The sequence below is a fragment of the Mesorhizobium sp. M0910 genome (assembly GCF_040319465.1).
In the GTDB taxonomy this organism is placed as follows: domain Bacteria; phylum Pseudomonadota; class Alphaproteobacteria; order Rhizobiales; family Rhizobiaceae; genus Mesorhizobium.
Genome location: NZ_JAMYNZ010000003.1, coordinates 285,645 through 342,221, shown reverse-complemented (window position 1 = coordinate 342,221; position 56,577 = coordinate 285,645). Strand labels below are relative to the sequence as shown.

The window sequence follows — 56,577 nt, the reverse complement described above, 5'->3', positions numbered from 1 at the left end:
GCGCGGCGAGTCCGTGCGCGGCCAGGCCGCCGTCGCCCAGGTCATCCTCAACCGTGTCCGAAACCCGGCCTATCCGAACTCGATCTGCGGCGTTGTCTACCAGAACGACAACTGGTTCAACCGCTGTCAGTTTTCCTTCGCCTGCGACGGCAGGAAGAAGCGGATCGACAACCCCGCTGCCTACAAGACCGCTCAGGATGTCGCCATGGCCGTCACAGCCGGCAAGATCTTCATTCCGGAAGTCGGCTCGTCGACCCATTATTACGCCAACTACGTCCATCCGGGCTGGGCGCGGACGATGCAGAAAATGACCAGGATCGGCCTGCATATCTTCTACCGCACCTATGGCGGCGGCTGGAGCTAAGTGCTCTGGCGGCCCTTGCATCTCTCCCGCGAGAGCGGCCGATGGAAGACGCATCGCTGTGGGGATTCGGCCGCAGCCCGCCGGAGACCGCGTCGGGCACGATGTCGCACCCAGGCAAGTAGCTGATTCATAACGAAAAAATACTTGAGCTCGAAGGTCCGCCCGTGGCTTGACGGGCGCGGACCCTCTAACTATGTTGCCGGCGACTTTAAGAAGCGGACGGACGGTAACGGTCTGACCGGGCAGGGGGGTTGCGTGGCCGATAAGAATGGGCCAGACGGAACCGGCAAAACCGGCCGCGGCAAGCAGCATGAAGCCGACATCCGCGACGACGATCTTGAGCGCCGCCGGCGCGACCTTGAAGCATCGCTTGCGACAAGGCGGCCGGATCGGCTCGAGGGGAAAGACGACGCGAAAGCGGGTAGTGTGGCCGGGTACGGCCAGGCGCTCAAGCTGTCCAGCGAGTTCATCGCCGGGATAGTGGTCGGTGCGGCTCTCGGCTGGTTTATCGATCGCGTGGCGGGGACATCGCCATGGGGTTTGATAGTCGGGCTGCTGCTGGGTTTTGGCGCCGGCGTGCTCAATGTCCTGCGTTCAGCCGGGCTTGTGTCGGAATTCGGAACGGGCGACAAACCGCGCGATCCGAAAGAATGAATTGAGGCGCCGCATGCCGGCGCATTGAACAGAATGCTGAAGCCGCCTGCGGCTTTGATGGGGATTTAAAGTGGCTGCTGACAAGGTCGATCCGATCCACCAGTTCCAGATCCATCCGATCGTTCCGATTCACATCGGCGGCTACGACTTGTCTTTCACCAATTCGGCTCTGTTCATGCTTGCGACGGTCGCTGTCGCATCGGCGTTTCTCTACCTCAGCACGTCGAGCCGCAGCCTGGTTCCGGGCCGCCTTCAGTCGGTCTCGGAAATGGCCTATGAATTTGTCGGCAACATGCTGAGGGACGCCGCGGGCACGCAGGGCATGAAGTTCTTCCCGTTCGTGTTCTCGCTGTTCATGTTCGTGCTTGTCGCCAACCTGCTTGGCCTGTTCCCGTATTTCTTCACCGTCACCAGCCATATTATCGTCACCTTCGGCCTCGCCGCGCTGGTGATCGGAACGGTCGTCGTCTACGGCTTCATGAAGCACGGTCTCGGCTTCCTGAAGCTGTTCGTGCCGAAAGGCGTGCCCATCGTGATGATGTTGCTTGTCGTTCCGATCGAAGTGATTTCCTTCGTATCACGTCCGGTCAGCCTCTCGGTTCGTCTGTTCGCCAACATGTTGGCCGGCCACATCACGCTGAAAGTGTTTTCGGGATTCGTCGTCAGCCTGAGCGCGCTCGGCACGCTTGGCATTGCGGGTTCGGTCCTTCCGCTGGCGATGGCCGTGGCTTTGACGGCTCTGGAGTTGCTCGTGGCGCTTTTGCAGGCCTACGTCTTCGCCGTGCTGACCTGCATGTATCTGAACGACGCCCTGCACCCTTCGCACTGATTTAGAGTTTCCGGCATTGCCGCCGGATGGAACCGCAACGGAATTTTAGATCCAAAGGAGTTGAACAAATGGACGCAGAAGCAGCAAAGTACATCGGCGCCGGCATCGCATGCCTCGGCATGGGCGGCGCGGGCGTTGGCCTCGGCAACATCTTCGGCAGCTATCTGGCGGGCGCGCTGCGCAACCCGTCGGCCGCCGACGGCCAGTTCGGCCGTCTGATTTTCGGCTTCGCCGTGACCGAAGCGCTGGGTATTTTCTCGCTTCTCATCGCGCTTCTCGCCCTGTTCGGCTGAATATTTGTTCGGCTGAACATTGGGAAGAATTGAACAGGCCGGCCGCGATCCTGCGGCGGGCCTGAATTTCGGGGATAGTCCATGTTCGTGACATCTGCCTTTGCGCAAGAGTCCGCGCCCGCCGCAACGGAAGCCGACGCGCACGCCGCCACCGGCGTGCCTGCCGAGGCGCACGGCACGTTCCCGCCATTCAATCCGGCAACGTACCCGTCACAGCTGGTGTGGCTGGCAATCACTTTCGGGCTGTTCTACCTCTTCTTGAAACGGGTAGTGATGCCGCGCGTCGGCGGCATCATCGACGTTCGCAACGACCGCATCACGCAGGATCTCGATCATGCTGCCCGGTTGAAAAGCGAGGCCGATGCCGCCGTTGCCGCCTATGAGCAGGAATTGGCGGAAGCCAAGGGCAAGGCCAATGCGATCGGTCAGCAGGCCAACGATGCGGCCAAGGCGGAAGCCGAAGCTGCCCGCAAGACGATCGAGGCAGCGCTTGACCAGAAGCTTGGCGAGGCCGAGGCGCGTATTTCTTCCATCAAGGCCAATGCCATGAAGGAAGTCGGCGCGATCGCCGAGGACACCGCTTCGGCCATCGTCGAGGCGCTTGTCGGCGGCAAGGCCAGCAAGGCCGAAATCGCGGCCGCGGTCAAATCCGTGGCCGGGTGAGGAGCGCATCATGGACGCCACATCTCTCGCGACGCTTTGGGCAACGGTTGCCCTCGTAATCTTCCTCGGCATCGCCATCTACATCAAGGTGCCGGGCATGATCGCCAAGGCGCTCGATGCGCGGGCCGACAAGATCAGCTCCGAGCTCGAGGAGGCGCGCCGGTTGCGCGAAGAGGCACAGCAGCTGCTTGGCCAATACCAGCGCAAGCGCAAGGAAGCCGAGCAGGAGGCGGCGGCCATCGTTGCCGCCGCCAAGCGTGAAGCCGACATGCTTGCCGCCGAGGCGCACCAGAAGACCGAGGACTATGTCGCCCGGCGCACCGCCTTGGCCGAGCAGAAGATCGGCCAGGCCGAGCGCGAAGCGATCGGCGAAGTGCGTGCCAGCGCTGTCGACATTGCGGTCGAAGCCGCGCGCGCGCTGCTGGCCGGCAAGATCGACGCCAAGGCCGGCGCCGACCTGTTCAACGCCTCCCTGCAGGATTTGAAGTCGAAACTGAATTAAGCGACTTCGTCGAGAAATTCATCGGAAGCCGCCGGGGAAACCTGGCGGCTTTTTTGTTGGCGAAAGCGGCAGAGCGCATAATCTCCCCCCTTGAGGGGGAGATGTCGCCAAAGGCGACAGAGGGGGGCGGTACGTCCTGGCGCGACGCCACTGGGACGAAAGAGAACGTTGACGCTTCACACGAAGGCGACCCCCTCTGGCCTGCCGGCCATCTCCCCCTCAAGGGGGGAGATTACGCGCCTAGCCGCTTCGCCAATCTCAATCCAAACCCGAAAAAACCTCTTCCTCCAGCACCTCGGTGCCGCCGAACCGGAACGGCGCGAAGGAGGCGCGGTGCAGCCGCGCCACCGGCCCGTGCAGATCGATCGCCGTGCGATGGCGCACAGTGGCGTAGCCCATATGCAGTTCGAAGCCGTAACGCGCATGATGGCTGCCGCAGCCGCACATCATGCGGTCGCGCAACACCTTGGCGACGATCGAGGCTGCGGCGATCGACTGCGAGCGCTGGTCGCCCTTGATCAGCGCTTTGCCCTCGCAGGGCAGGCCGGGCGGCACGTCGCGGCCGTCGGCCAGTGCCAGCTTCGGCCGGATTGACAGGCCGGCCACTGCACGGCGCATCGCCTCCAGGCTGGCCCTGAGAATGTTGGAGGCATCGATGCCTTCGGCGCTGACCGAGGCCATCGACACGGCGAGTGCGGAGCCGAGGATTTTCATGAACAGCGCCTCACGCTGCAAATGCGTCAGCCGCTTGGAATCATCGAGGCCGTCGGGGATGTTGGCGGGATCGAGCACCACCGCTGCCGCCACCACCGGCCCGGCGAGTGGGCCGCGGCCGGCCTCGTCCATCCCCGCCACCGGCCAAAGGCCTTCGGCCATCGCTCTCGTCTCGAACGAGAAGTCGGGTTTCTCGACGATTTCGAAGAGAAGCGGAGAATCGGAACGCGGGCGAGCCATGGTGCGGCGAGGTTCGCATCGGCTCCGATTCTCCGCAAGTCCCCTCCGGGTCGGGCGGGGCACCGGACCAGGAGGGAGCTACCGTCTGCAAGCCCGGGGACAGGACAGGCCGGACGGGATTTTTCGCCTGCTGCGGCCGCTTCAAAGCGGCTGGCGCGAGACGCTTTGTCACAGCAGCATCAGCTGCTCGGTTGCCTTGGCAGCGGGGACGAACTGGTCGGTCCTGAGCGAGCGCCGTTCGGCATTGAGGCCGAGCCGTTTGGCGGCGATCTCGAAACGCCGGCCAATCTGCCAGGCATAGGGGCCGGAGCCTTTCATGCGCTTGCCCCATTCCGAATCGTAGTCCTTGCCGTCGCGCATCGAACGGATCAGCGACATGACGTGGCGATAGCGGTCGGGATAGTGGCGCAGCAGCCAGTCCTTGAAGATCGGCGCGACCTCCAGCGGCAGGCGCAGCAGCACATAGCCTGCTTCACGCGCGCCCGCTGCCTGCGCCGAATCGAGGATGCGCTCCATTTCCGGGTCGGTCAGTCCGGGGATGATCGGCGCGACCATCACCGAGGCCGGAATGCCGGCGTCCGAAAGCTGTCTGATCGCCTCCAGCCGCTTGGTCGGCGTCGACGCGCGCGGCTCCATCGTTCTGGCCAGCATCCTGTCCAATGTCGTCACCGACAGCGCCACCTTGGCCAACCCGCGCTCGGCCATGCGCGACAGAATGTCGATATCGCGGGTCACCAGTGCCGATTTGGTGACGATGCCGACCGGATGGCCGCGCGCCTCCAGCACTTCGAGGATCTCACGCATGATCCGGTATTGCTTCTCTATCGGCTGATAGGGATCGGTGTTGGTGCCTATGGCGATGGTGCGCGGCTGGTAATTATCCCTGGACAATTCCTTGTCGAGCAACCGCGCCGCATCCGGCTTGGCAAACAGCTTCGATTCGAAATCCAGCCCCGGCGACAGGCCCATGAAGCTGTGCGTCGGCCGCGCGAAACAATAGACGCAGCCATGTTCGCAGCCGCGATAGGGATTGATCGAGCGGTCGAAGGAGATATCGGGCGATTCGTTGCGGGTGATGATGGTGCGCGGCTTCTCGACCTGTACCTCGGCCTTGAAGGGCGGCAGCTCCTCCAGCGAATTCCAGCCGTCATCGAACACATGCCGGCTGACCGGCTCGAAACGGCCGGACGGATTGATGCCCGCCGACCGGCCGCGATTGCGGTCCGGACGAACGCGCATGCCGCTCTGCTCGATCATCGCATTCGCCATCTCGGCCCTGCCAGCGCCGAAGGCGGCAATGTCGGCACGCACGATCTGTTCCATTTTGGCCCTTTCCCAGGGACTGTCCGCCCGCTGTCGAATCGCTCTGCTCATGAATGTATTCCTATCGCATCGATGAGAACAAAGCAAGAACTTTCTCGCGGCGCGCCGCAAAAACTGGCGCTGCCCACCGCTTTCCGCTATTCGGCTAAACATGCTCAGCGTCCTGATCGAAACCCTGAATGACGAGGAGGGCCTTGCCCGCACGCTCGCCTCGCTGATCGGCGGCGCGGTCGAGGGCGTGGTGCGCGACGTTCTCGTCTGCGACACCGGCTCGACCGATCAGACGCACCGCGTCGCCGAACATGCCGGCTGCCACTATGTCAGCGGCGGCATCGCTGCGGGCATCAGGCAGGCCAAGGGCGACTGGCTGCTCTTGCTGGAACCGGGCGCGCGGCTGGGGGAGGGCTGGATCGACGAGGTCGTCGCCCATACCGCCAGGCAAACCATGGCGGCGCGATTTTCGCGGGCACGCGGCAGCCGCGCGCCCTTCCTGTCACGCGTCTTTGCCGGAAATCGCGCTCTCGCCGAAGGCTTGGTGATCAGCAAGCGTCAGGCCGCCGCGCTATCAAAGAGCGCCCGCAGCGCCGAAGCGATCGCCCGCGGCCTGGCGACCAGGAGGCTCCACGCCGAGATCTGGGTGGCGCCGCGGAAGTGACGGCTTACCATCCCGGCCTAGGGAATGCCGCCCAAGCAAATTTTCTGGCGGGTCGTCGCTTATTGTGCATTGCACAAAATCTGGCCGGGGGTTACCATTCCCTGCGAAACGGGCGAATGGGTTTGGGGTGTGCCGGAGCGGCGGCGACGACTATCGTCGATGCTGTTCCATCGACATTTGAGGACCCCGATGACCCTTTCAAGCCCCGACAAGTCCGGCGCTGCAAGCCTCGAGGCGATCGCACGCAACGGCGGTACGCTGCGCCGCATCGCCGCCCGCATCCCGACCTATCTTTCCGACCTTCGCGAGAATCCGGCATGGCTGCCGATGTTCATGCTGGCCCGCACCATGCCGGCGCGGCGCCTGCACTGGCGCGGTGCAAAGCCCGTCCCGCCGGCGCGCAATGTCGGTGAAATGATGTTCGCCGGCGTCGATCGCGATGCCGTCGTCGGCGCGCTGCGGACGGAGGGGCTCTATTCGGGCCTGATGCTGCCGGCCGCCATCCATGAGGAGATTGCCCGCTTCGCCGAGCGCACGCCATGCTTCGGCAATTTCGACCGCCGGCTGGAATTCCTGCCCGAAAAACACGCCGATGCCGAAAAGCATTTCGGCCGCCCGCTGCTCAGCGGTCACTATTTCGAACGGGTCCTCGACTGCAACGCTGCGGTCGCCGTGCAGCGCGATCCGCTGCTTCTCGATATCGCAGCGCACTATCTCGGCAGCCAGGCCAAGCTGATCACCACCCGCGTCTGGTGGAGCTTTCCGACCGGTGGCGTCTCGGACGCCGACAAGAACATGGCCTCGCTCGGCAAATACCATTTCGACCTCGATGACTGGCGGATGCTGAAGTTCTTTTTCTACCTGGTGCCGGTCGACAACGACACCGGGCCGCATGTCTATGTCCGCGGCTCCCACAACCGCCGCATCCTGAAGCATCAGCTGACGCTGCTTGTCGGCCATTCGGCGGAGGAGGTGCTGGGCGTCTATGGCGAGCAGAGCCCGGTCACGCTGACCGGGCCGGCCGGCCTCGGCTTTGTCGAGGACCCGTTCGGCTTCCATATGGGCACCGTGCCGACGCGCACGCCGCGGCTGATGATGGAGGTCGGCTTCGGCGTGTCGCCGCCCTCGCGCCGCCGTTTTCACGGCGAGCCGGTCATTCGCTAAACCGAGGTCGCTTGGCTGATACCTTGGCTCGCCTCAGCCGCGCCGCAAATGCTCGTCCAGCCGCGGCATGATCTCGACGAAGTTGCAGGGCATTTGCCGGTAATCGAGCTGCGGCTTCAAGATGCCGTCCCAGGCGTCCTTGCAGGCGCCGGGCGAGCCCGGCAGCACGAAGACGAAGGTGGCGTTGACGACGCCGCCGGTTGCCCGGCTCTGGATCGTCGAGGTGCCGATCTTGTCGTAGGATATGCGGTGGAACACTTCGGAAAAGCCGTCCATGCGCTTTTCGAAGATCGGCTCCAGCGCTTCCGGCGTCACGTCGCGGCCGGTGAAGCCGGTGCCGCCGGTGGTGATGACGACATCGATCGCTTCGTCCCTTGACCAACCTAGGACCTTGTCGCGGATCTTGTCGCGGTCGTCGGTGACGATGTCGCGGGCGGCGAGGATGTGGCCGGCCTCGGCAATACGGTCGGCCAGCGTCTGCCCGGATTTGTCGTCGACGAGGCTGCGCGTATCGGAAACGGTCAGTACCGCGATGCGCACGGGAACAAAGGGGCGGCTCACGTCAATCCTGGCCATGGGCATCAGCCTCCGATCTCACGCTTCGCGTCGCCGCGACAAACCAGTCGGGATGGCGGCCGCGGATATCGACGGCCGCGCGCTTGGCCACGTTGCCGGTCTCGAACAGCCCGAAGCAGGTGGCGCCGGAACCCGACATCCTGGCAAAACCGGCTCCGGCCTTGTTAAGCACGGAAAGCGCCTTGCCGATGGCGGGCTGGATTGCACGCGCCGCAGGTTCGAGATCGTTGCGGGTGATCTCCAGCCAGTTGCGGATGCTGTGGAAGTCGAGGCTGTGCGGCAGCGGCGGCAGCGCCGCATTGTCGCGGCGGCCAAGCGCCTCGAACACGTCGGCCGTCGAGACGGCAGTGCCGGGATTGACGAGCACCAGACCCAGCGCCGGGAAATCCGGCACGAGTGTCAGCTCGTCGCCGACGCCGCGGGCTATCAGTGGCTTAGCAGCGAGGCACATCGGCACGTCGGCGCCGAGCGACAGGCCGATCCGCGCCAGTTCGGCATCGTCAACATCAAGTCCCCAGGTCTGGATCAGGGCGCGCAGCACAGCCGCCGCGTCGCTCGATCCGCCTCCGACACCGGACGCGACCGGCAGGTTCTTTTCGAGCCGGATGGCGACAGCCGGCGCGTGTTGGGAACCGGCCTCGCGACGCAGTGCGTCGCGCGCTCTCACCACCAGATTATTGTCGTCGACCGGCACCGCGGAGGCGTATTTGCCGGACACGGAAAACCCATCGCTGTCGGCAAGTTCTGTCTCGATGCGGTCGCCGAAGCGCGTGAACACAGCCAGGCTTTCGATCATGTGATAACCGTCGGCGCGCCGGCCGGTGACGTGCAGCGCGAGATTTATCTTGGCGTGCGCATGCAATGCCCGGAGGCTGGCCTCGGCGTTGATTGGCTCGGCCGCGAGGGGGACGACGGTCAATCCTTGGCCAGACGGTATTCGCCGGTCTTCGGATCCTTGACCAGTGTTCCCATGGTCCCGTTGGCCGTCTGCTTTTCGGCCCGACGTACCTTGGCGGTCACCCGCTCGGCTTCCCTGACGAAGGAGCGGTAGCCGAAATAGGCGGCAATGCCGACGACGGCGAAGAAAATGATCTGCGGCATGTCAAACTCCTCCCTCGCAAGGCCGGCAAGGCCGCCGGTCGGGTCGGTTGATGATTTATGCTAGACGCTTTCACCGGCTTTTCAAAGCCCGAAGCGCGCCCACAGCGCGCGCTCTTCCGCCGCATCGATGACGCCGCTTGCCGCGGCGGCAGCGATGTCGGGCGCCGACAAGCTCGAGCCGAACAGGCCGAAGCGGCCGAACAGGCCGCGCGGCGCGGTGATCAGCTTGAGCTGGGTTTTCGGCCCGAAACGGCTCTTCAGCACGCTGCGCATGTCGCCGAGCGCATCGACCAGCCCGAGTTCAAGCCCCTTCTTGGCCGTCCAGAACAGGCCTGTGAACAGGTCGGGATCGTCCTTGAGCTTGCTGCCGCGCCTGTCCTTGACGAGGTCGATGAAGGTCTCGTGGACCTCCAGTTGCAGCGCCTTCAGGCGCTCGACGTCCTCCTTCTTTTCCGGTTTGAACGGGTCGAGCACCGCCTTGTTCTGGCCGGCGGTGTGGACGCGGCGCTCGACGCCGATCTTCTTCAACAGCTCCGGAAAGCCGAACGAGGCCGACACCACACCGATCGAGCCGACGATGGAGGACGGGTCGGCAAAGATCTCGTCGCCCGCGACCGCAATCATGTAGCCGCCCGATGCCGCCACGTCCTCGACGAAAACCAGGACTTTCTTGTTCTTCTCGCTCGCCAGGTCGCGGATGCGCCTGAAGATCAGCCGCGACTGCACCGGCGAGCCCCCTGGCGAATTGATCGAGATGGCGACCGCCGGCGCATCGAAGGAAAACAGCTTTTCGAGAAGACCGGCGGTGGAAGCGAGCGACAGGCTCGGCCGGAACTGGCCGCCGCCGGGCATGATCGTGCCGTGCAGCCGGATGACCGGAATGGTGACGACGGTGGAGCGCCAGGATTTCGGCAGCAGGCGGTTGAAAAGGCGTTTCACGAGGGGGCGGTCTCCGGTCGATTTGCTTGAGGCATGTAGGAATTCGCCGGCCAACGGCAATGCCGTCACCCCGGCAATCAGAATGGATCAGTCTCCGAACAGCGACGCCAGCCCGTTATTGATCAGCTCTGCCCGCTCCGAAGGGCCATTGCCTGAGTAGGCATGCAGCATCAGCGGTGGCTGGATCGACAGCTTGCCGCGTGCGCCGAGTGCTGCCCGGACGACGATGCGGATCGCTGCCGCCTCGGGGCGAGGATGGACGGCCAGCATCTCGGCGTCGCCGAAGCGGCCGGCAACGGCATCGAGGATGGCGCCGAGCTGTTCCGGCCGGGCGATGACGGCCAGCCCGCCGCCCGGCCTCACCACCGCGGCCGCGCTGCGGATCCAGCTGTCGAACAATCCATCCTCCGAGACATGCGCGGCCTTTCTCAGCGGATCGGGCGTCGCGCGATCCTCGGCGGCATTGAACGGCGGGTTCATGATGACGAAATCGAAGCTGTTGTCCTCGAGGCCGGCGGCCGTTCGCGCCCGGCCCGACAGCGCGACATCGGCGACGAGCACCGAGGCGCGGTCGCTGAGATGCGCATTGCCGGGATGGGCAAGCGTGGTGGTGGCGAAGGCCGCCATTTCCGGGGAACGCTCGACAAGCACGGCCGCGGCAGCGGGGCAGCGCGACAGCACCGCCAGGCCCGCGGCACCGGCACCCGCGCCAAAGTCGGCCAGCCGCCCGGCGAAGGAGGACGGCACGGCAGCCGCCAGCATCATCGCATCCATGCCGGCGCGGTGGCCGGCCTTTCTCGGCTGCACCAGCCAGAAGCGACCACGATGGAAGGCATCGACCGTGTGAGTCGGCATGTCCGGGACAAGGGCAGCGGGCGACGCGGACATTATTTTTGGCGGATCTCGTTGGCGATGCCGGCATCCGTCAGGATGCGCCGTGCCGCATCGGCCTTGTCGGCGTCCACCATGACACGGCGGGGCAGGATGCCGATCGAGCCGTCGAGCACGCTCATGTTCTGGTCGGCGACGAAACAGCCGATACCGGCATCGCGCATCAGCGATTCGACAAACGAAATGATGACAGCGTCGTTGGTGCGGATGAGCTCTATCATCGGATGAAACTCGCAGTTTGCGGCGTTGATGTAAACGTAGGCGTGATCATGTACCAGAGCCGGCGCGCCAATTCGCCTCTTGCCGCACCGGTGGGTGACACCCTAGAGTCTGTCCAGGGACCATGTTGCCGTCGTGCATATCGAGGTTGGGAGTTTTGCCGTGGGTGTCGTTCTCAACATTGAAAACGGGAAGCGCGAAGCCGCCTCGATAAAGGACCTCATCGACCTGACCGCGGCCGACATGGGGCGCGTCAACAAATTGATCCTGTCGAAGGCCGGCTCCGATGTCGAGATGATCCCGGAGATCGCCAACCATCTGATCTCGTCCGGCGGCAAACGGCTGCGGCCGATGCTGACGCTCGCCGCCGCCCAGATGTTCGGCTATTCCGGCGACGGCCATGTCAAGCTCGCCACATCGGTCGAATTCATGCACACCGCGACACTTCTCCACGACGACGTTGTCGACGAAAGCGGCATGCGGCGCGGCAAGAAAACGGCGCGCATGATCTGGGGCAACCAGGCCAGTGTTCTGGTCGGCGATTTCCTGCTCGGCCAGGCCTTTCGCATGATGGTCGATGTCGCCTCGCTGGAAGCGCTCGACATCCTGTCGAGTGCGGCCTCGGTGATCGCCGAAGGCGAGGTGATGCAGCTTGCCGCCGCCAAGAACCTCGAAACCACCGAGGACGAGCATTTCGCCGTGATCAAGGCCAAGACCGCGGCGCTGTTCTCAGCTGCCGCCGAGGTCGGCCCGGTCATCGCCCAGGCGACGCGCAACGATCGCGCAGCACTCCGCTCCTACGGCATGAATCTCGGCCTTGCTTTCCAGCTGATCGACGACGCGCTGGATTATGGCGGCACCAGCAAGGATCTCGGCAAGAATGTCGGCGACGATTTCCGCGAGGGCAAGGTAACGCTGCCGGTGATCCTCGCCTATCGGCGCGGCACCAAGGCCGAGCGCAGCTTCTGGAAACGCGCCATCGAGGACAATGCCGCCGACGATGCCGGGCTGGAAAAGGCAATCGGCCTGATGCTCCGCCACGGGGCGATTGCCGACACCATCGGGCGCGCCCGCCATTTCGGCGAGATCGCCCGCGACGCCCTGGCGCCGCTCGAAGCGACGCCGCAGAAGTCTGCACTGATCGACGTCATCGATTTCTGCATCAGCCGGGTGAATTGACAGCCATCGGCGCCCGCGCCGTTCTCATCGCGCCTTTGCCGGAAGAACCATTGCTGCGAGCAGGCTGACGACGATGCCCGCCGCCGCGAACCAGAAGGCGACCTGGATGCCGTCGGCGACGGCAATTTTCAACGCATCGCCGGACAATTCGCCGATTTGGCTGTTCGCAATCGCGATCAGCACGGCCATGCCGATGGCGTTGCCGACATTGAGTGTCGTCGAAGCCATGCCCGAGGCGACGCCTTGCTGATCATGGGCAACGCCGGAAGCGGCGGCAATCCACATTGCGGTCCAGACGATGCCTTGTCCGACGCCGGAGACGATCAGGCCGGGTACGAGGGACAGATAGCTGCTCTCCGCGGTTGCGCCTGATACCATCAATGCAGTGCCGACCGCGCCGACGATCATGCCGCCGACCAGCGTGCTGCGCGTGGAAAAGCGCGTCGCCAGACGCTCGCCGGCTTGCGTGCCGGCGGCGATGGCGACCGACGGCACGAGAAAGGCGAGGCCCGTCTGCAAGGCAGTGAAACCGTGCACGTTCTGCAGCAGCACGGTGAGGAAGTAGGGCAGCGCTCCGAAAGTCGCCATGTAGAGGAAGGTTATCGTCATGCCGGCGACGAGGCTGCGGTTGTAAAACAGGCGCAGCGGCATCAGCGGATCGGCGCTCTTCGCCTCGATCATCGTGAAGGCGATCAGGAAGAATGCCGCCAGTGCTGCGCTGACGATAATTGCGGTCGATCCCCAGCCATACTCAGGCCCCTGAACCAGGGTGAAGACAAGCAGCGTCGCCCCGGCGGTGACGGTCAATGCGCCCGGCAGATCGAAGCTACGGTGCTCGTGCCGCTTGCGATCGCGCGGGATGATGGCGAAAGCCGCGATGATGGCGATCCCGGCCAGCAGCACGTTGACGTAGAAGACCGACGGCCAGCCAAAGGCGCTGGTCAGAAACCCGCCGGCAAGCGAACCGAACGTCAGGCCGCTGGCGCCTGCGCCGCCCCAGACGGCGAGCGCCCGGTTGCGTTCCGGTCCTTCGGCGAACAGACGGTTGATCAGCGACAGCGTCGCCGGAAACAGGAATGCGGCGCCGATGCCTTGGACCGCGCGTGCCGCAATGATGATTTCCGGTGACCATGCCAGGCCGCCGACAAGCGAAGAAAGCGCGTAGAGCCAGAGTGCGAAGATGAAGACGCGGCGCTGGCCGATCAGGTCGGCGGCCCGGCCGCCGAACAGCAGGAAGCCGCCGGTAAAGACCGTGTAGGCGCTCACCACCCATTGCAGGGTCTGACCGGAAAATCCGAGGCCGGCGCCGATCTCCGGCAGCGCCACGAAGACGATGTTGAGGTCGAGCGAGATGATGAGCTGCGCGAAGGCGAGCAGCGCCAGCGTTGCGCCGCGCTTCACACCGGTCGTCTCTTGCGTTGCGATTGCCCCGAGCGGCGCACCCTGATCCAGTGAACTCATGTCGGTCTCCTTGTCGACAATTATTTAATGATCAACAAAGAATTGAGATTTGCAATCCGAAGTCAAGCGTATTATTTGTTGATCGACAAAAATTGGAGGTCGCAATGGCGGGAAGGCCAAGGGAGTTCGACCGCGATCAGGCGCTGGAGAAAGCCCGGGACGCTTTCTGGAGACGTGGCTACGAGGGCACCTCGATGGCCGATCTCGTTTCGGCGCTTGGCCTCGCATCGGCGCGCATCTATGCCGCCTTCGGCTCGAAGGAGGATCTGTTTCGCGAAGCGGTGGCACTTTACGAGGCCAATGAGGGCGGCTTTGCCACACGCGCGCTGCAGGAAGAACCAAACGTCCGGGGCGTCATCGAGCGCATGCTTCGCGACGCCGTCGAAATCTATACGCGGCCGGGGCAGCCGCAGGGCTGCATGGTGGTGACGGCCGCCACCAATTGCGCCGTCGAAAACGACGCCGTGCAGCAATGGCTGGCGGAGCATCGGCTGGCGCGTACCGCATCGATCGTCGAGCGGTTGAAGCAAGCGGTGCGCGAAGGCGAATTGAAGCCGGGTACCGACGCCGAGACGTTGGGTGATTATTACGCCACGCTGATGCACGGCCTTTCGGTGCAGGCACGCGACGGCGTGCCGAAAAAGCGGCTGCACGATCTTGTCACCGTCGCCATGCAGGCGCTCGACGCAAGCCTTTCGCAAACGTCCTGAGTTCCGGGCCGTGACGCCGGTTTCCCATGGTCGGATTGTCGCAATGCGGTCGTGCGACCTCTTTCGGCATGGTTTATTAGTTGCTTTACTCGATTGTGAATTCGGGCCGGGTTGAAGCGTGACCCCAAAAAGGCCATGCTTTACCTGTAAAGATCGAGTCTACGGCGATCCCGCTGACGCGGAGATGGCGTTTGGCTGAAAGGGATATGATGCGGCAAGGATATGCGCGCTGGCTGACGGGGCTGGCAATCGCGACGGGCATGGCGATCTCGGCTTTGCCGGCGCATGCCAGACAGACCGCCGAGCCGGTCAGGATCACATCCTTCTCGGGAGCCTATCTCGCGGCGCGGATTGCCGAAGGCGACAACGACCTCGACAGCGCCATTTCCTATTATAAGCAGGCGCTTGCATTCGATCCGAACGATACGGGACTGCAGCAAAGCCTGATGCTGTCGCTGATCGCGCAGGGGCGCTTCGACGAGTCCCTGGTCTATGCCGACAAACTCAAGGCGGTTCCCGACGTCGAGCGCTTCTCGCGCCTGGCGCTGGCCATCGATTCGTTCCACAAGAAGGATTTCTCCAAGGCCGAATACTGGCTCAAGCTTTCGCTCGAATCCGATCTCGACCGGCTGATCTCCGGCGTCATGACCGGCTGGGCCAAGCAAGGTGCGGGTGACGCCGGCGAGGCCATGGCTTCCATCGACAAGCTGCAGGGCCCCGACTGGTTTAGCCCATTCAAGTCGTTCCACCGTGCCTTGATTGCCGACGTCTCGGGCCTGCCCGACAGGGCGGATGCGCTCTACACCGCCACCCTGCAAGACACGGCCGCTGGCGGTGCGGCCCCCGAAACATGGATGCGCAACGCGCAGGCCTACGCCTCTTTCCTCGCCCGCAAAGGCGACAAGGCCAAGGCGCTGTCGGTGCTCGACAAGGCCGAGGCGTTTGCGCCCGGCAAGGTCGAGATTGCAGCGCTTCGCGACAAGATCAACAAGGGCGAGAAGATCGAACCATTCGTTGCCGGTCCGTCGGACGGCGCCTCGGAGATCCTGCTCGATCTCGCCACCGCGCTCAACCGCGGCGGGGGCGAGCCGTTCGTGCGGCTCTATCTGCGATATGCCCTGGCGCTGCGGCCCGGCAACGACGCGGCGCTCGTTCAGCTTGCCGCCGTCGCCGAGCAGTTGAAAGACGGCGAGGGCGCCATCGCGCTCTATCGCCGCATTCCCGCCGGCTCGCCGCTGAAGGAGCTTTCGGACCTGCAGCTTGGCCTCAACCTTGCCGATCTCGACCGCAATGACGAGGCGATCGCTCACCTCAAGGCCATCGTCGATGCGCATCCAGACGACATGCGCGCCTATCTGGCGCTCGGCGGCGTCTATTCCGCGAAGGAGGATTTCCGCTCCGCCGCCAATCTTTACGACAAGGCAGTCGAGGTGCTGAAGACGCCGACCGCCGCCAACTGGAACATCTTCTACCAGCGCGGCATCGCCTATGAGCGGCTGAAGGAATGGCCGAAGGCCGAGCCGAATTTCCGCAAGGCGCTGGAGCTCTACCCCGACCAGCCGCAGGTCCTGAACTATCTCGGCTATTCCTGGGTCGACAAGAACATGAACCTCAAGGAAGGCCTCGCGATGATCCAGAAGGCCGTCGACCTGAGGCCGAGCGACGGCTACATCGTCGACTCGCTGGGCTGGGCCTATTACCGCCTTGGCCAGTTCGACGACGCGGTGCGCGAAATGGAACGCGCCGTTTCGTTGAAGCCGGAGGATCCGGTGCTCAACGATCACCTCGGCGACGCCTACTGGCGCGTCGGCCGCAAACTGGAAGCCACCTTCCAGTGGAACCAGGCCCGCGACCTGAAGCCGGACCCGGATGTGCTTGCCGCCTTGCAGCAAAAGCTGATGAAGGGCCTGCCGCCGATCGAATCCAACACGGCGCAGGAAACCCCCAAGGTGAAGGCCGAGCCGGCGCCCGCCCCGAAGGGGTGACCCCATCGCCTTGACGGTCGCGGAGCGGCACTCTACGAGGTGCCGCATCCAGCCGGAGGCCGCCGTGACCGTTGATATCCCTGCCCACATGCATCCCAGCCGCTCGTTCCAGGGGCTGATCCTGACTTTGCATAATTACTGGGCGGACTATGGCTGCGTCGTCCTCCAGCCTTACGACATGGAAGTCGGCGCCGGCACATTCCATCCGGCCACGACATTGCGCGCGCTCGGCCCAAAACGCTGGAACGCGGCCTATGTCCAGCCCTCGCGCCGCCCCAAGGACGGCCGCTATGGCGAGAACCCGAACCGGCTGCAGCACTATTACCAATACCAGGTGATCCTGAAGCCCAATCCGCCCAATCTGCAGGAGCTTTACCTCGGCTCGCTGGCCGCGATCGGCATCGATCCGCTGCTGCATGACATCCGCTTCGTCGAGGACGACTGGGAAAGCCCGACGCTGGGCGCCTGGGGGCTGGGCTGGGAGTGCTGGTGCGACGGCATGGAGGTGTCGCAGTTCACCTATTTCCAGCAGGTCTGCGGCATCGAATGCGCCCCGGTGGCGGGCGAGCTCACTTACGGGCTGGAACGGCTTGCCATGTATGTGCAGGGCGTCGACAATGTCTACGACCTCAACTTCAACGGCCGCGAAGGCGCCGACAAGGTGACCTATGGCGACGTCTTCCTGCAGGCCGAGCAGGAATATTCGCGCCATAATTTCGAATTTGCCAACACCGCAATGCTGCTCAGGCATTTCCAGGACGCCGAAGCCGAGTGCAAGGCGCTGCTCGAAGCCGGCGCGCCTGTCTCCCCCTTTGAGGGGGAGATGCCCGCGAAGCGGGCAGAGGGGGTCACCTTAGAAGGCACCACAAGTAAAACGTCGAGCACTGCACGGGCGACCCCTCCCGGCCAGACCTTGTCTGGCCACCTTCCGCTCAAGGGGGAGGGATACCACCGCCTTGTATTCCCCGCCTACGACCAGTGCATCAAGGCCAGCCACGTCTTCAATCTGCTCGACGCACGCGGCGTGATTTCGGTCACCGAGCGCCAGAGTTATATTTTGCGGGTGCGCAATCTGGCCAAAGCCTGCGGCGAGGCGTTTCTGCTGACGCAGGCGGGCGGGCTGGCGGCCTAGCTCAGGGCGAATTCGGCAGGAGTGCTGATTGGCAACGTGCCTAGGCCGCTTGCACCGGCTATTGTCCGCAGCGCTTGCCTGACGCCGGGCATCGAGAACGTGCCGTGCACCTGCGCTGTAAAACAGGCGCTGAGCGCGAGGATCTGCAGGAATGTCGATGCCGTTCTCATGGTCGGTCAGCCAATAGCTCTCTGCCTGAGCGTTGGTCGCTTCAGCGCTGCGTTCGGTTCAGGGAAATCTTTGATCCAAGGACGGGCGGGCCGGCGCGTGTCCGACAGGCGGCTGAATTTTTTCGGAAATCGCCGTTAGATGTCCCGATCGAGCGGGGAAGGGTGACAGCGGCCAGCCGAGTTGCTATGCCCCCGCTTACCTCCCCCTCGACGGGGGAGGTCGCCGCGAAGCGGCGGCTATTTTTGTCCATGAGTTCCTTCGATGCCCGACCTGCTTTTAGAACTCCGTTCGGAAGAGATTCCCGCCCGCATGCAGCGCAAGGCTGCCGGCGATCTCAGAAAGCTTTTGACCGACGGGCTGGTCGACGCCGGGCTGACCTATGAGGCGGCGCGCGAATATTGGACGCCGCGCCGGTTGACGCTCGACATCCGCGGCCTCACCGCCCGCTCGAAGGACATCAGCGAGGAGATCAAAGGGCCCTCGACCAAGGCGCCCGAGCCGGCGGTGCAGGGTTTTCTGCGCAAGGCCGGCCTTGCCTCGATTGCCGAGGCGCATGTTCATTCCGATCCGAAGAAGGGCGACTTCTACGTCGCCCATATTTCCAGGCCGGGCAGGCCGGCGGAGCAGATCATCGCCGAGCTGGTGCCGGGCATCATCCGCAACTTCCCCTGGCCGAAATCGATGCGCTGGGGGCCGGCTTCGGCCAAGCCCGGCTCGCTGCGCTGGGTGCGGCCGCTGCAATCGATCCTGTGCACCTTCGGCCCCGAAACCGAGGAGCCGGTGGTCGTCGATTTCGAGATCGACGGCATCCGCTCAGGCAATATCACTTACGGCCACCGTTTCCATGCGCCTGGCGCCATCACGGTGCGCCGCTTCGACGATTATGTCGCCAGGCTTGAGGCGGCCAAGGTCGTGCTCGATGCCGACAGGCGCAAAGAGATCATCCTTGCCGATGCCAGGAACCTCGCCTTCGCCAGCGGGCTCGACCTCGTCGAGGACGAGGGGCTGCTGGAGGAAGTGTCGGGCCTGGTCGAATGGCCTGTCGTGCTGATGGGCGAATTCGAGCAGGATTTCCTCGCCATTCCGGCCGAGGTAATCCGGCTCACCATCCGCGCCAACCAGAAGTGCTTCGTGACGCGGCCACATGGCGCGGGCGAAGAGCTTTCCAACCGCTTTATCCTGACCGCCAATATCGAGGCCAAGGATGGCGGCAAGGAGATCGCCCATGGCAATGGCAAGGTGGTGCGCGCGCGCCTGTCCGACGCGCTCTATTTCTGGAAGACCGACCAGGGCGACCTGCCGGATCTCGACCAGCTGCAGGCATCGGCGGAAAAGTTCGGGCTCGATCTGAACAAACCGCTTGACCAGCGCATGGCCCGCCTCGACCATCTCTGCGTCACCTTCCACGCCAAGCTCGGCACGCAGGGCGAGCGGGTGGAGCGCATCAAGCGGCTGGCGGAAGAACAGGCGCCGGTCGTGGCGAGTTCAATCTCCCCCCTTGAGGGGGAGATGGCCGGCAGGCCAGAGGGGGTCGCTTCGGCTGGCGCGACGCGATCTGGCCTTTCGAAGAAAGAGGAAGTCGGCGCTCCACGCGAGCCGACCCCCTCTGTCGCCTTCGGCGACATCTCCCCCTCAAGGGGGGAGATTACCGCGCTGGCGCGTCGCGCCGCCGTTCTGGCCAAGGCCGATCTCACCACCGAAGTCGTCGGCGAATTCCCGGAACTGCAAGGCGCCATGGGCCGCAAATACGCGCTGCTGCAGGGCGAGCATCCGTCGGTCGCCGCGGCGATCGAGGAGCATTATAAGCCGCAAGGCCCGTCCGATAACGTGCCGACCGATCCGGTTTCGATCGCAGTAGCGCTTGCCGACAAGCTGGATACGCTGGTTGGATTCTGGGCGATTGATGAAAAGCCGACGGGATCGAAGGACCCTTATGCGTTGAGACGGGCAGCGTTGGGGGTGGTGCGGATCGTGATTGAGAACAGGCTTTCGCTCAGCATTCTGCAAATGTCAAAACGGGTCTATTGGCAGTTGCTCCTCCGGGAAGCGCGAAACTTGAGAGCGTTTAGCAGCGCGTTTGAAATTGTGCCCCTAGTCAATCGCATCACGGATTGGGGCGGATTGTATAAGGCAATTGTTGTTGCCGACCAGTTCGAAAACGAGCTCGAATTTGCCAATCAACACCGTCGATACAATGAAATATTCTTCCAGCGCCGCCCACTGGTGGTTGCTTGGATACTAGGTGAAAAAAATGATGAGGAGACCCGCGATCTTGCCAGCGAGTCACGGCGGATCGAGGACACAATTGTGTTAGATGTCCTCGCCTTCTTCCATGACCGCCTAAAGGTCTATCTGCGCGACCAGGGCGCCCGGCACGACCTGATCGACGCCGTACTCGCGGCAGGTTCGCGCCCGATCTCCCCCCTAGAGGGGGAGATGTCGGCGCAGCCGACAGAGGGGGGCGCTGTCCCGCCAGCCTCTCATTCTGTCGCGCCCCCCTCTGCCCTGCCGGGCATCTCCCCCTCTAGGGGGGAGATCGGCCAATCGTCCAATGACGACCTCCTGCAAATCGTCCGCCGCGTCGAAGCGCTTGGCTCCTTCCTCGACAGCGAGGACGGCAGGAACCTGCTTGCCGGCACCAAGCGCGCTGCCAACATCGTGGCTGCCGAGGAGAAGAAGAACACGACGATCGCCGACCGTGTTGAGCCGGCGCTGTTCCGGGAGGGCGCCGAAAAAACCTTGTACGCCGCGGTCAATCAGGCCGAGAAGCAAGCCGGCGAAGCAATTCAAAACGAAGACTTTTCCGCCGCCATGCTGGCGCTTAGCGTGTTGCGCGAGCCGGTTGATTCATTCTTTGAGAAAGTCCTGGTAAACGATGAGGACCAGGCCGTGCGTGCCAATCGCCTGGCATTGCTCGCCCGCATCCGCGCGGCGACCGACCGGGTCGCGGATTTCTCCAAGATAGCCGGCTGACGTCCGGGAAAAATCATCGCTTGTGGCGCTATTTCGGCTGGTCGGGAGCTGCTAGCGGCGCAGGCTGCTGCGCAGCTGGTTCAGGGGTTTTGCTGGCGACCTTTGGGTCGGCCTTGCTGTCCGCGGCGGGCGCGGCAGCGGTGGCCGGCGCGGCTTTGGGCGCGGGCGTTGCAAAGGCATCGCCGACGATACCGCCGCGAATGATCATCGGACTTCCGTCGAAGCCATGACTCGGCTGGCTCGGGATTGCCGCGACCTTTTCATCGGCGACGTTTTCATTGACGTCAGGCAACTTCTCGCCGAGCGCGACGATCGACGGTGTTTTCGCCCGTTCGAGCGCGCCGGCATTTACAACCGAAGGCGTCGCCGTCGTTTGCCCGAGAAAAACGAGCGACGAGGCCTGTGCCGTGCCGGCCATAAACGCCAGACCAAGCGCTCCAAGGATACGCATCGAAAGCATGATAATTCCCCTTGCCCAACAAGGCGGCACCCTAGCCGAGGGCAGTTGATGCCGGCTTGCGGGGAAACATAGCATTTTAGCGATTTGCGATTCGCCTACGCCCGGACTTGCTCCGTCGGCGTCAGCGTATTAGGCACCCGCATCCGTGAGGTGACGACAGTGGCTGAAATTCGTGCCGTCGGCGAGGCGATGGAAAGGGCGTTGGCGCTGCTCGAGAGCGGCGATGTCGTCGCCATCCCGACCGAGACCGTCTATGGGCTGGCCGGCGACGCGACCAACGGCGTTGCCGTGGCCCGCATCTTCGAAGCCAAGGGCCGCCCTCGCTTCAACCCGCTGATCGCCCATATAGCCGACCCGGCGATGGCCGAGCGCATCGCGCTGTTCGATCCGCTGTCGGAAAGATTGGCGCACGCATTCTGGCCGGGGCCGCTGACCCTGGTGCTGCCGCAACGGCCCGGCAACGGCATTCATCCGCTGGTCACCGCCGGTCTGGAAACGATCGCGCTGCGCATGCCGAAAGGCTTTGGCGGCGAGCTGATCGCCAGGTTCGGCCGCGCGCTGGCGGCGCCAAGCGCCAATTCCTCGGGCAGGATCAGCGCCACGACGGCCGAGGCCGTGGCCGCCGATCTCGGTCCCCGGATCAAGCTTGTGGTCGACGGCGGCGCGACGCCGGTCGGGCTGGAATCGACCATTGTCAAGGTCGAAGCTGGAAAGCTGCGGCTGCTGCGGCCGGGCGGCATTGCCGCCGAAGAGATCGAAGCAGTGGCCGGGACAAAGTTGCTGCGCGGCGCTTCGGGCATCGAGGCGCCCGGCATGCTCGCCTCGCACTATGCGCCAGGTGCGGCAGTGCGGCTCAATGCTGCGAAGGTCGCGCCGGGCGAAGCCTTGCTGGCCTTCGGCCGCCGCCGTGCCGAAGGCTGGCGCGATGCAGCCGCACTGCGCAATTTGTCGGAGACCGGCGACCTGCGCGAGGCGGCAAGCAATCTCTTCGCCCATCTGCAGGATCTCGATGGCAGCGGCGCCAAAACCATCGCCGTCGAGCCGATCCCGTTCGACGGGCTGGGCGAGGCGATCAATGACCGGCTTTCGCGCGCCGCCGCCCCGCGTGACAAGATCGCCCCGCGTGACAAGATGGATTGAGCACCATAGTTTCCACCCATGAACGACATTTCCCCCGATCTCGACCCCGCCGTCATCGCGCGCTTTGCGGCAATCGTCGGCGATAAATATGCGCTGCGCGATCAGCAGGACATCGCACCTTACCTCACCGAGCGGCGCGGACTTTGGCACGGCAGGACGGCGCTGGTGCTGAGGCCGGGGAGCGTCGAGGAGGTCAGCCGCATCATGCGGCTGGCAACCGAAACCGGCACGCCCATCGTGCCGCAAAGCGGCAACACCGGGCTGGTCGGCGCCCAGGTGCCGGACGCATCCGGCCGCGAGATCGTGCTGTCGCTGTCGCGGCTGAACCGCATCCGCGAGATCGATACGCTGTCCAACACGGTGACGGTCGAAACCGGCGTCATCCTGCAGACGCTGCAGGAAGCGGCCGATGCCGCCGACCGGCTGTTTCCGCTGTCGCTTGCCGCGCAAGGCTCCTGCCAGATCGGCGGCAATCTCTCCTCCAACGCCGGCGGCACCGGCGTGCTTGCCTACGGCAATGCGCGCGAGCTGTGCCTCGGCGTCGAAGTGGTGCTGCCGACCGGTGAAGTGTTCGACGATCTGCGCAAGCTGAAAAAAGACAATACCGGCTACGATCTGAAGAACCTGTTCGTCGGCGCCGAGGGTACGCTCGGCATCATTACCGCCGCCGTGCTCAAGCTGTTCCCCAAGCCCAAGGGGCGCGAGGTGGCGTTTGCCGGCCTGTCATCGCCGGAGGCGGCATTGTCGCTGTTCAGCCTGGCGATGGACCGTGCAGGGGCAGCGCTCACCGCCTTCGAGCTGATCGGCCAGAGGCCCTACGACTTCACGCTTGCCCACGCACAAGGCGTGGTGCGGCCGCTTGCCGGCGATTGGCCGTGGTATGTGCTGATGCAGATCTCGTCGGGCCGTTCGGCCGACGATGCAAGGGCGCTGATCGAGGAGGTGCTGGAGGCAGGCCTCGAGCAAGCGATCGTCGGCGATGCGGTGATCGCGGCAAGCATGGCCCAGGGCGATGCGTTCTGGAATTTCCGGGAGGTGCTGCCCGAGGCGCAGAAACCGGAAGGTGCCTCGATCAAGCACGACATCTCGGTGCCGGTGGCGTCAATCCCGCCCTTCATTGAAAAGGCCGCCGGCGCCGTGCAATCGGTCAGTCCCGGCGCGCGCGTCGTCTGCTTCGGCCACATGGGCGACGGCAACCTGCACTATAACATCTCCCGGCCGGCCGACGGCGATGACGAGGCGTTTCTCGGCCTTTACCACGTCATGAACAAGGCCGTGCACGACGTTGTGCGCGCGTTTCATGGCTCGATCTCGGCCGAGCACGGCATCGGCCAGTTGAAGCGGGACGAATTGATCGCGACGGCGCCGCCGATGGCGATCGAGCTGATGCGCAGGGTGAAGGCCGCCTTCGATCCGGCCGGCATCATGAATCCGGGTAAGGTTATCTGATCCTTTCGCCGGCCTGCGCCGGTTGGCATTCCGATAACCATCCGCCCCGGATCAGCAAAATTTAACCGACTTTCTTAAGCGCGAGGATAAGAAGCCCGCGCTAATGTTTCTCCACAAACGAGGCTGGGAAAACCGGCCCGGAGAACCGGAAACACCGGCTCTCAGGAGAAACAGGAAAGGCACGATATGAACACTGGACTGAAGCCAGTCTGGGCCGGGCGCAATATGCGTCTCGACCCATTCCGCCTGCCGCAGGTGGTGAGCTACGCCACCCGCGACGACTATGGCGACGTTACCTTCACCATCGACCAGCGCGGCGCGGTTATCCGCCGCACGCTGGAGATGAGCGGCGTGCCGGCGATCATCGCTCTGCCCGCCAACGCGTTTCGCGGCGTCGCCGCCCGCGCGATGGAGGATCCGGATGGCAATGTCACAGTGACGCTTGAGCTTCTGCATAATGATCCGATGCTGTCGGTGCCGCTGCTGGTCGCCGACGATCTCGACGACGTCGCCGCCGACTGGCGCGCCTGGGCCGACGCCTACCGCCTGCCGATGCTGCTGATCGAGGCCGACGGCATCGCCCGCACGCTGGAAGAATCGCTCGGCGCCGCCATCAAGGCGCTGCCGGCGCAGGACCGCCGCAAGGGTCGCGTCTCGACCATGCGCCGCCCGCGCTTCCTCGCCCGCCGCCGCGCCGGCGACCTCGGCCTCAGGCTGGTCATCGGCGGCGAAGAGCTTATTTCGCGGGAATAGCTAAACCAGCGGCTTCAGCGCCACCCAGACCGCGCCGCCGATCAGGCCGAGGAAGATCAGCCAGCCGACCTGGTTGTTCGATCTGAACAGCCTCAGGCACTGGTCCGGATCGTCGATGTCGAGCACGCCGATCTGCCGCGCCAGATTCGCGCCGGCGGCGATCAGCCCGGCAAGTGCAGGCACCGGTGCCTGTGCCGAGGCAAAGGCGATGGCGAAGCAGACCAGCGCTCCGCCATAAAGCCCGGCCAGCCAGACCTTGGTATTGTCGCCGAACAGGCGCGCCGTCGAGCGCACGCCGACGATGGCGTCGTCTTCCTTGTCCTGATGCGCATAGATCGTGTCATAGCCGATCACCCACAGGATCGAGCCGATATAGAGCATGATTGCTGGCCCATCGAGATCGCCGAACTCGACCGCCCATCCCATCAGCGCTCCCCAGGAAAAGGCAAGGCCGAGAACGAGTTGCGGCCAATTGGTGTACCGCTTCATGAACGGGTAGACGGCGACGATGACCAGCGAGCCGATGCCGAGCAAGATGGCGAAGCTGTTGAACTGCAAAAGCACGGCAAGGCCGACCAGTGCCTGCACGACAACAAACATCCAGGCCTGCCGGCGCGTGACCTTGCCGGCCGGCAACGGCCGCGAGCGCGTGCGTTCCACCTGGTTGTCGATGTCCTCGTCGACCAAATCATTGTAGGTGCAGCCGGCGCCGCGCATGGCGAACGCGCCAAGAAAAAACAGCAGCAGATACCACGGCGACGGCAGCAGAGAGAGAAGCGGGTCCGTCGGACGCGGATAGGCGCTCGCGGCAAGCGCAGCCGACCACCAGCATGGCCACAGCAGCAATTGCCAGCCGATCGGCCGGTCCCACCGGGCAAGCTGCGCATAGGGCCACAACCGCCGCGGCAGCACGCGATAGACCCAGTGGCCGCTCGGCGCATCGGCGACGCGGCCCTGGGCCGCTTTCGACTGGACGGTTTCCATTTTGCTGGAGTGGCAGCAGAGGCGAATGCCGTCAAGCGTCAAGCAGCCCCCGCACGCTCGCCACGCGCAATCGGCGCTTCGGCAGCCAAATGTCTTGACCCGTCGCGCGCGGCGCAATAGCGCAGTCCTGGTCGTGAAATGGCAAGGAATCTGGGCATGCGTGTTTTGCTGATCGGCTCCGGCGGACGAGAGCATGCGCTTGCCTGGAAGATCGCGGCGTCGCCGCTGCTGACCAAACTCTACGCGGCGCCCGGCAATCCGGGGATCGGCCACGAAGCCGAACTGGTGAGGCTCGATACTGCCGATCACGCAGCGGTGGTCCGGTTTTGCCGCGAGAATGAAATAGGCCTCGTCGTGGTCGGGCCGGAAGGGCCGCTGGTCGCCGGCATTGCCGACGACCTGCGCGCCGAGGGCATCCGCGTCTTCGGACCGTCAAAGGCAGCGGCACGGCTGGAAGGCTCGAAAGGTTTCACCAAAGACCTCTGCGCCAAATACGGCATCCCGACCGCCGCCTATGGCCGCTTCGACGATCTGGCTTCGGCCAGGACCTATGTCGAGAAGACGGGTGCGCCGATCGTCATCAAGGCCGACGGCCTCGCTGCCGGCAAGGGCGTCACCGTCGCCATGACGCTTGACGAGGCGCTGGCCGCGCTCGACGCCTGTTTTGACGGCTCCTTCGGCCAGGCCGGCGCGGAAGTGGTGGTCGAGGAGTTTCTCGTCGGCGAAGAAGCAAGTTTCTTCTGCCTGTGCGACGGCACCACCGCGCTGCCCTTCGGCACCGCGCAGGACCACAAGCGCCTCAGTGACGGCGACACCGGCCCGAACACCGGCGGTATGGGCGCCTATTCGCCGGCCCCGGTGATGACGCCGGAAATGATCGACCGAACCATGCGCGAGATCGTCGAGCCGACCATGCGCGGCATGGCTGAAACAGGCGCGCCGTTTTCCGGCGTGCTGTTCGCCGGGCTGATGATCACTGACAGCGGGCCGAAGCTGATCGAATACAATACCCGTTTCGGCGACCCGGAATGCCAGGTGCTGATGATGCGGCTGAAGGACGATCTGCTCGTCCTGCTCAACGCAGCCGCCGACGGCCAGCTGGCGCATACTTCGGTGCGCTGGCGCGACGAGGCGGCGCTCACCGTGGTGATGGCAGCCAGGGGTTATCCCGGCACGCCGGAAAGGGGCTCGGTCATCCGCGGCGTCGAGGCGGCGGCGGGTGAGGGCGTCGAGATATTTCATGCCGGCACCGCCATCAACGGCGGCGCACTCGTCGCCAATGGCGGTCGCGTGCTCAACATCACGGCGACCGGCCGCACCGTCGGCGAGGCGCAGAAGAAGGCTTACGCCGCGCTCGACCGGATCGACTGGCCGCAAGGCTTTTGCCGCCGCGACATTGGCTGGCTGGCGGTGGCGCGCGAGCAGGCGAACTGATGCTTCGGGCTGCCTTCGGCCTCAGCGCAAGCCGTGGTCGAATTCGGTCGAGACGCTGCTGACCGCATCGGCGGTGGAGACAAATCCTGGCACCGATGCCGCACGCTTTTCGTTTCGCGTCCAGGCGACATATTCGGCAATCCCGCGCAGAAGGCCCGGCGCCGCCTTCGCCGCAGGCATTTGAAAGCCGCTGCTGAACCTGGCCAGGCGCGCCCTGAATACCGCGACCATCTCCTCGACGCTTGCTGGCGTCACGCTGGCGTAAGTGATGGTGCCGCCGGCGAGCCCCGCCTCGCGTGAGAGCGGCACCGGTATCGAGGTGAGATAATCCGGCTGCACGTCGATCAGGCCGCCGAACGGCCACTGCGCGCGCAATTCCGTGGCGTTCATCGGCGCGGCGCTGACGTCGATATCGTTGGGTGTGCCCGCGACCCTGTAAGGGCAGCGGAACCGGCCGCAGTTTGCTCGCGCCGAAAACTGCCAGAGCGCATAACCCTGCCAGTTGCCCATCGGAAAATGCACGCCGATGTCTGGCTTGTAGCGCGCATACCACAGCGGCAGCCGCGACAGCAGCTGGTATTTGTATCTGTTGTCGGCGATGTGCCGGGCGGTCGTTCCATTGGTGTAGAGCACCGGAAAGCGGCCGAGCCGCCGATGCACCTGACGGACGAATTCTTCGGCGTCGTCCAGCGACATCCACTGCGTCGGGTCGTCGTCCTCGATGTCGAGGGCAAGCAGGTCGTCCGGCCCGGGTTCGGCGAACTCGATGAAATGATTGGCCTGGCCGACCGGGTTGCCGGGGCGGGCGAGGTGATAGGCGCCCCATTTCAAGCCAAGCGCCTTGGCCACAACCTTGCGCGTCTGGAACAGCTCACGCGCCACCGCATGGCGCTTCCAAAGCGTCTTGCACAGCCGCACCTCGGTCTCGTCGCCGAAACAGAAATAGGGTGGCGGCATTCCGTCGGATGCCTTGTTGATGAAGCCGACAAGACGCTTGTCGGTGGCAAGCCTGGTCCAGTCGATGGAATTGTATTCGTAGGCGTCGACGACCAGCGCCCGGTCGGCATCCTTCCAAGGTTCGGAGAAATCCGAGGCCTTTGCCGGCGTCAGCGCCAGGGTCATCGCGGCCGCGACAACGAGAAGCGCTGAGCGGACAAGGGGGCGCGCCGGCGTTTTCAAACAGCAGATCCTTGCTGGCCAAAGCCAAATCCTGAACCGCCATGGTTAAGGAAATGCTTCGGGTGCCGAGTGGGCGAGTTGGAGCGCTGGCGAAGCGATCCTTGGTGCTCCTCAAGAGCAAAGCGATGGTTGCGATTGTCAGCCAAATAGCTTCAACGCTGTTGCTATGGGCAGGAACAGTGATAGCGGGCGGCTCTGAAACGAGGTGAAGCCATGCCTGCGATAATACGCGACCGCCTGGTCATCCTTGGCATCGACAATCAACGCGAAGGCTGCTGGGGCAGCGCTAACGCTACGTCGTAGCGCATCCACGATCAGCGCCGACCCGACCCGCCGCCGCTGGTATCGGGCATCGACGGCCAGCCTGCCGACCAATATCGCGGGCAGAACCGGGTAGCGTGGCAGATGTTTTGTCTGTTCGTCAGGCAAGGACGCGATTGGTATGCTCGACGCCGCCAAAGTGTAATATCCGGCGATCGCGCCGCCATCGCGATCCACGGCAACGAAGCAATTGCCGACTCGGCGTTTGACATCCTGGCTGGCTTGCTCCCGAATGTAGCGGTCGAGCGCCGGTACCCCGCAGCTGAACGCCTTGCGATCATGCGATCCGCCGAGCGGTTCGATAATGACGGCGAAAGTCACCGGGTTTCGACGACCAGCCGTTTGTGGGCGTCGGCAGCTTTGCGCAGTGCCTCATTAGGCTCGGGCGGATTGAGAATCGCCTCCATCATGGCGCGCTGATCTTCGATGGAGATACGCATGATGGTGGTGTTCTCGATAGTACGCTGCGCCGCCTCTTGAGCGGCGGCGACCACGAAGTCGCTGACGCTGCGGCCCTGGATTTCGGCGGCACGTTTCACCACGTCCAGCATATCCGGCGAAATACGGGCTTCGAGACGGGCGGTGCGGGTCTGTTGGTTTGGCATTATCGTCACCCCTGATGCTACCTTGTACGGGAAATAGCCGTACAAATCAAGTGCGTCGTCCGGCTCTAAATAATTTTGCAGACGAGCCAGCAACTGCAAAATCCGCGTGACAAAGTTTGACGTTTACGCAAAACGAAGGTGGACGGGGAGCGTCGGCACGGATCTTGAGTTGACCTGCCGGACTGAGGAGAGCCGGACAGAGGAGGAGCGAGCGCCATGTATCGGGCACCGGTCGAGGAGATCGCCTTCACCCTGAAGCATGTCGCCGGCTTGAAGCCGGCGCTCGATATCGGCATCTTTGGCGAACTCGGCGAGGACCTCGTCGACGCCATTCTGGCCGAGGCCGGCCGCTTCGCCAGTGAGGAGGTGGCGCCGCTCTACAAGATCGGCGACCAGCAAGGCGCGGTGCTCGACGGCGCTGCCGTCACCACCCCGCCCGGCTGGAAGGAACTTTATCGCCGCTGGATCGGCGGCGGCTGGAATGCGCTGTCCGCGCCTGAAGCGTATGGCGGCCAGGCGCTGCCGGCCATGCTCGGCGTCGCCGCGCTCGAAATGTGGAACTCCGCCTCGATGGCGTTCGGCATCGCCCCGACGCTGACCATGGGCGCGGTCGAAGCACTCGACAAACATGGCTCGCAGGCACTCAAGGCCAGATATCTGGAAAAGCTGGTCTCCGGCGAATGGATGGGCACCATGAACCTGACCGAGCCGCAGGCAGGGTCGGACCTGAATGCCTTGCGAACCCGCGCCGAACCGGCCGGCGACGGCACCTACCGCATCTTCGGGCAAAAGATCTTCATCACCTATGGCGAGCACGATTTCACCGACAACATCATCCATCTGGTGCTGGCGCGGCTGCCGGACGCGCCAGCCGGCACACGCGGCCTGTCGTTGTTCCTGGTGCCGAAATTCCTGGTCGGAGACGATGGCGCGCTGGGCGCACGCAACGACGTCTTCTGCTCCGGGCTGGAGCACAAACTGGGCATCCACGCTTCGCCGACCTGCACGATGATTTATGGCGATGGCTTCGAAGGCACCGCGCCCGGCGCGATCGGCTGGCTGGTCGGCGGGGAGAACAAGGGCCTCGCCTGCATGTTCACCATGATGAACAATGCGCGCCTTGCCGTCGGCATTCAGGGTGTCGCGGTCGCTGAGGCGGCGACGCAGAAGGCGCTCGCCTATGCAAACGATCGCCGGCAAGGCAAGGCGGCAAGCTATGGCGGTGCCGACATGGCGCCGATCGTGCATCACCCCGACATCCAGCGCAGTCTTCTGACCATGAAGGCGCTGACCCAGATTGCCCGTGCCATCTGCTATTCCTGCGCCCACGCCATCGATCTTGCGTCGCAGAGCGAAGATGCAAAGCACTGGCAGGAGCGCGCCAATCTGTTGACGCCGCTGGCCAAGGCCTTTTCGACCGACGTCGGCGTCGAGGTCGCCTCGCTTGGGCTGCAGGTGCATGGCGGCATGGGGTTCATCGAGGAGACAGGGGCCGCAGCACTTTATCGCGACGCGCGCATCGCGCCCATTTACGAAGGCACCAATGGCATCCAGGCGATCGATCTGGTGACACGCAAGCTGCCGCTCGGCGGCGGCCGGCATGTGCATGGCTACATCGCCGAACTCAAGGCCGTCGCCGATGCGGTGCGAGCGTCGAACCTTGAAGGCTTCGGCCGCACCGCCGATCGCCTCGACCAGGCGCTCGACGAGCTCTCCCAGGCAACCCGTTTCCTGCAAGACCTGCAAGCCGAAGGCCGATCGGACGAGGCGCTGGCCGGCGCCACACCCTATCTCAGGCTGATCTCGCTTGCCGCGGGCGGGGCCTATCTGGCGCGCGGCGCGCTTGCCGACCAAAACCGCATCGCGCTTTGCCGGTTCTTCGCCGAGAACCTGCTTGGCGAAGTGGCCGCGCTCAAAGAGCGCGTCGTCGGCGGCGCCGACAGCCTTGCCGTTGCCGGCAAGGCGCTGATTTCAGCCTGACGTTCGCACGCGCCGAAATTCACAAAGGCCCGAAATTCACAAAGGACCAATCCGTGACAGAGCACATCCTCGTCGAGCGCCAGGGCGCCATCCAGATCATCCGCATGAACCGTCCGGACAAGAAGAACGCCCTGACCCGCGCCATGTACGCGACGATGTCGGCGGCTCTTGCCGGCGGCGACGCCGATCCGGCGATCCGCGTCCATGTCTTTCTCGGCGTCCCCGGTGCCTTCTCGTCCGGCAACGACCTTGCCGATTTCATGGTCGTCGCCTCGGGCGGCGAAGGCGGTTCCGAGGTCTGGGATTTCCTGATGGCGCTGGCCAAGGTGGAAAAGCCGATGGTTTCCGGCGTCGACGGCATTGCCGTCGGTATCGGCACCACGCTCAACCTGCATTGCGACCTGACGTTCGCCACGCCGCGCACAATGTTCCGGACGCCCTTCGTCGATCTCGGCCTTGTGCCGGAGGCAGGATCGAGCCTGCTCGCGCCGCAGATCCTCGGCCGCCAAGGCGCCTTCGCGCTGCTTGGCCTCGGCGAGGGCTTTTCGGCCGAGCGCGCGAAGGCCGCCGGGCTGATCTATGAGGTGGTCGAGGAAGAGGCACTCGAAGCATCGGTATTGGCGGCGGCGGGCCAGATCGCTGCCAAACCGCCGCAAGCGCTGAAGATCGCGCGCGACCTGATGCGCGGCTCGCGCGACGCCCTTGTCGAGCGCATCGGCCAAGAAAGCCAGCATTTCCGCGAGCGGCTCAAATCCGACGAGGCCCGCGCAGCCTTGACGGCCTTCATGACCAGGAAGAAGGCCTAGACCTTCTGGCCTTGTCTCGCATCGTGGACCCGCCGGCAGCAACCGGCGGGTTTTCTTGCCATGCTCTCTTTGTCACATCGCCATTTTTTTACATTCGGCCTGGGCCTTTGCCGAAGACGTGTCGATCATGAATGTCTTGCCTTTGGCGTCGGTCATCAACATCATGCAATGCTTGATCGGTTTCGCCATTTTCATCATTTCGGCGCTCATCTTCGCGTCGGGCATCATGGTGCCCATATGCCCATCGGGCATGATCGCCATGACCTCCCCACCCTTCATCACCGTCATTGTCCCCATCGCATCCTCCGCAAAGGCCTGCGAAGCGAAGAGACAGGCAAGACCGGCCATCGTGACCAACCTGAGTGAATGCATTGTTTCCTCCTGAATTTGCGCCAGCGGCGCGTTGAGCCCTTTCCTGGTTCGTTCCGGCAAGCTGGAACGTTTCACGCACACGAGATCGTGATCGTGGGAATTGGAAATCCGCCAGAAGCGGCCCGGCCTTGGCCGCCTTCATGACTAGGAAGAAGGGCTGAAAAAATGGGCGCCGGTGCGGAAGCTGCCGATCTGCCCCACAAGGGCCCACAAGGGGGAGATCGGCGCTCCACCGTCGTGCCCTACGGATAAAGCCTCATTTTGTCCCAGCCGCCCTCGGCGTTGCGCGAAAACACGACACGGTCGTGCAGCCGGAACGGACGGTCGTGCCAGAACTCAATGCTCTGCGGCACGATGCGAAAGCCCGACCAGTGTTTTGGCCGCGGGATCTCGCCGATCGCGTGGCGCGCCGTATATTCGGCAACCGCCTTTTCCAGCGCGAAGCGGCTTTCCAGCGGCCGCGACTGCTTGGAGGCCCAGGCGCCGATGCGGCTGCCGCGCGGACGCGTCGCATAATAGGCATCGGCTTCGGCGTCGGTGACAATCTCCACCGGGCCCCGCGCCCGCACCTGCCGGCGCAGAGATTTCCAGTGGAAGCACATCGCTGCTTTCATGCTGCCAAGGATCTCGCGGCCCTTGGCGCTCTCGAAATTCGTGTAGAAGACAAAGCCACCCTCATCGAACCCCTTGAGCAGCACCATTCGCACATTCGGCATGCCCTCGGCATCGACCGTCGCCAGCGCCACGCTGTTGGGGTCGTTGATCTCGCTCTTCGTAGCGTCGTCGAGCCACGCCGCAAAAAGCCGGAACGGCTCCGCCGCCTCGGTAAAGTCACCGCTTGTTAACCCGGTTTCGCTCATAGTTTTCCCAAATTTGTCGCCGGCTGGGGAGATTGCCGATTGTCGCGTATCGCGCAAGCTTTTGACAGTGGGCAATGGAGCGTTATCGCTTCGGCCAGCGCCAAAGCCATGATCGTGACAATCATCCTGCCGCTTGCCGCCTGTGGCGGGGGCGGCTTCAGCCTGGAGCAGGCGGAGGTGGACGGCTCGATACTGACCTCGAGCACGCCGGCCTCAGTCACGCCGCTCGATCAGGACCGCGCTTCCGACCAGGCTACGATCCGCAACGCCGTGTCCTCCGCCGACGTCGAGCAACTGGCCGGGCAGGCCATTCCCTGGGCGAATGCCGACACCGGCTCGCGCGGCTCCATCACCGAGCTCGCAGAATTCAGGGCTAACGGTGAGACATGCCGTCGCTTCACCGCGTCGCGCGAGAGCTTCGACGGCGTCGCGCTGTTCAAAGGCGAAGTATGCCTGGCCGGCGGCAGCGCCTGGCGAATGCAGGACTTCAAGGCGCTCTGATTTTCCGCCGGCTATATAGCGGTAAGCCACTGGAATTTCTTCCTATGCAAGCGCATATAGGAGGCGATCATGGAACCACTCCTTCTCCAGGGCAGTAAGCATGCGCGACCCCTATGAGGTGCTGGGCGTTGCCAAGAACGCATCGGCCAAGGACATAAAATCGGCGTACCGGAAGCTCGCCAAGAAGTATCATCCGGACCAGAATCCGGATCCCAAGGCAAAGGAGCGTTTTGCCGCCGCCAATCAGGCTTACGAGATCGTCGGCGACGAGAAGAACCGGGCGGCTTTCGATCGCGGTGAGATCGACGCCGAAGGCAAACCGCGGTTTCAGGGTTTCGAGAGTGCGGCCGGCGGCGCCGATCCTTTCGCCGGTTTCCGCCGGCAGCAAGGGCCGGGCGGCGCGCATTTCGAATTCCGCACGGGCCGTCCCGGTGGTGACCCGTTCGACGGCAACAGCGACATCTTCAGCCAGATCTTCGGCGATGCTTTCAGCCAGCAGCGCGGCGCCGGCACGGGCGGCCGCCGTCAGGCGCCGACGGCCGCAGATCTCAACGTGACGCTGGACGTCACCATCGAGGAAGCCGCCACCGCCGAGAAAGTGACGGCGATGTTCCCCGACGGCCGCAAGATGGCGGTCAAGTTGCCGGCCTATGTCGAGGACGGCCAGACCATCCGGTTGAAAGGCCAGGGTGAGCAAGGACCGGGGCAGCCGGGCGATGCGCTGGTCAAGATCCGTTTCCGCCGGCACCCGCGCTACCGCGTCGAGGGCCGCGACCTGCATGTCGACCTGCCGGTAGAACTGGCCGATGCGGTGCATGGCGCCAAGGTGGCAGTCGAAACCCCGACCGGCAGGATTGCGGTCAACGTCCCCCCTTGGTCGAGCTCGGACAAGGTTCTGCGGCTGAAGGGCAGGGGCCTGCCGGAAAAGGCCGGCGGTCACGGCGACCTCTACGCGCACGTGCGGCTGATGCTGCCGGAAGGCGGCGACGCCGAGCTAGAGGCGCTGATGCGCCGGCGAAAGCGCTGACGGTCGAAAAGGCCGGCGCTTGACGTCGTAAGCGGGCGTGAGTGGTTTCATGCCGCGTCGGTTATTGACAGGAAACGAGCAACCAGCGCCACTGGGCTGGCCGACCACAACTCGCGATCGGCCATGCGCGCACTAGATCTAGCGTCTATCAGTCGCCAAGTCTTCCCCCGCGGTGCCCCATCATCATTCGGGACGCGTACATTGTGGGCGAGCTTTTGCCCGGTAGATTCGCGTCAAGAACAATCTGCTCGACGAAACCCTGATTCACTTCAATCTCCACGCATTTGTCGAGCTTATCAACGATCCAGACGGCGTATCCTTCACTCTCCTTGGATTTATAGTTGGAGTCGTCTTCAGGAATATCTGCCTCCGGATTTGCTGGAATTAACATTACCTTGGGCTTCGGGAGATCATAAGTATGACCCTCGTAGGCATATCCAAATATTACACCGCAACTAAGTATTTCTTTATCACCATTTGTCGGGTTTATATCAATCGCCCCAAGCATAAGCATAAACCTATTTACGATAGAATTAACAAACACATAACTGCTATTGTTAGGTGGGGTTTTACTAAGATATTTCTTAAACCGTAAAATTCTTTTGTCATCAGGATCGCCGTCATCAAGTATCTTTGCTATTATTATAGAATGATTCTTGTATTTTCCTGTTATTGGCTCCAATGTCTTTTTCTTTTTGCTGGATATAGGAAGACCAAGACCAGGTATTCCATAGAGGCGCACTTGTGTGGCGTTAAATGCTCCATGGGGATCTTTCGTGGTGTAAGTCGGTCGATGAAAATCGTCGCTCATGTTGTTACCCTCCGTTGCAATCACCAATTCATAAAATTTCCCGCCACCTGAAATTCTCTTCGAAGCTTGCCGCTATGGCCGGGCGGATGCGGTCGGACACTTCGATGATGGTGGAGGCTGCGACTGCGAATGTGAGATGATCGGCATCGAGGCGTGTCCACGCGCGCGCAAGCCCAAGCGCGACATCGTCGCGCGCCTTGATTAGCTCGGTCTTAAAAAGGAACGGACGGGCCCGGAATGCATCGCCCGTGAAGTCGGAGATGTGCCGCATGTCGGCTTCGCCAACCTGCCTGATGTCGAAGCCAAGCAGGCGCTCGTCGGCCAAGCCCTGCCGCACCAGGCCGGCATGGTAGAGATCGACCAGAGTATCGAACACCGCTCCCGTGAATGGGCGAGACCGGTCATGAATCTCTTCGGTCACTTCCGTCATCTTGCGCGAGTTACTGGCAAGGCGGATCTGGCGGTCGCCCGTCAGTTCGGCGATGCGGTTGAGCTCGTTGAGGACAAGCAGGTTTGCCTGGCTGTGCCGTAACAATCGATCCATCCCGCTGTCGAAATGCAGGAACGAAAGCAGCGAAATAAGATCGGCGTTGGCTTCGTGGAACGGCCCGAAGTCGCCGTCCTGCAGGCCTTGCGTGGGCACTCCGAAGAGAGAAAAGAGTATGGCGTGACCCATTTCGTGCGCGATCACGTCGAAGTTGAGGGCGTACGGATGGCCGCGCCCGTCGGCTCCACGCTCGCGGCCAAGCTCCAGATATCCAAACCCCGATTGCGCATTCTCCCAGTCAAGCCAGGGAATGATCTCAAGCCGCTCGTATGTTTCGGCGAAGTACCAGACAATCGGCTTGCCCAGATAGCTTTCCCAGATGTCCAGCACCCGGCTCGCGGCCGCGAACGCATGCGCTGCCAGGAACTGGCGCGACTGAAGAGAGAGGTGGTCGAAATGACCATCAAGGCCGGGTCCGGCTGGTGGGAAATACGCGCCAACAAAGGGCGGCAGGTAAGGATACTCGTACGGCTGCTTGTCCAGCACGGGATCACGCACGTATATGCGATGATCCTCCGGGCCCGGATGGATCAAACCAGGCGATGTTGAAATCCAGACCGCCTCGGGTTTCTCGTACCCAGAAACGTGAGGCGCTTGTGGGTATAGCAGGAAGCGCGTTCCAGCCGACATCCCCGCCCGACCGGCGACATCGAGCGCGTTCAACTGCGCGGCCCCTCTCATAGTCGGCAACACTAGCACGAAGCCTGCACTTCGTAAATTGCACCAGGTATCACCGGCAACTCTGTCGTCAGATTGCTAAGCCGGCGTCCTCCAAATCCTGGACAAACGCGACCGTCATTCTGAAATTCTTCAATTCCGCCGGCACCAATGCCTTTTCTCTCATAAGTTGCAGAGCCGACAGTGCGTCGCGTTTCTTTTGCTGAACGAAAGCTCCTGCGAGAATTTGCCGGCAGGCTTCGATATCATGGTCACCGGCTTCCGGTAATGTCTCGCGGACCATTCGCGACAGCGTACGTTCCCTAAAATTGAGGTTCCGGGCCGTATTCCCAAGCTTTCCTGACAAATCGGTGGAGATCAGGTTCCGCCTCCAAGCGGCGCGGACGGTTATTCGCAAATCAACCAAAGCGTGCGTTAGTGGCGAAAAATTCACCGCCTTCGGACCGTACAGCACTGCCACTGCGTCATCAGGCAGGAAAGCGAAGCGGCGATACCATCGATAGATAAGGCCAACGCCGTGCATGTACGGGTAAAGCTCGGCGGCTCGCAAGGCTCCCATGCTTCCCGCACCAATTACCGGGATGGCCTGGCTGATCGCCCACAGTATCTCCTTGTGCCTCACTGCCGGCTCAGCCTGGAAAGCGCCGTCTATGATGACAATTGCAGCCGGGTCATAACGCTGCACCGCGGCTATGATCGAGCCTTGTACCGCGGGCGCCAGGCAGATCACGTCGGCCACCTGCTGTGCCTCTGGATGCGATAGCGTGGGGCCGGTGAAAACGAGCCGAGGTCGCATCCGGTCACTCCACTAAAGGGTACAATTGCGGGATAACTATCCTGACGGCCGACAGTCGGTTCCAAGGGCTGGTGTTGAGGCGGATCAGATACACCGCGCTGATTCCGCTTTCCTCCAGTCGTGCGAGAAGGCTGCCACGCAAGGTCTGCCCGCTCGCCGCTCGATCGGCAGGCTGGCGGGCGAAACTCACGTCCTTGCGGCCGCCGGTGATCAGCTGGCGGTGCGCCTCGATAAGCTGCCAGTCGGGATATTTCGGATAAGACGCCCGGGTCATGTCGTCGCGCGCACCCGAGATCGCCGCAAGCCGCGCCTGCGCCGCCTCATGGATCGCTTGGACGGCAGCTGCCGCCGGATCGAATGCAGCGGCCGAGCCGTCGGCCGGCAGATGGAGCAATGCCGTCTCTCGAGGATTGCTCTCCATCAGATGGCACCAAATCACAGGCAGGCCAACAGGCGACGGCGCGAGCCAAAGGCCGACGATCATGTCTTTTCGTGCGAGTTCATCCAATAAAGCCAAGACCCTTGCGTCATCGATGGTCGCTGGATCGATTTGCTGGTGTTGCAGAAAACCATGCGTCTTGAGAGCGCGGGCGATCGCATCGCGTTCGACGCATTCCAATATGCCGTGTGTGATGGCGTCTGCTTCATCAAGCGCGGCCGCCAGTCCGGTTGTGGTTGGCGTGAAAATTCCGTCACAGGGGCTGGGCGGTACGAGATAGGCCGTGTGCACCAATTCCAGCGGAACGAAGTCGCGGCCGCCGCCCAGCAGGTTCTCCGACTCCATCCAAGCGATTTTTCGGCCGCGCCAATCAGCAGGGGCGGGCTCTCGCAGCCACGTCTCAAATCGCCCGTAGGGTATGCCGAGTAAAGTGGCCGAAGCGTAAGCTGCATCAAGATATTCGATGCGCTCGGCGAAAAAGCTCTCAGCGGATTCCAAAATGGCCGATATGGCAGCGCGAGCCAGGCTGGCACCCTTTCCCTGCGCGACCGCGTTTGAAAACGAGAACGGCCTCGTTGCCTGCACGACCGGGATGCCGACACGGTCCAGGCCGGTAATGTCCGCAATACGGGTGATGCCCAACGCTTGTCGCATCGACATCAGATACGTCAGCGCTTCGTCTGCCGGAGGACCAAGGCGCTCATATTGTTCCACTATCGGCTGGCCCGCAGTTCCGGCTCAGGGTTGACGATCAGCGGTTCGCCGGGCTCAACCGACTTCCTTGCCGCTTCGATACGGTCGTTGTAGCTCCGAAGCAGGACGGGCGAGAGATTTGACACGCTGAGCGTCTCGTAGGCCGCGATGAGGATGGGCACGGCATTTTGCTCGGCTGCAGTATTGAGGCTCTTCTCAAGGGCAGCTGCCACCTGGCCAGCTGCCGCGCCGTCAAGGACGAGAAGTTGTGCAATTCGCCGATGTAGTTCCGCCAGCCAATATCGACTGCCACCCGCCTCGGCCTGCGCCACCGCCGAATGAAGCAGGGCAAGCGCGCCACTGATCTCACCCGAGCGCGCGAGAAGTTCCGCCAGCATGCCGCAATAGACGGCCTCGTCCTCAGGTGTCTGCACTTGTCCATGCAGGCCGAGGGCCTCACGCATCTTGTCCTTGCCCCGCTCGAGGTGGCCAGCGTTGCCATCGCACCAGCCCTCGAAGATTTGTGCCGAGACGACTAGCGAAGGCAGGTGATGAAGCGCGGTCAGCTGCCGCAGATCCTCAATCACGTCACGCAACGAAGCGAAGTCGCGGCGATAGCAACTCAGCATCGCGCCGTTGATACAGGCATGCGCGATGCTGCTGACATGGCCAGTCTGCTGAGCCCAGCGGCGGGCCTCCGACATGGAGCGGAGAGCGCTCGTTGCACGTCCCGAGAACCACAGCGACAGTGCACGATGCGCCAAGCCGCACACGCGCGCGTCGTGCCCCCCAAAACGCGTGGCATTCGCGTGCCCCTGGCCCACGTCATAGTGCGGCAATCCAGCATCAACCGCGGCTATGCATCCACCATGGTCTCCGCGATTGAAATCGACTGCCCACAAGCAGTGCCTAGCCTGAAGCTGAATCTCGGGGTCGTTAACCTCCTTTAGATCACTGACGACGGCCTGCGCCCGCTCGCCATCAACGACCGAACCCGTGAACCACCAACCCCAATAGATCGGGAACCACTTGGCGCGCTCCGCTATCGGCCGACGCCGTGCGATATTTACGCCTTCGTCGTAGAGCCTGCGGGCGTGCTCGGAATTTGGCCCTTCGACAGCGGTCAATATCGGCCCGAGCGCCACCATCGCCGAGAGCCGCAGCGCATCCCGTTTGTCATGATCAGAAACCTGCCCGCAAAGCGCAATGGCATGCTCGAGCAGCTGCCTTGCCTCAGCCATAGCCGAGCGGGACGAGCTTTCCATGCCGGCATTGACGAACTCGCCGATCGCTTCGTCAAGCAGGCCACCTCGCTCAGCATGATCGGCAAGAGCTGCCGTTGTTAGCCAGCCAACGAGGCTGCGGTTGCCACTAGCCACCGCATAAAGACGCTGATGCAGGGTCCGGCGCCGTTTCCGTAGTGTTCCACTATAGATCGTTTCTTGGATAAGCGCATGCCGAAACGCGTACACTGTTGCTGCTGCATGCCTGGCGCGTACGAAGCCAGCCTCGGCCAGGGCATTGAGCGCCGCAGAGATTGTGCCCGGGTCAAATTCCGGCAAGAGCGCCGACAGCAAGTCCAGGCTGAATCTGTTGCCGGCGACGGCGGCCGCGCGCGCCACCTCGCGGGCGCGGCCGAGAGGCTCGAGCCGGGCGTCCAACACTGTTTCCAACACCGCCGCGCGGCCGAGCGAAACACCCTGTGGCAGGTGCTCAGTACCGCTAGCGGCATTCTCCGCCATCCATTGGCAAACCTCCTCGATGAACAGGGGTACACCGCCGGTGACGCGCTCGACCAACTCTATCAGCTCAGGCGCGGGCGCTCGCTTGCCCTGAGGCCACATCGTCGCGATTGCCCGCAAGGTGTCGGCATGCTCAAGGGGAGCGAGCAGGACATGCTTGCTTTTTTCATCCAGCCAGTCGCCAGATCCCGGCCTCGTCGTTGCGATCAAGAGCACGGGGCAACTAGGAACCAGTTTTGCAAGTTCACCCAGCAGTTGCTTCGACGTAAGGTCGATCCAGTGAATATCCTCAGCGATCAAGATCACTGGGCCACTGGCGCACGTTGCTTGTAACGCATGGCGCGCAGCCCAACCGGCTTTCTCTCGGATCACTTCCGGATCCATCTCATGGAAACCGGACCTCGCGCCTTCCACGCCGAGCAGAAAAGAAAAGATGTCGACGACTTCGGCGTCGTGAATGTCATGTGCTGCGAACACCTCTGCTACAAGCGCAGGGGTGAGTGCACGCTCGCCGTCGTCGAAATTGCCCAGCATCGCCTGCCGCAGTGGATACAGCGTCGAACGCGAGTCGCCTGGCATACATTGGAAGAGGAGCAACCTGTTGCGTTGGAAGCGCGTTCGCCGGCGCACCTCGTGTAGGATGCGCGACTTGCCAATGCCGGCCTCGCCCTCGATCACTACGACTTGGCCACGTCCCGAAACGGCCTCATTCCAACATTCGTGGATCAGCTCGGCCTCATCCGTACGGTCGACCAAGGGGCTGGTGAGGCGTCCGAACGCGGAGAAACGGTCTACCCCCCGCTTGTGACTCAGCGCCTGCCAGACCTGCTCGGGTTGCGCGAAGCCTTTGATGACGTGAGAACCGTAGAAGCTAAATACGTGTGAGCGCCGTGCCAGATTACGCGTCTCGTTGCACACGACGACGGTATCCGGCCGGGCAATTGCCTGCAGCCTGGTTGCCAGCGCAAATGCAGGGCCGGTTACCGTGTCCTGCGCTACAGCGGTGTCGCCCTTCAGGATTAGCGTCATCGAGGTCGCCACGCCTACCCTTACATGCAGGTCGCTCCTCCCTTTCTCCGCGGCAAGGAGCTTGCACGCCCTGACGATCCCAAGCCCGGCGCTGATCGTCAGCGACGCCGCATCCTTCGCACCCAGATCGACTGGGAACACAGCGACGCCGCCGTCGCCGACCTCGACCGTCACGGTTCCGGAGCACGATACAATCGCTTCCTTGGCGGCCATTTGAAACGCCAAGATAAGTTCCTCAAAATCTTCGATGCCGAGCAGGCCCAGCAGCTCGGTGGAGCCTACGAGATCGTAGCAAAGAGCGGTTAGTATGCGCCGTTCGTGACGGGTCTCGACACCGTCATCCATCAACCCTTTGCCGATCGGAAGGCGCGAGCCAGTCCCCGCCTTCGGAACATCAACTCGGCTCTTATGCGACATGTCACCCTCGCTGACAGGGCATACTATCAAAAGTATGACAGAGCACAAATTACTGAGCGGCGATCGCCGGAAGGTGCGACGGCTGCTCAGGACCTCTCGCCTGTGGGTTGGCGGACTCAACGTCAAATTTTTTGTCCAAAGGCAGACATTCGACGGCCTAAGCCCAGACGTCCGCTCCCGGCGCACCGCAAAGCGGTCGTCCACGGCCCAAAGTATGGAAGTCGGCTCGGGGTCATGACCGTGACTTCGGCCGCTGGCCAACGAAACTTCCGCCAAAGGGTCATCTTCCGCCGTGACACCGATACTGGCGTCGGATTTTTCCACTGGCCCACGGCTGCAAGGTCAAAGCGCTACAGCGTCCTTTGCGCGCCCGAAAGGACGCGCGGCTCTGTAGACCAGCGGCTTTGTCCCCCGAACTGTCCGCTTTGAACGCTTGAAGGGGCACTGTGGCTGTGCGATAGGCACTCCACAAAGCAGAGAACCTTGCGGAGAGCGCTGACATGGCGGGTGAACGGGGCCTTATGGCCGGCAAGCGCGGCCTTATCCTTGGCATCGCCAACAATCGCTCGATCGCTTACGGCATCGCCAGGGCCTGTGTCGATCACGGCGCCGAGATCGCGCTGACTTATCAGGGCGAGGCGTTCAAGAAACGTGTCGAGCCGCTCGCGGCGGAACTGGGCGCGCATGTCGCGGGCCATTGCGATGTGACCGACCCGGCCAGCCTCGATGCGGTGTTCGCCGATATCGCCAGCCATTGGGGCAAGCTCGATTTCCTCGTCCACGCTATCGCCTTTTCCGACAAGGACGAGCTGACCGGCCGCTATGTCGAGACGACGCGCGATAATTTCCTGCGCACCATGGATATTTCGGTCTATTCCTTCACGACCATTGCCAAACGTGCCGAGGCGCTGATGACCGACGGCGGCTCGCTGCTGACGCTGACCTATTACGGCGCGGAAAAGGTGATGCCGCACTACAACGTCATGGGTGTCGCCAAGGCGGCACTCGAAGCCAGCGTGCGCTATCTGGCCGTCGATCTCGGCGCCAAGAAGATCCGTGTCAACGCGATCTCCGCCGGCCCGATCAAGACGCTTGCCGCATCCGGCATCGGCGATTTCCGCTATATCCTGAAATGGAACGAATACAATTCGCCGTTGAAGCAGACGGTCACGCAGGAGGAGGTTGGCGATTCCGGCGTCTATTTCCTGTCCGACCTTTCGCGTGGCGTCACCGGCGAGATCCATCATGTCGATTCCGGCTATCATGTCGTCGGCATGAAGGCGGTCGACGCGCCGGATATTTCGACGGTCAAGGACTGACGCCACCGCCTGACCTCCTCCGGAAGACCTGATGTACCCGCTCGTCTATATCGTGCGCCACGGCCAGACGGCGTGGAACGCCGAGGCCCGGCTGCAGGGGCAGGCCGATACCGACCTCGACGAGCTTGGCCGCGAGCAGGCTAGCCGCAACGGGCGCAGGCTGGCCGAACTCATCGACAAGCCCGAGGATTTCGACTTTGTCGCCAGCCCGATGCGGCGCACGCGCGAGACGATGGAGCGCCTGCGCGCGGCGATGAAGCTCGATCCGCACGCCTATCGTACCGAGCCGCTGCTCGTGGAATTGAGCTTTGGCGACTGGCAGGGTTTCACCTTTGCCGAACTCGAGGCGAACAATCCTGGTTCGACCAGGCGCCGCCGGCTCGATAAATGGAATTTCCAGCCGCCCGGCGAAGGCGCCGAAAGCTATCAGATGCTGCTCGAACGGGTGAAGCCGTGGTTCGACGCGCTCGATCGCCAGACGGTCTGCGTGACCCATGGTGGCGTCATGCGCGTAATGTTCCGCTTGGTACTGGGAATGTCCGAACAAGATGCGGTCAGCATGGACGTGCCGCAGGACCGCGTGCTCAGACTGGACGGCCGGCGCCTGGAGTGGCTTTGAGACCGATGACGCAGCGTGTGTTGAGATCAGGTCGGGCCGGCATCAGCTGAATGTCGACGCGTCCTACTCGGTCGATCCGGTGTCCGGCAGTTCCATGTCGGTGACGACGTTCTCGCCATTGGTCACGTCATAGGCGAGGACGATGTCCATGCCCGGCTTCAGCGCATCGAGGTCGGTTTCGGCGTTCAGCTTGTAGGACTTGCCGTCGTCCAGCGTCAGCGTCAGCGCATCCTTGTCGACCTTCTTGATCAGGCCTTCGGTCTGGCCGGCGAAGGCGGCGGTGGAGATCAACAGCGTGGCGGCAACAGCGCCAATCAGGATACGCATCATCGTCCTCTTTAATCATTGCCGGTACAGCGGCTCGGTCCAACGGAACGGAACTGAGCAGAAACCAATCGAATGTGTCAAAACTAAATCCGCCGGATCACAGTTTGACCACTGTGGAAAACGCCAATAGAAGGCAGGCGACAGCGCCGCGCGTCCTCCTGGACGCGCAAGGAACGCTGTAGCACTTTTGATTTTGTGCATGATCCTTTCCGAAAATCGCTCCGATTTTCGGGGTTATGCGCTAGGCCGGCTCCGACGCCGGCAGGGCTGGTTCCATGTCGCACAACACGTTCGGCCATCTTTTCCGCGTCACCACCTGGGGCGAAAGCCACGGGCCGGCGTTGGGCTGCGTCGTCGACGGCTGTCCGCCAGGCATCCGCTTCACTCGCGACGAGATCCAGGCCGAACTCGACAAGCGCCGCCCCGGCCAGTCACGTTTTGTGACGCAACGTCGCGAACCGGATGAGGTGAAGGTCCTGTCCGGCTTCGTCCTCGATGAGGACGGCGAGACGATGATCACGACCGGCACGCCGGTGTCGATGCTGATCGAGAATGTCGACCAGCGCTCGAAGGATTATGGCGACATCGCCCGCCAGTTCCGGCCGGGCCATGCCGATTACACGTACGAGGTCAAATACGGTCTGCGCGACTACCGCGGCGGCGGCCGCTCCTCGGCGCGTGAGACGGCGGCGCGGGTGGCGGCCGGAGCGCTTGCCCGCAAGGTCGTGCCCGGCATGGTGGTGCGCGGCGCGCTGGTGTCCATGGGCGATAAATCGATCGATCGCGCCAATTGGAACTGGAATTTCGTCGGCGACGCCGAAAACCCGTTCTTCACGCCCGATCCGGCGTCCGTCGCCGTCTTCACCAAATATCTGGACGGCATCCGCAAGGCGGGCTCCTCGGTTGGTGCGGTCATCGAGATCGTCGCCGACGGCGTTCCGGCGGGGCTTGGCGCGCCGATCTATGCCAAGCTCGACCAGGACATCGCCGCCGGCCTGATGTCGATCAACGCCGTCAAGGGTGTCGAGATCGGCAACGGTTTCGAGGCCGCCCGCATCACCGGCGAGGAGAATGCCGATGAGATGCGCATGGGCAATGACGGCAAGCCGGTCTTCCTGTCCAACAATGCCGGCGGCATTCTCGGCGGCATCTCGACCGGCCAGGCGATCGTCGCGCGTTTCGCCGTCAAGCCGACCTCGTCGATCCTGACGCCGCGAAAGTCGATCGACAAGGACGGTAACGACGTCGAGATCATGACCAAGGGCCGGCACGATCCGTGCGTCGGCATCCGCGCTGTACCGATCGGCGAGGCGATGGTTGCCTGCGCCATTGCCGATCATTATCTGCGTCATCGGGGACAAACGGGAAGGCAGTAGGGAGTAGAGTAGGGGAGTAGGTTACGCAGCTCCCACGACAGCATTTTTTCCTTTTCTCTACTCCCGTACTGCCCTACTCCCCTATTCCCTGCGAGCGAAGCGAGCACTTATGCCTTACGACCAGAAGAAGATCGTCGAAGCCCTGCGCGCCTTCGAGCGCGGCGAGATCGTCGTCGTTATGGACGATGACGGCCGCGAGAACGAGGGCGACCTGATCGTAGCCGCCGTCCATTGCACGCCGGAAAAGATGGCGTTCATCGTTCGCAACACGTCGGGCATCGTCTGCACGCCGATGCCGCGCGAGGAAGCCAAGCGGCTCAACCTGTCGCCGATGGTCGCCGACAATGATTCGGCCCACACCACCGCCTTCACCGTCAGCGTCGATTTCAAGCACGGCACCACGACCGGCATTTCGGCGGACGACCGTACTCTGACTGTCCGCAACCTCGCCAACGGCAATGTCGGCGCCTCCGATTTCGTCCGGCCCGGTCACATCTTTCCGCTGATCGCACGCGAAGGCGGCGTGCTGATGCGTTCGGGCCATACCGAGGCCGCTGTCGACCTCTGCAAGCTCGCCGGCCTGCCGCCGGTCGGCGTGATTTCCGAGCTGGTCAACGATGACGGCACCGTCATGCGTGGCCCGCAGGTGCAGGCCTTCGCCGAAAAGCACGGGTTGAAGCAGATCTCGGTTGCCGACCTCATCGCCTACCGGCAGCGCAAGGAAACGCTGGTCGAGCGTGTCGCCTGTTCCGACATTGAGACGGCAGGCGGCAAGGCACAGGTCTTCACCTACACGCTGCCCTGGGATTCGATGCATCATGTAGCGATCGTCTTCGGCGACATCCGCGACGGCGAGGAGGTGCCGGTGCGCCTTCATTCCGAGGACGTGGTCAGCGACGTGTTCGGCACCAGCCACAGACTGGACGCCATCATGAAGACGATGGGCGAGCGTAAGCGCGGCGTCATCGTCTATCTGCGCGAAGGCTCAGTCGGCGTCGCCCATCAGGAGCGCAAGCGCCCGGCTGCCGGCGACCGCGAGGATCACGAAGAGGCTCGCCGCCGCGAAAACGAATGGCGCGAGATCGGCCTCGGCGCGCAAATCCTCAAGGATCTCGGAATTTCCTCGATAAATCTGATCGCCTCGCGCGAGCGCCATTATGTCGGCCTCGAAGGTTTTGGCATCCACATCGCCAAGACCGAGATTCTTTAGGCCATTCTCACGGTGCTGGTATGCGTCCGGCCCCGGCTCGGGGCCGGACGCACCGGAAACTATTCCGCAGCGACCGCGGCTGCGTCGCATGCCGCCATGTCGCAGTTCGGCGCGGCAAGGCTGCGCTGGCCGGCGAGCACGATGGCCAAAGCGATTGTGCCCGATGCCACCGATACCCAGAACCCGTTCTGCGCGCCGAAAGCGTCCACCACCCAGCCGGCGGCGAAGGAGCCGAGCGCCATGCCGATGCCGATGCCGGTCATCACCCAGGTCACGCCCTCGGTCAGCACCGCCTCCGGCACGCGCCGCTCGATCAGGCCGAATGCCGTGATGAAGGTCGGCGAGATTGCCACGCCGCTGACGAAGACGGCCAGTGCCAGCAGCGGCACGGTGTCGGCGACGAGCAGCGGCAGCGTGGTGAGCGCAATGATGGCGATTGCGATGGCAAGCTGAATCTGCAGCGGCACTTTCAGGTTCAGGGCGCCGATGACGATGCCGACGACGAACGATCCGAGCGCGTAGACGCCGATGACGAAGCTGGCGGCGCCCGGCTGGCCAAGCTCCTTGGTGATCGCCACGGTGCTCACCTCCGTGGTGGCGAAGGTCGCGCCGATGAAGATCAGGGCCAAGGTGATGATCTGGACCGGCCGCAGGCGGATTGCCGAGCCGCCCGAACCGTGTTCCACCGGTCGCGCTCGCGGTTCGGTCGAGCGCTGCAGGATGAAGGCCGTCGAACCGAAGGCCAGGAACAATGTGCTCGCGAGCACTCCCGCTTCCGGGAAAAGCGCGACACTCAGTCCGACCGACAGCGATGCGCCGGCGATGTAGACCAGTTCGTCCGCCGCCGACTCGAAGGCGAACGCCGTGTTCAACTCGGGGCGGTTGCGGAAGATTTCGGTCCAGCGTGCGCGCACCATTGCCGGGATGCTGGGCATGACGGCGGCGAGCAGCGCCGAGACGAATAGCGTCCATATCGGCCAATGCTGATTGGTCGCTGCAATCAGGATCGCGAAGGCGAGCGCGGAAATCATGGTGGTCGGCACCACAATCCGCGTCTGGCCGAGGCGGTCCACCAGTCGCGATACCTGCGGGGCGACGAAAGCGTTGGCCAGCGCATATGTCGCGGAAACGGCACCGGCCAGCCAGTATTGGCCATCGGTCTGCGACAGCATTGCGACGATCCCGATCGGAGCCATGGCCATCGGCAGCCGGGCAACGAACCCGGCGGCAGCAAAGCCCTTGGCGCCCGGCGCGCGAAAGATCTGGGAATAGGGATTTTGCATGGTCTGGCTCCTCGACAACGGCCGGTTCGGCGATTACATACGTAGCGTATGAGTTTAAATAGATCATACGTGGCGTATGTCAATTGGCATGCGAAGCGTATGTTAATAGGGCCAGTGCATGCACAAACCACGCAAGGAGATGATTGCCGAGACCCGCGCCAAACTGATTGCCGCGGCGCGCCAGGCCTTCGGCACGCTCGGCTATGCCGAAGCCTCGATGGATAACTTCACGGCATCGGCCGGGCTGACGCGCGGTGCGCTCTATCATCACTTCGGCGACAAGAAGGGCCTGCTCCAGGCGGTTATCGCCGAGATCGACGCCGAAATGGCAGCCCGGCTGAAGGTCGTTTCGGCCAAGCCGGACAATCTCTGGCAGGGCTTTGTCGACGAATGCACCGCCTATATCGAGATGGCGCTGGAGCCGGAGATCCAGCGTATCGTGCTTCGCGACGGGCCGGCGGTGCTCGGCGATCCATCGCAATGGCCAAGCCAGAGCACATGCATCCGCTCGATGACAGAGAGCCTGCAAAGACTGAGCGACGAGGGGACAATTCTCGCCGTCGATCCCGAAGCCGCGGCAAGGCTGGTCAGCGGCGCCTCGCTGCATGCGGCGCAGTGGATCGCAAATTCGAACGATCCCGAAGCGACGTCGAAGAAGGCAGTGAAGGCGTTCAAGGTTCTTCTGGAGGGGCTGCTCAATCGCACCGGCAGGCTGCATCAACCTGATCGACCGTCAGCGATGCAGCCCGAGGTTGACCGATCACCGGCCTGAGATCATCTTTTCGCCAATCCCAGGCGGCTCGCGGTGGGCTCGGCCGACGCCGGTTGCCTAAACCCTGTTGAACATCGCGTCACCAGCGCGCGAAAACATGGCCAAAGCGGTAAGGCGCGCCTATATCGGGGCATGGTCACGAGACTTTACACGCATCCGATTTTCCTCGAGCACATAACACCGCCCGGTCATCCGGAGCGGCCGGACCGTCTGCGCGCCATAGAGCGTGTGCTTGACGACGAGGCCTTCGCGGCGCTCGATCGCGTCCAGGCGCCTGAAGGCGACGAGGCAACCATTCTCTACGCGCATCCGCCCGAATTCGTCGAACGTGTCCGTGCAGCGATACCGGACACCGGCATCGCCCGTATCGACGCCGATACCACCGCCAGCCCGAAGAGCTGGCAGGCTGCCGTGACCGCGATCGGAGCTGCCAACGCCGCGGTCGATGACGTCTTCACCGGCCGTGCCGAGAACGTCTTCGTCGCCGCACGGCCGCCCGGCCATCATGCCGAAAAGACCACCTCCATGGGTTTTTGCCTGTTCAACACCGCGGCGATCGCGGCACGCTACGCGCAGAAGAACCATGGCGCCGGCCGTGTCGCCGTCGTCGACTGGGATGTGCATCACGGCAACGGCACGCAGGACATCTTCTGGGACGATCCGTCGGTGCTCTATTGCTCGACACACCAGATGCCGCTTTACCCGGGAACCGGCGCCGCGAGCGAAACCGGCGCCGGCAACATCGTCAACGCGCCGCTGGCGCCGCAGAGCGGCAGCGATGTTTTCCGTGACGCCTTTCTGTCACGCATCCTGCCGGCGCTCGACAATTTTGCGCCCGATCTCATCATCATCTCCGCCGGTTTCGACGCCCACCACCGCGATCCGCTGGCCGAGATCAACCTGACCGAGGATGATTTCGACTGGGCGACCGGCCAGTTGCTCGAACGAGCCGGGCGCCATAGCCGCAACCGGCTCGTCAGCGTTCTCGAGGGCGGCTACGATCTGCAGGGATTGGCATTTTCGGTCGCCGCCCATGTCGGGCGGCTGATGAAGGGATAGATGATGGCTGGTGAGACCAACGAGGACGTCAAGGCGATGAGCTTCGAGCAGGCGCTCGAGGCGCTGGAACGGATCGTCGACGATCTGGAGCGCGGCGACGTGCCGCTCGACCAGTCGATCCGCATTTACGAGCGCGGCGAGGCGCTGAAGGCGCATTGCGACCGGCTGCTGAAAGCGGCCGAGGACAAGGTCGAGAAAATCAGGCTGTCGCGTGACGGCAAGCCGGTGGGGACAGAGCCGCTGGATGCGGACTGAGGCGCGGCCTCGAACGACGATTGTGCTTACCGGCTTTGGACATCATCACGATTGAGGGTAAAACTCATCCCGTTTGAAACGGCTCCAGGACGAGAGGAGATTGCGAACGATGTGCAGAAACATCAAAACCCTGTTCAATTTCGATCCGCCGGCAACCAATGACGAGGTCCGCGATGCCGCACTTCAGTTTGTCCGCAAGCTGAGCGGAACGACACGGCCGTCGAAACAGAACCAGCATGCGTTCGACCATGCCGTCGAGGCCATTGCCGCCTCGGCGCGTGAATTGCTCGACAGCCTCGAGACGACGCAGCATCCGCGCAATCGCGAAGAGGTGGCGGCCAAGGCGAAGGCCAAATCTGCACTTCGCTTCGCCTGAGGGGACCGCGTGAGCTTCTTTCCCGGAAACGATCCGCAGATGGGCGATGCCTTCGCCAGCGATCAGATCGAACTGATGGTCATTCCGAATGCCAAGGACATCGGCGGATTTCAGGTTCGCCGCGCCTTGCCGACGGCCAGGCGCCGGCTGGTCGGACCCTTCATCTTCTTCGACCGCATGGGTCCAGCCGTTCTGCGGGCCGGCCAGGCGCTCGACGTGCGCCCGCATCCGCATATCGGCCTGTCGACGGTGACTTACCTGTTCGACGGCAAGATCAGGCACCGCGATTCGCTCGGCACCGAGATGGTGATCCAGCCCGGCGACGTGAATTTGATGACCGCCGGCCGCGGCATCGTCCATTCGGAGCGCACGCCGGAAGAACTGCGCGGCTTGCCGATGTCGGTTTCCGGCCTGCAGACATGGCTGGCGCTGCCGGACGGCAAGGAAGAGGTCGCGCCGGTCTTCGAAAACACCGCGGCTCTGCGCCTGCCCGAAATCGATGCAGAGGGTGTCAGCGGCCGTATCGTCATCGGTGCATTGTCCGGGCTGCGCTCCCCGGTCGCCACCGCTTCGGACACGCTCTATGCCGATCTCAGGTTGGCGCCGGGTGCCAGCGTGAAGATCCCGGCCGACGCCGAGGAGCGCGCCATCTATACGCTGGCAGGCGAGGTTTCGATATCCGGTGACCGCTTCCCGGCCGAGCGGCTGCTGGTTTTCCGGCCCGGCGATGAGATCGTTGTTTCATCGGAGGGCGGCGCCCATTTCATGCTGTTTGGCGGCGCTTCGCTCGGTTCGAAACGTTATATCTGGTGGAATTTCGTATCGTCCTCAAAGGAACGCATCGAGCAGGCGAAAGAAGAATGGAAGACGGGCCGCTTCGATATCGTTCCTGGAGACGAGCAAGAGTTCATCCCGCTGCCCGAAAGCTGATGCGCGTTACCGCCACATTTACATTCGCCGGCCAGCGGCATATTTCACGATGAACAGAAAATCTGACCAGGCTCGCAAACAGTGAACGCAAAGCCCGATACGCCGCTTCTCGACAAGGTCCGCGTCCCAGCCGATTTGCGCACGCTTGCCGAAGCCGACCTGCCGCAGCTGGCGTCAGAGCTTCGCGCCGAACTGATCGACGTCGTTTCCCACACCGGCGGCCATCTCGGCGCCGGCCTCGGCGTGGTCGAACTGACTGTCGCGCTGCACTACGTCTTCAACACGCCGGACGACCGGCTGATCTGGGACGTCGGCCACCAGGCCTATCCGCACAAGATCCTGACCGGCCGCCGCGACCGCATCCGCACGCTGCGGCAGGAGGGCGGCCTGTCCGGCTTCACGCGTCGCGTCGAGAGCGAATACGATCCGTTTGGCGCAGCCCACTCCTCAACCTCGATTTCAGCCGGCCTCGGCATGGCGATGGCGCGCGATCTGTCCGATGGCCGCAACAATGTCATTGCCGTCATCGGCGACGGCGCCATGTCGGCCGGCATGGCCTACGAGGCGATGAACAATGCCGGCGCACTCGATGCCCGGCTGATCGTCATCTTGAACGACAACGACATGTCGATCGCCCCGCCGACCGGTGCGATGAGCGCCTATCTGGCGCGGCTCGCCTCAGGCAAGACCTATCTTGGGTTGCGCGATTTCGGCAAGAAGCTGACGTCCTATCTTGGCGAGCGCGCCGATCGCGCCATCAAGCGCGCGGTCGAGCACGCGCGCGGTTACGTCACCGGCGGCACGCTGTTCGAGGAGATGGGTTTCTACCACATCGGTCCGATCGACGGTCACAACCTCGAGCACCTGATCCCGGTGCTGAAGAACGTCCGCGACAATGCCGACGGCCCGGTGCTGATCCATGTCGTGACCCAGAAGGGCAAGGGCTACGCCCCGGCCGAGGCCGCGGCCGACAAATATCATGGCGTCAACAAATTCGACGTCATCACCGGCGCCCAGGCCAAGGCGCCCGCCAATGCGCCGAGCTATACGAAGGTGTTTGCCGAAAGTCTGATCCAGGAGGCCCGAGAGGACGACCGCATCGTCGCCATCACCGCCGCCATGCCGAACGGCACCGGGCTTGACCTGTTCGGCGAAGCGTTTCCGGCGAGGACCTTCGATGTCGGCATCGCCGAGCAGCATGCGGTTACCTTCGCCGCCGGCCTTGCCACGGAAGGCTTCAAGCCTTTCGCCGCGATCTACTCGACCTTTCTCCAGCGCGCCTACGACCAGGTCGTCCACGACGTGGCGATCCAGAAATTGCCGGTGCGCTTTCCGATCGACCGCGCCGGCTTCGTCGGCGCCGATGGTGCCACCCATTGCGGCGCCTTCGACACGACCTTCCTGGCGACGCTGCCCGGTTTCGTCGTCATGGCCGCGGCCGATGAGGCCGAGCTGCGCCACATGGTACGCACCGCTGCAAGCTTCGATGACGGCCCGATCGCCTTCCGCTACCCGCGCGGCAACGGCGTTGGCGTCGAGATGCCGCAACGAGGCTCGGTATTGGAGATCGGCAAGGGCCGGATCGTCAGGGAAGGCACCAAGGTTGCGCTGCTTTCCTTCGGCACCAGGCTGCAGGATTGCCTTGCCGCGGCCGAGGAGCTTGGCGCGGCCGGGCTTTCGACCACGGTCGCCGATGCCCGTTTTGCCAAGCCGCTCGACGAGGACCTGATCCGGCGGCTGGCCCGTTCGCACGAGATCCTGGTGACGGTGGAAGAGGGCGCGGTCGGCGGCTTCGCCAGCCATGTGCTGCAGTTCCTGGCCCATGAAGGGCTGCTGGAGAGCGGCTTGAAGGTGCGCCCGCTCGTGCTGCCCGACGCCTTCGTCGACCATGCCAAGCCGGAAAAGATGTATGCCGATGCCGGGCTGGACAGCGCCGGCATCGTGCGCACAGTGTTCGTGGCGTTGGGGCATACCGCGCAGGCCCAGCGCGCCTAGTTTTTAGACGCATTTCCCGCGACGCCGAAGCGATTCAACTTGGCTGCAAGATGCCGGTCTGAATCAAAATCTCAACTGCTCGAATCAAATTGCCGGCGAACAGTCGTAACATGCTGTTTACGCTGCTGTTTCCGGCCGCGCACGCAGGTGTCCGGCGACAGCAGCGACGGTCTGACGCCGGCCGTCGAACGGCGGGTTTCGCGGAAGATATTCTAAAGCATGATCCCGAAGAGACTCTAGAAACTAGAACCACATATCCCGCACGCAGCGACCATCTCTCGGCAAATCCTCGAATGTATCGAGACCATCGAAATGGTCGATCGGGAGATCGGCGACGGCCTCGGGCGGCGCAAGCCTCACATTGACGGCGATGCGGTAGCGCCCAGCCGCATCGGGATGCAAACCGCGCCAGGCCAGGACGCAAGCGCACGTTGGACAGAAGAGAATCTCAAGTGAAGGATGAGCCTTTCCGACGCGACTATAGGCGCTTACGGGCCCGGCAAGGCGGATGCGTTCGTCGACAAAATCGTACGCCCAGAGCGTGCCGTAGCGACGGCAAAGTGTGCAGTTGCAGGCAGTTACCGAACCGGGATCGCCCTCCAGGGTCCAGCGGGCGGCACCGCAGTGGCAGGTTCCCGTCAGCATTTCCTCCTCCGCGTTTCGACCGCAAAACGGCATCTCGTTCTTAGCATTGCGTCGCGCCTGGCGCGAGGTTCGACTGGTAGCGGAGCGGCTTGATGCGTTCACCGCTTTTCCAGCCATGCCTTGTCTCATCGCCAATATCCTTGCCATCATCGTTGGCATTCGCCATGAAGGCCGATGACTTCCCTTCCGCCAGCCAGCATACGCCAGAGGCTCGACGAATTGCTCGTCCAGCGCGGCCTGTTTGCCAGCCGCTCGCGTGCCCGCGATGCCGTGGGGCGCGGCACCGTGACGGTCGATGGCATCGTCGCCCGCAAGCCAAGCCAGGCCGTTCTGCCTGAGTGCAACATCGTCGTTGATGATCCGGCGCAAGGTTACGTGTCGCGCGCCGCACTGAAGCTGAAGGCTGGTCTCGACCATTTCGGCCTCGACCCCACCGGCAGCGAAGCCCTCGATGTCGGCGCCTCGACCGGCGGCTTCACGCAGGTGCTGCTCGAACGCGGCGCGGCGCATGTCACGGCGATCGATGTCGGGCACGGCCAGATGCACTCCGACATTGCCGGCGATCCGCGCGTGACGGTAATTGAGGGCCTGAATGCGCGCGAACTGTCGGCAGCCGATCTCGGCGGCCGTGTGCCGGATTTCGTCGTCTCGGACGTCAGCTTCATCTCGCTGAAACTGGCGCTGCCGCCGGCGCTTGCCTTGGCCGGGAACGGCGCAAAGGCTGTGTTTCTGGTCAAGCCGCAGTTCGAGGCCGGCCGCGAGGCGATCGGCAAGGGCGGGCTGCTGAAGGACCCCTATGATGCGGCGCGTATTGCCGGCCTGATGCAGGACTGGCTCGATGCCATTCCCGGCTGGCGCTCGCTAGGGCTGCACCTGTCGCCGATAGAGGGCGGTGACGGCAACCGCGAGTTCCTGCTCGGCGGCATCAAGGACGTCGAGACCCAGAAGCGATGAGCACCCGTTTCACGATCGCAAGGTTGGGCTCGCAGGGCGACGGCATCGCCGAGACGGAAACCGGCGAGGTTTTCATTCCGTTCGCGCTGCCGGAAGAGATCGTCACCGCCGCGCGGGAGAAAGATCGCGCCACCTTGATGTCGGTCCTTGAGGCTTCGCCGTTGCGGGTCGATCCGCCGTGCCGGCATTTCGGCGCATGCGGCGGCTGCGCCGTCCAGCATCTCGAGACTGAAGCCTACCACCGGTGGAAGCGCGAAAAGGTCGTGCATGCGCTGAAGAGCAAGGGCATCGCTTGCGATGTCGGCGCGCCGGTGCCGTGCGCGCCGCACACGCGCCGCCGCGTCGTCTTCACCGCCCGGCGGAGCGAGGCGGGAATGCAGTTCGGTTTCGTTCGCGCGCTGTCATCCGAGATCATTTCGATCGAGGAATGCCCCATCTCGCTGCCGCAGATCGTCGCTGCGCTCGACCGTTTGAGGATGCTTGCCGGACTGATCTGCGCCACGACCAAATCGTTCCACATGGCGGTGACGGTGACCGGTTCCGGCCTCGATGTCGCGGTTCACGATTCCGGCAAGCTCGGCGAGAACCAGCGCCGCGTCGCGTCCAACTTCGTCGTGGCCGAGGGGCTAGCCAGGCTGTCGATCGACGGCGAGATCATTATCGAACCAAAGAAACCGGTCGTCCTGTTTGATGGCGTCGCCGTCGCAGTGCCTCCGGGCGCTTTCCTGCAGGCAACCGAGGCTGCCGAACAGGCGATGGCCAACATTGTCGGCCAGCATTTCGCGCGCGCCAAAAAGGTCGCCGATCTCTTCGCCGGCTGCGGCAGCTTCGCGCTGCGCCTGGCCGCAAGATCGGAGGTTCACGCGGTGGAAGGCGATGCGGCAGCACTCGCGGCGCTCGACCGGGCATTCCGTTTCGCCAGCGGCCTGAAGCGGGTGACCGGCGAACGTCGCGACCTGTTCCGGAGGCCGCTCACATTCAAGGAGTTGAATGCCTTTGACGGCGTAGTCTTCGACCCGCCCCGCGCCGGCGCCGAGGACCAGTCGAAGCAGATCGCGCGCTCCGACGTGCCGCTGGTCGCCGCGGTGTCCTGCAATCCGGCAACGCTGGCGCGGGATCTTCGCATCCTCCTCGATGGCGGTTACGCCCTGAAGAGCGTAACCCCGATCGACCAGTTCCTGTGGTCGCCACATGTCGAGGCAGTGGCATTGCTGGAGAAGCCCAAGAGAAGGCGCTAGCAGCATTTATCGGGCGTGAAATGCGCACTAAAAAAGCGCATTTGAGCGTACGCCGGTCAAATATTCTAGGAAATTTATAATGAGCCAAAGCCTTTGATATTTCGGCATCGCGCTGCGGCGAGGAGCGGACGCCGTTTCTCTCGTCGAAGCGGATGGCTGAACTGCTCGGGAACTGGCGGGCCTGAGCGGCATCGCCCGCGACACGTTTGCCGCTAAGACCGGAGCGCGCAAGGTCGACGCCGCATTGAGCCCCATCATTCGTATTCTGGCGACGGCCGGCGAGATGACCGGCGATCAAGTGCGTGCAGCGATCTGGTTCAAACATCAGCCGATCCCGGCTGGGTGGGAAAGACCGCCTATGATCTGGTTCGCGAAGGCAAGACGGATAAGGTTCTCGCTTACCTGCAGGCCGCTCGTTCCGGTATCTATGCCTGAACGGTCGCCTTCATGCCAGGCTG

Annotated in this window: 57 protein-coding genes and 1 pseudogene (1 of these 58 cut by a window edge); 34 read left to right on the top strand and 24 right to left on the bottom strand. The window is 63.3% G+C overall.

Annotated elements, in window-relative coordinates:
* The 6 genes from NKH78_RS09305 to NKH78_RS09280 all read left to right on the top strand — a co-directional run.
* A protein-coding gene (locus NKH78_RS09305; RefSeq protein ID WP_352645469.1) for a cell wall hydrolase crosses the window boundary here: on the top strand, positions 1-364 show its end. Its footprint begins 821 nt before the window's first position; only the last 364 of its 1,185 coding nucleotides appear in the window; the start codon falls outside the window, past its left edge; it ends in the stop codon at positions 362-364.
* A gap of 255 nt (positions 365-619) precedes the next feature.
* Complete coding sequence (locus NKH78_RS09300; RefSeq protein ID WP_023716852.1) at positions 620-1,018, top strand: AtpZ/AtpI family protein; 399 nt, start codon at positions 620-622, stop codon at positions 1,016-1,018.
* A gap of 70 nt (positions 1,019-1,088) precedes the next feature.
* Positions 1,089-1,847 (top strand): F0F1 ATP synthase subunit A, encoded by a 759-nt coding sequence (locus tag NKH78_RS09295; RefSeq protein ID WP_352645472.1) that lies wholly within the window; start codon positions 1,089-1,091, stop codon positions 1,845-1,847.
* A gap of 68 nt (positions 1,848-1,915) precedes the next feature.
* Positions 1,916-2,140, top strand: coding sequence for a F0F1 ATP synthase subunit C (locus NKH78_RS09290; RefSeq protein ID WP_254820421.1), 225 nt, complete (start codon positions 1,916-1,918; stop codon positions 2,138-2,140).
* Positions 2,141-2,221: 81 nt separating this feature from the next.
* Positions 2,222-2,803: a F0F1 ATP synthase subunit B gene (locus NKH78_RS09285; protein ID WP_352882720.1), complete on the top strand. Its 582-nt coding sequence runs from the start codon at positions 2,222-2,224 to the stop codon at positions 2,801-2,803.
* A 10-nt stretch (positions 2,804-2,813) separates the two neighbouring features.
* The gene (locus NKH78_RS09280; RefSeq protein WP_352505249.1) at positions 2,814-3,305 is read left to right on the top strand and encodes a F0F1 ATP synthase subunit B; all 492 of its coding nucleotides are present in this window, start codon (positions 2,814-2,816) and stop codon (positions 3,303-3,305) included.
* Between the two features lie 258 nt (positions 3,306-3,563).
* On the opposite strand, the gene rnhB is transcribed toward NKH78_RS09280, so the two are convergent.
* Positions 3,564-4,259: a ribonuclease HII gene (gene rnhB / locus NKH78_RS09275; RefSeq protein WP_254818401.1), complete on the bottom strand. Its 696-nt coding sequence runs from the start codon at positions 4,257-4,259 to the stop codon at positions 3,564-3,566.
* 168 nt (positions 4,260-4,427) lie between these two features.
* Positions 4,428-5,582 carry a PA0069 family radical SAM protein gene (locus NKH78_RS09270; RefSeq protein WP_352882717.1) on the bottom strand — a complete coding sequence of 385 codons (1,155 nt, stop codon included), beginning with the start codon at positions 5,580-5,582 and terminating at the stop codon, positions 4,428-4,430.
* Positions 5,583-5,733: 151 nt separating this feature from the next.
* Between NKH78_RS09270 and NKH78_RS09265 the strand changes: the two genes are divergently transcribed.
* Together NKH78_RS09265 and NKH78_RS09260 are read left to right on the top strand one after the other, a co-directional pair.
* Complete coding sequence (locus NKH78_RS09265; RefSeq protein ID WP_023716858.1) at positions 5,734-6,237, top strand: glycosyltransferase; 504 nt, start codon at positions 5,734-5,736, stop codon at positions 6,235-6,237.
* 189 nt (positions 6,238-6,426) lie between these two features.
* On the top strand, positions 6,427-7,401 hold the full coding sequence (locus NKH78_RS09260) for a phytanoyl-CoA dioxygenase family protein (protein WP_352882715.1): 975 nt from the start codon (positions 6,427-6,429) through the stop codon (positions 7,399-7,401).
* Between the two features lie 33 nt (positions 7,402-7,434).
* On the opposite strand, the gene moaB is transcribed toward NKH78_RS09260, so the two are convergent.
* The 6 genes from moaB to NKH78_RS09230 all read right to left on the bottom strand — a co-directional run bounded on the left by moaB (position 7,435) and on the right by NKH78_RS09230 (position 11,129).
* A complete protein-coding gene (gene moaB / locus NKH78_RS09255) occupies positions 7,435-7,977 on the bottom strand; it encodes a molybdenum cofactor biosynthesis protein B (RefSeq protein WP_352777170.1) in 543 nt (180 codons plus the stop codon).
* A complete protein-coding gene (locus tag NKH78_RS09250; protein WP_352505454.1) occupies positions 7,964-8,866 on the bottom strand; it encodes a 4-(cytidine 5'-diphospho)-2-C-methyl-D-erythritol kinase in 903 nt (300 codons plus the stop codon). Before NKH78_RS09250 ends, moaB begins: the two co-directional genes overlap by 14 nt.
* A gap of 26 nt (positions 8,867-8,892) precedes the next feature.
* Entirely contained in the window at positions 8,893-9,078 is a 186-nt protein-coding gene (locus tag NKH78_RS09245; protein ID WP_292665400.1) for a hypothetical protein, read from the bottom strand.
* A gap of 81 nt (positions 9,079-9,159) precedes the next feature.
* Positions 9,160-10,017, bottom strand: a complete 858-nt coding sequence (locus tag NKH78_RS09240; protein WP_352505244.1) for a S49 family peptidase — start codon at positions 10,015-10,017, stop codon at positions 9,160-9,162.
* A gap of 87 nt (positions 10,018-10,104) precedes the next feature.
* Positions 10,105-10,905 (bottom strand): tRNA1(Val) (adenine(37)-N6)-methyltransferase, encoded by an 801-nt coding sequence (locus tag NKH78_RS09235; protein ID WP_352505243.1) that lies wholly within the window; start codon positions 10,903-10,905, stop codon positions 10,105-10,107.
* Positions 10,905-11,129, bottom strand: coding sequence for a putative signal transducing protein (locus NKH78_RS09230; RefSeq protein WP_023674082.1), 225 nt, complete (start codon positions 11,127-11,129; stop codon positions 10,905-10,907). The genes NKH78_RS09235 and NKH78_RS09230 overlap by 1 nt, the downstream gene beginning before the upstream one ends.
* Before the next feature lie 160 nt (positions 11,130-11,289).
* Here NKH78_RS09230 and NKH78_RS09225 point away from each other — a divergent pair, with 160 nt between their 5' ends.
* Positions 11,290-12,306 carry a polyprenyl synthetase family protein gene (locus NKH78_RS09225; RefSeq protein WP_254818409.1) on the top strand — a complete coding sequence of 339 codons (1,017 nt, stop codon included), beginning with the start codon at positions 11,290-11,292 and terminating at the stop codon, positions 12,304-12,306.
* Between the two features lie 24 nt (positions 12,307-12,330).
* Here the strand turns inward: NKH78_RS09225 and NKH78_RS09220 are convergent, their stop codons facing one another.
* The gene (locus NKH78_RS09220) at positions 12,331-13,767 is read right to left on the bottom strand and encodes an MFS transporter (RefSeq protein WP_352737081.1); all 1,437 of its coding nucleotides are present in this window, start codon (positions 13,765-13,767) and stop codon (positions 12,331-12,333) included.
* A 104-nt stretch (positions 13,768-13,871) separates the two neighbouring features.
* Here NKH78_RS09220 and NKH78_RS09215 point away from each other — a divergent pair, with 104 nt between their 5' ends.
* The 4 genes from NKH78_RS09215 to glyS all read left to right on the top strand — a co-directional run bounded on the left by NKH78_RS09215 (position 13,872) and on the right by glyS (position 20,738).
* Positions 13,872-14,477, top strand: coding sequence for a TetR/AcrR family transcriptional regulator (locus NKH78_RS09215; RefSeq protein ID WP_352737080.1), 606 nt, complete (start codon positions 13,872-13,874; stop codon positions 14,475-14,477).
* 209 nt (positions 14,478-14,686) lie between these two features.
* On the top strand, positions 14,687-16,462 hold the full coding sequence (locus NKH78_RS09210; protein WP_352737111.1) for a tetratricopeptide repeat protein: 1,776 nt from the start codon (positions 14,687-14,689) through the stop codon (positions 16,460-16,462).
* Between the two features lie 64 nt (positions 16,463-16,526).
* Positions 16,527-17,594: a glycine--tRNA ligase subunit alpha gene (locus NKH78_RS09205; RefSeq protein WP_352737079.1), complete on the top strand. Its 1,068-nt coding sequence runs from the start codon at positions 16,527-16,529 to the stop codon at positions 17,592-17,594.
* A 432-nt stretch (positions 17,595-18,026) separates the two neighbouring features.
* On the top strand, positions 18,027-20,738 hold the full coding sequence (gene glyS, locus NKH78_RS09200; RefSeq protein WP_352751061.1) for a glycine--tRNA ligase subunit beta: 2,712 nt from the start codon (positions 18,027-18,029) through the stop codon (positions 20,736-20,738).
* A gap of 28 nt (positions 20,739-20,766) precedes the next feature.
* Here glyS and NKH78_RS09195 read toward each other — a convergent pair whose 3' ends face one another.
* Positions 20,767-21,156, bottom strand: coding sequence for a hypothetical protein (locus NKH78_RS09195; protein ID WP_352737077.1), 390 nt, complete (start codon positions 21,154-21,156; stop codon positions 20,767-20,769).
* A gap of 201 nt (positions 21,157-21,357) precedes the next feature.
* On the opposite strand from NKH78_RS09195, the gene NKH78_RS09190 reads away from it, so the two are divergent.
* The 3 genes from NKH78_RS09190 (at position 21,358) to NKH78_RS09180 (ending at position 24,540) form a co-directional block, all read left to right on the top strand.
* Positions 21,358-22,338, top strand: a complete 981-nt coding sequence (locus NKH78_RS09190; RefSeq protein ID WP_352737076.1) for an L-threonylcarbamoyladenylate synthase — start codon at positions 21,358-21,360, stop codon at positions 22,336-22,338.
* A gap of 18 nt (positions 22,339-22,356) precedes the next feature.
* Entirely contained in the window at positions 22,357-23,787 is a 1,431-nt protein-coding gene (locus NKH78_RS09185) for an FAD-binding oxidoreductase (protein WP_352737075.1), read from the top strand.
* A 186-nt stretch (positions 23,788-23,973) separates the two neighbouring features.
* The gene (locus tag NKH78_RS09180; protein ID WP_023674094.1) at positions 23,974-24,540 is read left to right on the top strand and encodes a DUF6101 family protein; all 567 of its coding nucleotides are present in this window, start codon (positions 23,974-23,976) and stop codon (positions 24,538-24,540) included.
* Here NKH78_RS09180 and ubiA read toward each other — a convergent pair whose 3' ends face one another.
* Positions 24,541-25,524: a 4-hydroxybenzoate octaprenyltransferase gene (gene ubiA / locus NKH78_RS09175; RefSeq protein WP_352470707.1), complete on the bottom strand. Its 984-nt coding sequence runs from the start codon at positions 25,522-25,524 to the stop codon at positions 24,541-24,543.
* Positions 25,525-25,680: 156 nt separating this feature from the next.
* On the opposite strand from ubiA, the gene purD reads away from it, so the two are divergent.
* Positions 25,681-26,958 carry a phosphoribosylamine--glycine ligase gene (gene purD / locus NKH78_RS09170; protein ID WP_352737074.1) on the top strand — a complete coding sequence of 426 codons (1,278 nt, stop codon included), beginning with the start codon at positions 25,681-25,683 and terminating at the stop codon, positions 26,956-26,958.
* A gap of 21 nt (positions 26,959-26,979) precedes the next feature.
* Here purD and NKH78_RS09165 read toward each other — a convergent pair whose 3' ends face one another.
* From NKH78_RS09165 to NKH78_RS09155, 3 genes are all read right to left on the bottom strand, one after another.
* A complete protein-coding gene (locus tag NKH78_RS09165; protein WP_352505452.1) occupies positions 26,980-28,080 on the bottom strand; it encodes a glycoside hydrolase family 25 protein in 1,101 nt (366 codons plus the stop codon).
* 195 nt (positions 28,081-28,275) lie between these two features.
* Entirely contained in the window at positions 28,276-28,779 is a 504-nt protein-coding gene (locus NKH78_RS09160) for a GNAT family N-acetyltransferase (protein ID WP_352501976.1), read from the bottom strand.
* On the bottom strand, positions 28,776-29,156 hold the full coding sequence (locus NKH78_RS09155) for a type II toxin-antitoxin system TacA family antitoxin (RefSeq protein ID WP_352505233.1): 381 nt from the start codon (positions 29,154-29,156) through the stop codon (positions 28,776-28,778). Before NKH78_RS09155 ends, NKH78_RS09160 begins: the two co-directional genes overlap by 4 nt.
* 123 nt (positions 29,157-29,279) lie before the next feature.
* On the opposite strand from NKH78_RS09155, the gene NKH78_RS09150 reads away from it, so the two are divergent.
* Positions 29,280-31,043 carry an acyl-CoA dehydrogenase family protein gene (locus NKH78_RS09150; protein ID WP_352505232.1) on the top strand — a complete coding sequence of 588 codons (1,764 nt, stop codon included), beginning with the start codon at positions 29,280-29,282 and terminating at the stop codon, positions 31,041-31,043.
* A gap of 53 nt (positions 31,044-31,096) precedes the next feature.
* The gene (locus NKH78_RS09145; protein ID WP_352505231.1) at positions 31,097-31,849 is read left to right on the top strand and encodes a crotonase/enoyl-CoA hydratase family protein; all 753 of its coding nucleotides are present in this window, start codon (positions 31,097-31,099) and stop codon (positions 31,847-31,849) included.
* A gap of 72 nt (positions 31,850-31,921) precedes the next feature.
* Here the strand turns inward: NKH78_RS09145 and NKH78_RS09140 are convergent, their stop codons facing one another.
* Positions 31,922-32,281 carry a hypothetical protein gene (locus tag NKH78_RS09140; protein WP_352681146.1) on the bottom strand — a complete coding sequence of 120 codons (360 nt, stop codon included), beginning with the start codon at positions 32,279-32,281 and terminating at the stop codon, positions 31,922-31,924.
* Between the two features lie 182 nt (positions 32,282-32,463).
* Positions 32,464-33,081 (bottom strand): pyridoxamine 5'-phosphate oxidase, encoded by a 618-nt coding sequence (pdxH, locus tag NKH78_RS09135; protein WP_352470672.1) that lies wholly within the window; start codon positions 33,079-33,081, stop codon positions 32,464-32,466.
* A 39-nt stretch (positions 33,082-33,120) separates the two neighbouring features.
* On the opposite strand from pdxH, the gene NKH78_RS09130 reads away from it, so the two are divergent.
* Positions 33,121-33,582 (top strand): RT0821/Lpp0805 family surface protein, encoded by a 462-nt coding sequence (locus NKH78_RS09130; RefSeq protein WP_352777187.1) that lies wholly within the window; start codon positions 33,121-33,123, stop codon positions 33,580-33,582.
* A 100-nt stretch (positions 33,583-33,682) separates the two neighbouring features.
* Positions 33,683-34,609: a DnaJ C-terminal domain-containing protein gene (locus tag NKH78_RS09125; RefSeq protein ID WP_352501969.1), complete on the top strand. Its 927-nt coding sequence runs from the start codon at positions 33,683-33,685 to the stop codon at positions 34,607-34,609.
* 148 nt (positions 34,610-34,757) lie between these two features.
* On the opposite strand, the gene NKH78_RS09120 is transcribed toward NKH78_RS09125, so the two are convergent.
* The 5 genes from NKH78_RS09120 to NKH78_RS09100 all read right to left on the bottom strand — a co-directional run bounded on the left by NKH78_RS09120 (position 34,758) and on the right by NKH78_RS09100 (position 41,761).
* The gene (locus NKH78_RS09120) at positions 34,758-35,420 is read right to left on the bottom strand and encodes a hypothetical protein (RefSeq protein WP_352505230.1); all 663 of its coding nucleotides are present in this window, start codon (positions 35,418-35,420) and stop codon (positions 34,758-34,760) included.
* Positions 35,421-35,448: 28 nt separating this feature from the next.
* Positions 35,449-36,630, bottom strand: a complete 1,182-nt coding sequence (locus NKH78_RS09115) for a gluzincin family metallopeptidase (RefSeq protein ID WP_352689740.1) — start codon at positions 36,628-36,630, stop codon at positions 35,449-35,451.
* 85 nt (positions 36,631-36,715) lie between these two features.
* Positions 36,716-37,384, bottom strand: coding sequence for a TfuA-like protein (locus tag NKH78_RS09110; protein WP_352505228.1), 669 nt, complete (start codon positions 37,382-37,384; stop codon positions 36,716-36,718).
* 61 nt (positions 37,385-37,445) lie between these two features.
* Positions 37,446-38,594, bottom strand: a complete 1,149-nt coding sequence (locus NKH78_RS09105) for a YcaO-like family protein (RefSeq protein ID WP_352882708.1) — start codon at positions 38,592-38,594, stop codon at positions 37,446-37,448.
* Positions 38,594-41,761 (bottom strand): ATP-binding protein, encoded by a 3,168-nt coding sequence (locus NKH78_RS09100; RefSeq protein ID WP_352689738.1) that lies wholly within the window; start codon positions 41,759-41,761, stop codon positions 38,594-38,596. Before NKH78_RS09100 ends, NKH78_RS09105 begins: the two co-directional genes overlap by 1 nt.
* Positions 41,762-42,261: 500 nt before the next feature.
* On the opposite strand from NKH78_RS09100, the gene fabI reads away from it, so the two are divergent.
* Both fabI and NKH78_RS09090 read left to right on the top strand, forming a co-directional pair.
* Positions 42,262-43,080, top strand: coding sequence for an enoyl-ACP reductase FabI (fabI, locus tag NKH78_RS09095; protein ID WP_352476656.1), 819 nt, complete (start codon positions 42,262-42,264; stop codon positions 43,078-43,080).
* A 31-nt stretch (positions 43,081-43,111) separates the two neighbouring features.
* Entirely contained in the window at positions 43,112-43,699 is a 588-nt protein-coding gene (locus NKH78_RS09090; RefSeq protein WP_352476657.1) for a histidine phosphatase family protein, read from the top strand.
* Positions 43,700-43,762: 63 nt separating this feature from the next.
* Here the strand turns inward: NKH78_RS09090 and NKH78_RS09085 are convergent, their stop codons facing one another.
* On the bottom strand, positions 43,763-44,026 hold the full coding sequence (locus NKH78_RS09085; protein ID WP_023716902.1) for a DUF1344 domain-containing protein: 264 nt from the start codon (positions 44,024-44,026) through the stop codon (positions 43,763-43,765).
* A gap of 275 nt (positions 44,027-44,301) precedes the next feature.
* On the opposite strand from NKH78_RS09085, the gene aroC reads away from it, so the two are divergent.
* Both aroC and ribB read left to right on the top strand, forming a co-directional pair.
* A complete protein-coding gene (gene aroC, locus NKH78_RS09080) occupies positions 44,302-45,402 on the top strand; it encodes a chorismate synthase (protein WP_352505225.1) in 1,101 nt (366 codons plus the stop codon).
* Between the two features lie 109 nt (positions 45,403-45,511).
* Positions 45,512-46,612 (top strand): 3,4-dihydroxy-2-butanone-4-phosphate synthase, encoded by a 1,101-nt coding sequence (ribB, locus tag NKH78_RS09075; RefSeq protein ID WP_254818438.1) that lies wholly within the window; start codon positions 45,512-45,514, stop codon positions 46,610-46,612.
* Positions 46,613-46,671: 59 nt separating this feature from the next.
* On the opposite strand, the gene NKH78_RS09070 is transcribed toward ribB, so the two are convergent.
* The gene (locus NKH78_RS09070) at positions 46,672-47,895 is read right to left on the bottom strand and encodes an MFS transporter (protein WP_352505224.1); all 1,224 of its coding nucleotides are present in this window, start codon (positions 47,893-47,895) and stop codon (positions 46,672-46,674) included.
* A gap of 118 nt (positions 47,896-48,013) precedes the next feature.
* On the opposite strand from NKH78_RS09070, the gene NKH78_RS09065 reads away from it, so the two are divergent.
* The 6 genes from NKH78_RS09065 (at position 48,014) to dxs (ending at position 53,282) form a co-directional block, all read left to right on the top strand.
* Positions 48,014-48,667 carry a TetR/AcrR family transcriptional regulator gene (locus tag NKH78_RS09065; RefSeq protein ID WP_352505223.1) on the top strand — a complete coding sequence of 218 codons (654 nt, stop codon included), beginning with the start codon at positions 48,014-48,016 and terminating at the stop codon, positions 48,665-48,667.
* A gap of 132 nt (positions 48,668-48,799) precedes the next feature.
* Entirely contained in the window at positions 48,800-49,726 is a 927-nt protein-coding gene (locus NKH78_RS09060; protein ID WP_352476662.1) for a histone deacetylase family protein, read from the top strand.
* Positions 49,727-49,729: 3 nt separating this feature from the next.
* Complete coding sequence (locus NKH78_RS09055; protein WP_031211056.1) at positions 49,730-49,981, top strand: exodeoxyribonuclease VII small subunit; 252 nt, start codon at positions 49,730-49,732, stop codon at positions 49,979-49,981.
* 109 nt (positions 49,982-50,090) lie between these two features.
* On the top strand, positions 50,091-50,357 hold the full coding sequence (locus tag NKH78_RS09050; RefSeq protein ID WP_023716908.1) for a DUF2277 domain-containing protein: 267 nt from the start codon (positions 50,091-50,093) through the stop codon (positions 50,355-50,357).
* A 9-nt stretch (positions 50,358-50,366) separates the two neighbouring features.
* The gene (locus NKH78_RS09045) at positions 50,367-51,287 is read left to right on the top strand and encodes a pirin family protein (protein WP_352505222.1); all 921 of its coding nucleotides are present in this window, start codon (positions 50,367-50,369) and stop codon (positions 51,285-51,287) included.
* Positions 51,288-51,368: 81 nt separating this feature from the next.
* Positions 51,369-53,282: a 1-deoxy-D-xylulose-5-phosphate synthase gene (gene dxs / locus NKH78_RS09040; RefSeq protein WP_352476664.1), complete on the top strand. Its 1,914-nt coding sequence runs from the start codon at positions 51,369-51,371 to the stop codon at positions 53,280-53,282.
* Between the two features lie 243 nt (positions 53,283-53,525).
* Here dxs and NKH78_RS09035 read toward each other — a convergent pair whose 3' ends face one another.
* A complete protein-coding gene (locus NKH78_RS09035) occupies positions 53,526-53,927 on the bottom strand; it encodes a GFA family protein (RefSeq protein ID WP_352737108.1) in 402 nt (133 codons plus the stop codon).
* Between the two features lie 174 nt (positions 53,928-54,101).
* Between NKH78_RS09035 and NKH78_RS09030 the strand changes: the two genes are divergently transcribed.
* The 3 genes and pseudogenes from NKH78_RS09030 (at position 54,102) to NKH78_RS09020 (ending at position 56,554) form a co-directional block, all read left to right on the top strand.
* Positions 54,102-54,881: a TlyA family RNA methyltransferase gene (locus NKH78_RS09030; protein WP_352737065.1), complete on the top strand. Its 780-nt coding sequence runs from the start codon at positions 54,102-54,104 to the stop codon at positions 54,879-54,881.
* Positions 54,878-56,119, top strand: a complete 1,242-nt coding sequence (locus tag NKH78_RS09025) for a class I SAM-dependent RNA methyltransferase (protein ID WP_352882705.1) — start codon at positions 54,878-54,880, stop codon at positions 56,117-56,119. Before NKH78_RS09030 ends, NKH78_RS09025 begins: the two co-directional genes overlap by 4 nt.
* 98 nt (positions 56,120-56,217) lie before the next feature.
* A pseudogene (locus tag NKH78_RS09020) lies at positions 56,218-56,554 on the top strand (antitoxin Xre/MbcA/ParS toxin-binding domain-containing protein).
* Positions 56,555-56,577 lie beyond the last annotated feature (23 nt).

Coding starts and splice junctions, on each gene's coding strand:
- NKH78_RS09070 (WP_352505224.1), bottom strand. CDS start 47,895: ATGCAAAATCCCTATTCCCAGATCTTTCGCGCGCCGGGCGCCAAGGGC.
- NKH78_RS09245 (WP_292665400.1), bottom strand. CDS start 9,078: ATGCCGCAGATCATTTTCTTCGCCGTCGTCGGCATTGCCGCCTATTTC.
- ubiA (WP_352470707.1), bottom strand. CDS start 25,524: ATGGAAACCGTCCAGTCGAAAGCGGCCCAGGGCCGCGTCGCCGATGCG.
- rnhB (WP_254818401.1), bottom strand. CDS start 4,259: ATGGCTCGCCCGCGTTCCGATTCTCCGCTTCTCTTCGAAATCGTCGAG.
- NKH78_RS09125 (WP_352501969.1), top strand. CDS start 33,683: ATGCGCGACCCCTATGAGGTGCTGGGCGTTGCCAAGAACGCATCGGCC.
- NKH78_RS09150 (WP_352505232.1), top strand. CDS start 29,280: ATGTATCGGGCACCGGTCGAGGAGATCGCCTTCACCCTGAAGCATGTC.
- NKH78_RS09290 (WP_254820421.1), top strand. CDS start 1,916: ATGGACGCAGAAGCAGCAAAGTACATCGGCGCCGGCATCGCATGCCTC.
- NKH78_RS09185 (WP_352737075.1), top strand. CDS start 22,357: ATGAACGACATTTCCCCCGATCTCGACCCCGCCGTCATCGCGCGCTTT.
- NKH78_RS09090 (WP_352476657.1), top strand. CDS start 43,112: ATGTACCCGCTCGTCTATATCGTGCGCCACGGCCAGACGGCGTGGAAC.
- NKH78_RS09285 (WP_352882720.1), top strand. CDS start 2,222: ATGTTCGTGACATCTGCCTTTGCGCAAGAGTCCGCGCCCGCCGCAACG.
- fabI (WP_352476656.1), top strand. CDS start 42,262: ATGGCGGGTGAACGGGGCCTTATGGCCGGCAAGCGCGGCCTTATCCTT.
- pdxH (WP_352470672.1), bottom strand. CDS start 33,081: ATGAGCGAAACCGGGTTAACAAGCGGTGACTTTACCGAGGCGGCGGAG.
- NKH78_RS09060 (WP_352476662.1), top strand. CDS start 48,800: ATGGTCACGAGACTTTACACGCATCCGATTTTCCTCGAGCACATAACA.
- NKH78_RS09050 (WP_023716908.1), top strand. CDS start 50,091: ATGTGCAGAAACATCAAAACCCTGTTCAATTTCGATCCGCCGGCAACC.
- NKH78_RS09100 (WP_352689738.1), bottom strand. CDS start 41,761: ATGTCGCATAAGAGCCGAGTTGATGTTCCGAAGGCGGGGACTGGCTCG.
- NKH78_RS09210 (WP_352737111.1), top strand. CDS start 14,687: ATGCGGCAAGGATATGCGCGCTGGCTGACGGGGCTGGCAATCGCGACG.
- purD (WP_352737074.1), top strand. CDS start 25,681: ATGCGTGTTTTGCTGATCGGCTCCGGCGGACGAGAGCATGCGCTTGCC.
- aroC (WP_352505225.1), top strand. CDS start 44,302: ATGTCGCACAACACGTTCGGCCATCTTTTCCGCGTCACCACCTGGGGC.
- NKH78_RS09270 (WP_352882717.1), bottom strand. CDS start 5,582: ATGGAACAGATCGTGCGTGCCGACATTGCCGCCTTCGGCGCTGGCAGG.
- NKH78_RS09265 (WP_023716858.1), top strand. CDS start 5,734: ATGCTCAGCGTCCTGATCGAAACCCTGAATGACGAGGAGGGCCTTGCC.
- NKH78_RS09180 (WP_023674094.1), top strand. CDS start 23,974: ATGAACACTGGACTGAAGCCAGTCTGGGCCGGGCGCAATATGCGTCTC.
- moaB (WP_352777170.1), bottom strand. CDS start 7,977: ATGGCCAGGATTGACGTGAGCCGCCCCTTTGTTCCCGTGCGCATCGCG.
- ribB (WP_254818438.1), top strand. CDS start 45,512: ATGCCTTACGACCAGAAGAAGATCGTCGAAGCCCTGCGCGCCTTCGAG.
- NKH78_RS09165 (WP_352505452.1), bottom strand. CDS start 28,080: ATGACCCTGGCGCTGACGCCGGCAAAGGCCTCGGATTTCTCCGAACCT.
- NKH78_RS09035 (WP_352737108.1), bottom strand. CDS start 53,927: ATGCTGACGGGAACCTGCCACTGCGGTGCCGCCCGCTGGACCCTGGAG.
- NKH78_RS09280 (WP_352505249.1), top strand. CDS start 2,814: ATGGACGCCACATCTCTCGCGACGCTTTGGGCAACGGTTGCCCTCGTA.
- NKH78_RS09065 (WP_352505223.1), top strand. CDS start 48,014: ATGCACAAACCACGCAAGGAGATGATTGCCGAGACCCGCGCCAAACTG.
- glyS (WP_352751061.1), top strand. CDS start 18,027: ATGCCCGACCTGCTTTTAGAACTCCGTTCGGAAGAGATTCCCGCCCGC.
- NKH78_RS09230 (WP_023674082.1), bottom strand. CDS start 11,129: ATGATAGAGCTCATCCGCACCAACGACGCTGTCATCATTTCGTTTGTC.
- NKH78_RS09030 (WP_352737065.1), top strand. CDS start 54,102: ATGACTTCCCTTCCGCCAGCCAGCATACGCCAGAGGCTCGACGAATTG.
- NKH78_RS09215 (WP_352737080.1), top strand. CDS start 13,872: ATGGCGGGAAGGCCAAGGGAGTTCGACCGCGATCAGGCGCTGGAGAAA.
- NKH78_RS09055 (WP_031211056.1), top strand. CDS start 49,730: ATGGCTGGTGAGACCAACGAGGACGTCAAGGCGATGAGCTTCGAGCAG.
- NKH78_RS09220 (WP_352737081.1), bottom strand. CDS start 13,767: ATGAGTTCACTGGATCAGGGTGCGCCGCTCGGGGCAATCGCAACGCAA.
- NKH78_RS09195 (WP_352737077.1), bottom strand. CDS start 21,156: ATGGCCGGCACGGCACAGGCCTCGTCGCTCGTTTTTCTCGGGCAAACG.
- NKH78_RS09120 (WP_352505230.1), bottom strand. CDS start 35,420: ATGAGCGACGATTTTCATCGACCGACTTACACCACGAAAGATCCCCAT.
- NKH78_RS09025 (WP_352882705.1), top strand. CDS start 54,878: ATGAGCACCCGTTTCACGATCGCAAGGTTGGGCTCGCAGGGCGACGGC.
- NKH78_RS09260 (WP_352882715.1), top strand. CDS start 6,427: ATGACCCTTTCAAGCCCCGACAAGTCCGGCGCTGCAAGCCTCGAGGCG.
- NKH78_RS09085 (WP_023716902.1), bottom strand. CDS start 44,026: ATGCGTATCCTGATTGGCGCTGTTGCCGCCACGCTGTTGATCTCCACC.
- NKH78_RS09235 (WP_352505243.1), bottom strand. CDS start 10,905: ATGTCCGCGTCGCCCGCTGCCCTTGTCCCGGACATGCCGACTCACACG.